Source organism: Klebsiella sp. X1-16S-Nf21, assembly GCF_002837615.1.
In the GTDB taxonomy this organism is placed as follows: Bacteria; Pseudomonadota; Gammaproteobacteria; order Enterobacterales; family Enterobacteriaceae; genus Klebsiella; species Klebsiella variicola.
This window is the reverse complement of sequence record NZ_PJDK01000032.1, coordinates 1-57479: the sequence shown is the minus strand read 5'-3', so window position 1 is coordinate 57479 and position 57479 is coordinate 1. Positions and strand designations below refer to the sequence as shown.

Genomic DNA, 57479 nt, shown 5'->3' with positions numbered 1-57479 from the left:
ATCTGCGCCAGCTCGAGGGCGGCTTTGGCGCTGGCCACGTCGGCTTCCAGCGAATCGCGATTGACGATGGTCGATTCACGGTCCTGGCGCGACATCTCCAGCGCCGCTTTCGCCTGTTCAATATCCGCAGCCCCTTGCGCCGCGCTGGCGCGCGCCGAATCACGCTCGCGGATCGACAGCGAACCATCGGCAGTCAGCTCCTGTACCCGTTTTAAATCGGCCTGGATTTTCAGATTCTGCGCGCGGGCGTTTTGCAGCGCGGCTTCATTTTTGGCGATCGTCGCCTCGGTGCTTTTGCGCTGCTGCAGATTGTTGCGCAGCGCGGCCTCCTTCATCGCCAGGGTAGCCTGGGCCTGATGCACCCGCTGCTTATAGATGCGATCGTCTATCTGGAACAGCACCTCGCCCGGCTGGACAATTGCGAAATCTTTGACGTTGACGGCGGTGATGTAGCCGTTGACCTGCGGGCTGATAAAGGTGGTCTGCCCGCGCACATAGGCGTTATCGGTAAACTGGCTATGCCGGGTGAACGGCGGCAGTTGCCAGGCGTAGAGGATCACTAATACGCCGACGAGGCCTATCGCTGCGGCGGTAAAAATGGAGACCACGCGAATGTTGTTCCGGGTGTTGGCCTGTTGTTTGGCCGCATCCTGCTGACTCATAACGACTCCAGAGATGAAATGATGATAATTATTTGCTGCCGGTGGCGCGTTTTAAGGCGATACGGGCGGTCAGTCGTAAGCGAATTAAGCGCCAGAAAACCCACACTAATGTGCCGGCGGAGATGGCCGCCGTCAGCAGGTAGGTGTCATTCCAGGCGAGAATATTGGCCTGCAGCGTCGCGGCGTTTTGCAGCAGGGTGGTGGCCTGAACGTTAAGCAGGGTGCTGTCGCCGATCTGGCTCTGATACATCTGGCTATACTGCTGCAGCCGCTCGACGATCAGCGGGTTCAGGGTGGTGATCTGGTCCGCCAGCTGGCTGGAGTGAAATTTTTCCCGCCAGGTCTGGAAGGTGCCGAGGATCGCCGACCCCAGCAGGCCGCCGATGTTCTGGCTCATGCCGAATAGCACCGAGAAGCTGACCAGGTTACGCGGATCGGCAAACACGCCGCCAATGCCGGCGAGCATCGCCGGGGCCAGAAAGAAGGCGCTGCCGAAGCCGAGTAAAAACTGGCTGAACATTAATTGTTCCGGACGGGTGAGGGCGTTGGACTGGCTGTCGAGCAGCGAGGCTACCATGATCAGCGCCAGGGCGGTGGCGGTCGGCCAGTAGAGCTTCTGCGGGTTGAGCGTCAGACAACTGGCGATGATCCCGCACAGAATGCCGGCGAAAATTGACCATGCGAGGTTAGTCATCTGTTCGTTTTGCAGACCAACGTACTGCAACCAGCCGATGACCCCGGTGTTTTGCTCCGCCAGCACGATGCGGATCAGCAGCATAATCAGGCCGAGGCGTACGATGCTGCCGCTGGAGAGCCACTTGGTATTGAGCAGGGGATTGCTGCGGTTATGCTCAAAGGCGATAGCGGCGACGATCAGCACCACCGCTGCCGCCAGCGACCAGCCGATCCACGGCGCTTCAAACCACCACTCGAGCCGCCCCAGCGACAGCACGGCGCACACCAGCGCCATGCCGGGCGCCAGCAGAAAGAAGGTGATAAAATCCTTCTTCTCGAACACCTTTTTACGATCGCTCGGCGGCAGTTTCAGCGCGATGACGCAGGCCAGCGACACCAGCGCCAGCCCCAGTTCAAAGAAGTAAAGGCCGCGCCATTCATCGATCTGCAGCAGTTCGGTGGAAAAGAGACGCGCCAGCGGAATGGCCAGCGACGAGCCGGTGATGCCGATGGTTAGCCCTTTCAGGCGGTGGCGTGCGGGCCAGGCCTGCACCTGGTAGTAGATCCCCAGCGAGCTGAGCGCTGCGGCCACCATGCCGTGGGCGGCGCGGACCATCATCGCCGAGCTGAGATCGTTGACGAACAGGTGGAAAAAGGTGACCAGCACATAGAGCACCAGAAAGCCTTCGGTAAAGGCGCGCAGCCCAAACTGCTGGCGAAATTTCACCAGCAGCAGGTTGATGGAGACGTTGGTCATGACGTACACCGCCGGCAGCCAGGCGATCTCGGTCGACCAGGCGGCGAAGGTGCCCTGCAGCAGCTGCAGGTTGGCGGTGACCACCGCGTTGCCCAGCGCGCCGGTGAGGCACACCAGCAGGCCGACCACGCCATAGGCGAGACGTTTCTGCGGACTGTGCAGCGGCGTCGAGGGCGAGCCAAGCAGGGCTGGTTTTTCATGCGGCGCCCAGTCATGCGGGGCATAGGGGTTATCCTGGCGACGGGGCATTATTTCTTCTCCACTTCGCGCAGCAGTTTTTCCAGCACCCGCTGAGTTTGCTCCCGCTCCTGCGGGGTAATCGCCGTCAGGATCTCTTCGCGCAGATCGTCCGCCACCGTTTTGACCTGCTCATACAGCGCCATTCCCTGCTCGGTGGCGACCAGCAGCCGCTTACGTTTATCGCTGGCGGTCGTGACACGCTCCACCAGGCCGAGGGCGACCAGCCTGTTGATCAGCGGCACAATGGTCGGACTCTCTACCCCCAGCTCCTGCGCCAGTTCGCTTTGCGACAGCGGCTGTGGCTGGCGGGCAATGGCCGCGACCGCCACCCAACTGGCCTGGCTCAGGCCAAGGTCCTTTAGCCGACGGTTGACCGCCAGCCGCCAGTGATGGGCGGTGAGGTATAAAAGATGGGAGAAGTTAAGCTGTCGATTGTCCATAGGTCGTCTGTCAATATCGTTAGAGCTCTAACGAGTTTATGTCGGGCGACCGCCATAATTCAAGGCGAAGGAAAAAAATTGGTTAACGGTATGTGCGTTTATTGTGGCTAATAGCGATGGGTTAACCCGCGAACCCTCTACTCACTGAGGATGCTCTTATTCTGCGCCATGACCCAGGTGATAAAGGCCCGCAGCGGCACCGGAATATGTTTCCGGCTCGGGTAGTAGACGCAGAAATGGTCGGCAGGATAGTGGTAGTCGGGTAACAAACGGACCAGGCTGCCCGCGCTCAACTGCTGCGTCACCAGCGACTGATAGACAAAGGCGATGCCTAATCCGCTCTCCGCCGCCTGGATCATCGCCGTATCGGAATCAACGACCAGATCGCCTCTGACCGAAACTTCACTGGGCTCACCGCTGGGGCTAATAAACTCCCAACGGTACTTTTCACCGCTGGGAAAACAGCGGTTGATGCAGCGGAAGTTGACCAGCGACTGCGGGGTGTCGGGCTCGCCGGCCTCGCGGATATAGGCCGGGCTGGCCACCGGGATCAGCGACAGCTTCTCGCCAAAGGGGATGGCAATCATATCTTTGGGCACATCCTGCGAATAGCGAATACCGGCGTCAAAACCGGACTCAATAATATTGACTTTCCGATCGGTGGTATACAGTTCGAGCGTTACATCGGGATAGGCGGTTTTAAAGGCAATAAAATAGTGTTGAAAAAACAGGTCAAGAACAATACGCGGTAAATTGACTTTCACCACGCCTTCCGGCGTCAGGCGATGATAATTCAGGCTGTCAACCACCCGGCGATAATCATTGACCACCGGCGTCATATTATTAAGAAATTCCTCACCCACGGTAGTTAATGACAAACTGCGCGTCGAGCGATTCAGCAGGCGTACGCCTAACTTTTCTTCCAGATGATTAATAGCGCTGGTGAGGGCCGGTGGTGAAAGATTTAATGCCCTGGCGGCCTGGCGAAAACTGCCATGTTTCACTATGAGTATTAATATTTCAATTTGTTGCAAATCCGGCAAGGTTTTCATTGTTAATTTCCAGCTAACACCGCGTTCGGAATAGATTAATTGTTATCAATGTAAAAGGGAAGTATATATTTAATAACATTCAGCACGTAAGGAAAATAAGGTGAAAACACGTTATCTCGGAAAAGAGAAGTTCCAGGTTTCCGCATTGGGTCTCGGATGTATGGGAATGAGTTTCGCCTACGGCGGCGCCGAGGAGTCGCAGGCGATTAATACGATTCATGCCGCGGTGGACATGGGCGTGACCTTCCTGGATTCTGCCGAAGTGTATGGTCCTTTCGATAATGAAGTTCTTGTCGGGAAAGCGATAAAAGGTATCCGCGATAAGGTGCAGATTGCCACCAAGTTTGGTTTTCGTATTTTGCCGACCGGCCAGGGACTGGAGCGGATGGCCGGCGTCGACAGTCGTCCGGAACATATTCGCGAGTCAGTGGAAGGGTCGCTGAAGCGGCTGAATATCGAGACCATCGATCTGCTCTATCAGCACCGCGTCGATCCGGCGGTGCCGGTGGAAGACGTGGTGGGCACCATGGCCGACCTGGTTAAAGAGGGGAAAATTCGCCATATCGGACTGTCGGAAGTCTCAGCCCAGACGCTGCGCCGGGCCTGCAAGGTGTATCCGATTACCGCCGTGCAGACGGAATACTCGCTGTGGACCCGCGAGCCGGAGGCCGGTATTCTCAACGCCTGCCGCGAGCTGGGGGTGGGCTTTGTCCCATACAGCCCGCTGGGCCGCGGCTTCCTGACGGGAAAAATCACCGATCCTGGCGTCTTCGCTGAGGATGATTTCCGCCGCAATCTGCCGCGCTTCCAGGCCGAGACCATGCGCAAAAACCAGCTGCTGCTTGAGCGCCTGCAGCAGGTGGCCACGCGCTATGACGCGACCCTTGCGCAGATTGCCCTTGCCTGGGTCATGAGCAAAGGCGAGGATATCGTGCCTATCCCGGGGGCGAGAAAAATTGCCCATCTGCGTGATAATGCCGGAGCCGCCAATATTACCCTCTCTCCTGAGGATATTCTCACCATCGAAGATATTTTCACTCCCGATAACGTCACTGGCTTACGCTATAACCAGGGCGACTTTAACTTAATCGAAAAATAACTCCCTGAATACTATTCTCCCGCCGTCCTGGCGGGAGATGAGGTTACTTATGACTATTGCTGTTTCCCGTTCGGCGGGATTGCCTGCGGCAGTTTATGCGCTTTCCGTGGGCTCATTTGGTATTGGTACCACCGAATTTGTGATTATGGGATTATTGCTTGATGTGGCCCATGATTTTCATATATCCATTACGCTTGCCGCCTGGTCTATTACCGCTTATGCCTGTGGGGTGGTGATTGGCGCGCCGCTCCTCACACCGCTATTAAGCCGCTACCCCAAAAAACCGGCGTTGTTATTTCTGATGATCTTATTTTCCATCGGTAATTTAGGTTGCGGTATTGCCGGTAATATGACCATGCTCATTATTTTCCGGGTAATAACCGCCTTAGCTCACGCCTCATTCTTCGGCATCAGTTCGGTCTATGCCGCGGAGCTGGCGCCGGTGGATAAACGGGCTTCGGCGGTCTCCGCCGTCTTTCTCGGCGCCACCCTGGCCAATATTCTGGGCGTGCCCCTCGGCGCCTGGGTAGGGCAATACCTTGGCTGGCGCTACACCTTCTTTATGGTCACGCTGATTGGCATTCTTTCCGCCCTGGCAGTCATTGCCCTGGTGCCCGGCCGTCAGGCCCAACCGGCGGTGCAGAGTCGGATCCGCGACGAGCTGAAGGTGCTGCGCCATCCGACGGTGCTGCGCAGCCTGCTGATCACCGCGCTCGGGTTTTCCGGCGTCTTCGCCGCCTTTACCTACATTGCGCCCATGCTGAAAACCGTCACCGGGATGAGCGAACATCTCATTCCACCGGTGCTGGTGCTGTTTGGCGTCGGGATGGTCGCCGGGAATCACCTCGGCGGCCGCCTGACCGACGGTGGGGTCCGCCGGGCGCTGCTGCTGACCCTGGCCTTGCTTATCGTCGTCCTGTGCCTCTTTCCGTTCGCCATTCAGACGCTACCCGGCGCCTGCGCGGCGGTGTTTCTGCTGGGGGCGGCGATGTTCTCCACCATTCCGCCGCTGCAGATGCAGGCGCTGGACAGCAGTGAGACCGGCAAAAGCATGGTCTCCTCGTGCAATATCGCCGCCTTTAACCTCGGCAATGCCGCTGGCGCCTGGTTTGGTGGGCTGTTGCTCACCGCCGGCGTCTCCCTCTCGCATATTCCCCTGGCCGGTGCATGCCTGACCGCCAGCGGATTTGTTATCGCTAGTGTGACGTTGTCACCTTTAAAAGGAAGTCAAGCATGAAGTATCGGTATTTAGGTTCCACCGGGCTGTCGGTGTCGGAGCTCTGTTTTGGCGCCATGACGTTTGGTGAAAAAGGGGCCTTCCTCGGCGCGCCGGGACGCAACTGGTCGGAATTCGGCGTGGTGCCTGAGCATACGGCATACGATCTGGTGTACAAAGCGCTGGACGCCGGGATTAACTTTTTTGATACCGCGGACTGTTATAAAAACGGCCAGGGCGAAGAGCTGCTCGGTAACGCGCTGAAGGGGAAACGCCAGCAGGTGATTATCGGCACCAAAGGACGCTGGCAGACCGACCCCAATCCGAACGCGCTGGGGGCGTCGCGCTACCATATTATTAATGCCGTCGACGCCAGCCTGCAGCGGCTGAAAACGGATTATATCGATATCTATCATCTCCACGGGTTCGATCCGCGCACCGCGCTGGAGGATACCCTGCGGACGCTGGATGCGTTGATTCGCGCCGGGAAAATTCGCTACATCGGGGTCTCCAACTACGCGGCCTGGCAGCTGGCGAAGGCGCTGGGGATCTCAGAGCGCCTCGGACTGGAAAAATTCTGCGTCTATCAGGGCTATTACAATATCGCCGCGCGAGAACTGGAGCATGAGATTATCCCGCTCAGCGTCGATCAGAACGTCGGCATCACCGTCTGGAGCCCGCTGGCCGGGGGCTTCCTCACCGGTAAATACCCTCGCAATCAGGCGTTTCCTGAGGGCAGTCGGCTGGCGAACGCCACCCCGTTTGAGTCGGCGCCGATCGCCAATCGCGAACAAGCCTGGCAGACTCTGGAAGTGATGCAGGAGATTGCCCGTCAGCGCAACGCCAGCGTGGCGCAGGTGGCGCTCAACTGGTTGCGTACCCGCCCGGGGATCACATCGCTGGTGATCGGCGCGACCAAACTCGCCCAGCTGGAGGATAACCTGGCGGCACTGAACTGGACGCTGAGCGACGAGGAGGCGGCGATCCTCAACAGCGTGAGCGAAAAAGAGAAGCCTTATCCCTACTGGCATATCTGCAATGTCGCCGGCGATCGCCGTCTGGCCGACGATATCTACCCCTAACTCACCCTGCACCCAGGCAACACGCGTATGCCCCCCTGGGGGCATACAGAGAGGCTCGATCGTGAAAAAAGTACTCATTGTTGGCGCCGGCCCGGTAGGGTTAATCATTGGCTGCTATCTGAATAAGTATGGAATTGATTTTGATATTATTGATAAAAATACACACAGCACCACCTGGTCCAAAGCGCTGAGCGTCAGTCCGGCGACGATTAAAGCCTTCCACGGCTTAGCCCTTGCCGGGGAGCTGACCGCCCAGGGCAAGCAGGTTCAGTCAATTTACGCCTGGTATAAAAACCGCAAGTTTCTGCATATTGATAACCGCCATCTCCCCACCTGCTATCCCTTCCATGTCAGTATCCCGCAGCCGCGGACGGAGAAGATCCTTGAAACGGCGCTGGCCGAGGCCGGTCAACTGGTGAAACGCGGACATCAGCTGGTCTCCTGGCGGCGGGAGGAAGGGCGCTATCACGTCTCTCTGCTCGACGATGCCCGCCGGGCCTGTTCCGCTACTTATGACTATATTATCGGCGCCGACGGCGCGGCCAGCACCGTCCGGGAGCTGGCCGGGATTGGCTTTAGCGGCCATGATTACCCGCTGCATTTTGTAATGGCGGACGTGCAGTTCGCCAGCGCGGCGACGCTCCCGGGAACCTCTTACTATATTGACGAGCTGGGCTTTCTGATCTTTCTGCCCATGCCGGACAATCAGGTCAGGATCGTGATTAAAAGAGCCGGTCGATTACCGTCGCCGCGTCCGGTGCCGGATCTGCAGGAGATCAACGTGGCGCTGGCGCGCTTCTGCCCCGAGGTTCCTCCGGCGCAGGCGCTGACCTGGTCCTCCAGCGCCAACTTCTATAACCGGATCGCCGATGACAATCTGCAGCACAATATCATGCTGGCAGGCGATGCTTTCCATCTGTTCAGTCCGATTGGCGGGCAGGGGATGAATACCGGTATTCAGGATGCGATTAACCTGGCCTGGAAGCTGGCCTTTTACCTGCATGGCGTCGCCAGCGACCGGCTGCTGGCATCCTATCGCACCGAGCGCTTCGCCGCGGTGAGCGGCGTGCTGCATGCCACCGATCACGATACCGGCCTGATTGCCGGTCTGGTGCCGAAAAATCATATCGACGCGGTCTACTTTCCGGAGTTTTGCAATCGTCACTATTATCGCCACCAGCTGCCGCTGCAGTACGCCGGCTTTGCCGCGCCGCAGAGCGCTCACCCGAACGGCCTGATGGGCCACCATGTCCCGTGGTACGTCTTTACCTCGCCGCAGGCGAGGTTTCGCAACAGTTATGACGCCTTCGCCAGCGGTAAGGTCGTGGTCTTTTCCGCGCGCGTCGACTGTCCTCCCTTATCCCGCCTGAAACCTGGCGGCTGGTTTATATTCTGCGCCCTTGACCCGGCGGACGAGGCGTTTCTCGAGGCGCTACAGATTGGCCGCGATGACTATGCGGTGATCAATCCCGATGGCTATGTGGGCTTTACCGGCAGCGAAGCCGGGACATCGCAGTATCTTTCCTCGCTCTACGTAATGGAATAATCATGAATAAAGTGTATATCGTCGCGGCCTGCCGTACGCCGGTGGGGCGTTTTCTTGGCGCCCTGAAAACGGTCTCTGCGGTGGAACTGGCCGCGCTCACCGTCCGCCACAACCTGCAGCAGGCCGGGATTGACCCGGCGTGGATTGACGAAGTGATCTGCGGCTGCGTCCTCGCCGCCGGGCAGGGGATGGGGCCGGCGCGTCAGGTCGCGCTGCGGGCGGGGATCCCGGTGCAAAAGCCGGCTTACACCCTGAATATGATCTGCGGTAGCGGTATGAAAAGTATTACCGAAGGGGCGATCCATATCCAGAGCGGTTATGCCGACATGGTCGTCGCTGGCGGGATGGAAAACATGAGCCAGGCGCCGTTTTTGCTGCGGGGAGAGATAAGGGGCGGCATGAAATTTGGCGCGTTCAGCAGCGAGGATCTGATCCAGAGCGATGGCTTAACCGATCCGCTGTTGCATATTCCGATGGGGGAAACGGCGGAGGCCATCGCCGCGCATGAGCAGATCTCGCGCGCAGAACAGGACCAGTACGCGCTGGACAGCCATCAAAAAGCCTCCGCCGCCAGCCGCGCCGGCCATTTTGCCGAGGAGATAGTGCCGGTGACGGTCAGCGGGAAGCGGGGCGTCAGCGTGGTCCGCGAGGATGAGCAGATCCGCCATGACCTTAGCGCCGACCAGCTGGCGGCGCTGAAACCGGCTTTTCGTCGCGACGGGAGCGTCACGGCGGGCAACGCCTCGGGGCTGAACGACGGCGCGGCGTCAGTGATCCTCGCCTCGGCGCGCGCCGTTGCGCAGTACGGCCTGCGGCCGCTGGCTGAGATAGTCTCCTTCGGCGAGGGCGGCGTCGACCCGGCGATGATGGGGCTTGGGCCGCTGCCGGCCATGACGTGCGCCCTGCGCCGCGGGCGGTTTCAGCTCAGCGATATGGCGCGACTGGAAATTAACGAAGCCTTTGCCGCGCAGGTGCTGGGGGTGGTCAAGGGGCTGGCCCGCGAGCATCAGATGACGGCGGAGGAGATAGCCGCCCGCCTGAACGTCAACGGCGGCGCGATTGCCCTCGGGCACCCGCTCGGCAGTTCCGGAACCCGGATTGTCGTGAGCCTTCTGCACGCGCTGCGCCGGGAGAATAAACCGACCGGCCTGGCCTCGCTGTGTATCGGCGGCGGGATGGGTATTGCGTTAATTGTGAAAGCGATCTGAGGAGACAAGCGCCATGGAAAAATTAATTGTGGTGGGTGAGAAATTTACCGATTTTGCCCGGCGGCATCAGAACGTGCTGACCGTCAACGAGTTTGAGCGTTTTGTCTGGAGCGGCGAGCTCGCCGGCGTCGATAAAATCGTCATTGGTCAGGGCGTGCAGCTCGACGACATCTCCCGCACGGTCTGCATTATTCGTCAGCACTATCCGGATAAAATCCGCCAGATCGTCAATCTGCAGGATCTCTATTATCAAAACAACCGCGATCATCAGCGGCTGGTGCATAAACGTAAAAAAGAGAACATCCTCATCACCTCGCCGGAAAAACGCGATGAAGATAGCTATTGCGCGCGTCTGATCCTGCAGGACGCCTCGGAGCTGCTTTGCGACCACCAGACCGGGCAACACATCCAGGGGATGGTGCTGATCGAGGCGGCGCGGCAAACCATCATCGCCACCTCGGAGAAATTTCTGCTGGCGGAGGCGGGCGTGGCGATGGACGAGAAGTACTTCACGCTGAGCTCGCTGCAGGTAGCTTTTTCCAGCTTTGTTTTCCCGCTGCCGGTGACCATTGTGCTGAATGTGGTGTCGTGCAAAAGCTCAGCCCACGGCCGCTTTACCTGCGAGTGTTCGGTCGGTTTTGACCAGACCAGCACCCGCAAAGCGGAAGTCGGCTTTAGCTTCAGCGTCTATGACCTGAACTACATTACTCGTAAGGAGTGTGAGCAGGCGGCGCTCTGCCATCAACATTATCTGGTCAGTATTGAGCAGGGGGACGGGGATGAGCATCGCCTTTTTTGACGTGGATGAAACGCTGATTACCGGCAAAAGTATGTTCCTGTTTCTGCACCGCTATGCCGAGGAATATCCGCTGCAGTGCGGTTTGATGGCCGCGGCGATTGTCCGCCAGCTCCAGGCGCTTAGCAAAGCGGGTCAACCGCGGGAGGCGATCAATCGCTACTACTATTCGCTGTTTCGCCATGAGCCGCGCGCCCAGGTACGGGCGGTTGCTGAGGCACTGTATCGCGAAGGTGGGTACGGTTTTCACCGTGAGGTGGTGGCGATCCTCCGGCAACATCAGGCGCGCGGGGATGACGTGGTGTTTGTCTCCGGATCGATGACCGACATTCTCTGGCCGGCGATGGCGGCGCTGGGGGTGGAGCATGCCCTGTGTTCAGAGCCGGTGGTGGTTGACGAACACTATACCGGGGAACTCTGGCGGACCGCCATTGGCGAACATAAGGCGTTGCATGCTCAACGCTACGCGCAGGAACGGGGCCAGCCGCTGGCGGCGTGCTATGCCTTTGGGGACCATATCTCGGATCTGCCGCTGCTCGCGCTGGTTGGCAACCCCTGCGCGGTCAATCCGTGCGCGGCGCTGCTGGCGGAGTCGCAGCGTCGGGGATGGCCGGTGCTGTGGTCTAACGGCGGTTGACGGCACGATAGCGAAAAAAAGGGGGCGGCGCTACGCCACCCCCTGATTCACACCCTGACGGGGATCAGCCCGGGTAGATGCCGCGGTCTTTACGCGCCATCAGGATGCGCTCGCAGGCCACGATATAGGCGGCGGTACGCAGCGTACACGCTTTCTCGGCGGCTTTATCGCAGACGTGAATAATGGCGTCGGTCATGATGCGGTCCATCTTGGCGTTGATCTCTTCTTCGCTCCAGAAGAAGCTGGCCATATCCTGCACCCACTCAAAATAGCTGACGGTCACCCCGCCGGCGTTACAGATAACGTCCGGAACCACGATCACACCGCGTTCAGCCAGCACGTCGTCCGCTTCCGGATAGGTTGGGCCGTTGGCCCCTTCCAGCACCAGTTTGCAGGTCAGCTTCTCCGCGCGCTCGCGGGTGATTTGCCCTTCCAGTGCCGCCGGGATCAGAATGTCCATCGGGGTGGTCCAGAAGGCGTCTTTGTCGATCTCCTGGGCGCCAGGGAAACCGGCAATCTGCTTTTTCTCCGCCTGCCAGGCGGTGAGGGCGGCCATATCAATCCCGCCTTCGTTATACAGGGTCGCGGTATGATCCTGAATGACCACCACGCGGGCGCCGACGCCGGCGAACAGGCGGGCTGCTTCGCTACCGACGTTACCAAAGCCCTGCAGCGCGACTTTGGCGCCTTCAATTTCGATACCGGCGCGACGAGCCACTTCCCGGCCGGTGACAAATACGCCACGCCCGGTGGCCTTTTCACGGCCGAGGGAGCCGCCGAGGTGGATCGGTTTGCCGGTGACCACGCCGGTAATGGTGGTGCCATGGTTCATGGAGTAGGTGTCCATCATCCATGCCATCACTTTACCGTTGGTGCCGACGTCCGGCGCCGGAATATCTTTCTGCGGCCCGATAATAATGCCGATTTCGCTGGTGTAGCGGCGGGTCAGACGCTCCAGTTCACCTTCTGACAGTGAGAAGGGGTCGACGCGAATGCCGCCTTTGGCCCCGCCGTAAGGAATATTGACCGCGGCGCACTTAATGGTCATCCAGGCAGAAAGTGCCATGACTTCGTTAAGATCGACATCCGGATGGTAGCGAACACCACCTTTACCCGGTCCACGCGACAGATTGTGCTGAACGCGATAGCCCTCGAAGTGGCGGATGGTGCCGTCGTCCATTTGCACAGGAATGTCGACGATCAGCGCACGCTTCGGATGGCGCAGGGTTTCCACCCAGTAGGCAAGATCGCCGAGATAAGGCGCGACACGGTCGATCTGGCGCAGGTAGGTGGTCCATGGAGATGTACTACTTTCAGATGCGTAAGATAACTTTTCCATAAGAGTCCTGTTTCTCAGTGTTATTTATGTCGTGTAAAACCGTGGAATAGCTACAGCAGTAAACTCTGTGCAATGAATGGTATCACCAATTTTATAAAGCGGTATTTGACGGCAATTCCGATTTTTAAATTTTTGTTAGATTTTTTATTTTTTAAGTGAATAACTACGCACGCCAACCACCTGCAAGCTGTGCATTTTAATTCACTTTTTATTCACTTAAGTGCATAGAAAAATATTTTTTCTATGTTTTTCATTATCTTGATGATCTTCAAAAAGTGAATAAATTGCTTCCACCCGTATTGACAATCTTATTGTTCACAGGCCAGCATTAGCCCACACAACAACATGACGTTAACCATGAATTAACAAATACCCGCAAAATAAATAGGGCTTATTTTTCCTGTGGTGAATATTTTTGCCATCACAGCGGGCGCGCTCGTGTCCAAAATAAGCCGAGGGTCAGGGTTAATGTCGATTGTCCAACGCGGCGGGAGCGTTTTCCGTCGTCTTACGTTCCGGAGATGAATGATGTCAGGCACTATGACTCGCGAAGATTTTGACGCTTACCTGGTTCCCTGTTTTGCCCCCGCGCCGTTTATTCCGGTCAGGGCGGCGGGTTCCCGCGTCTGGGACCAGCAGGGGAAAGAGTATATCGATATGGCGGGCGGCATTGCGGTGAATGCCTTAGGCCATGCCCATCCGGCGCTGGCTCAGGCCCTGCAGGATCAACTGGCGAAACTGTGGCATATCGGCAATGGCTATACCAACGAGCCGGTGCTGCAGCTGGCGAAAACCCTCGTGCAGTCGACCTTTGCCGATAAGGTGTTTTTCTGCAACTCCGGCGCCGAAGCCAACGAGGCCGCTCTCAAACTGGCGCGGAAATACGCTCACGATAAGTTTGGTGGTGAAAAAAGCGAAATCATCGCCTTCAACCATGCCTTCCATGGCCGGACGCTGTTCACCGTCTCCGTCGGCGGCCAGCCGAAATATTCCAGCGATTATGCTCCGCTGCCGCAGGGCATTACCCATCTGCCCTATAACGACATCGAGGCGGTCACCGCGGTCATCTCTTCGCGCACCTGTGCGGTGATCGTCGAGCCGATCATCGGCGAAGGCGGCGTGATACCCGCTGACCCGGCGTTCCTCCAGGCGCTGCGCACCCTCTGCGATCGCCATCAGGCGACCCTGATATTCGATGAGGTGCAGACCGGGGCGGGCCGTACCGGCCATCTCTACGCCTACCAGCACTACAACGTCGTCCCGGACATCCTCACCAGCGCCAAAGGGCTGGGGGGCGGCTTCCCAATCGGCGCGATGCTGGCGAAAGAGGCCTGGGCGCAGGTTTTCCAGCCGGGCACCCATGGCACCACCTTCGGCGGCAACCCGCTGGCGGCGACCGTCGCTAACGCCGTGCTGGCCCATCTCGATACGCCGCTGCTGGCGGGCGTTGGCGAGCGCCATGCGCTGATTGTTGACCAGTTGAATGCGATCTCTGCCCGTTACGATGCGTTCAGCGCCGTGCGGGGCACCGGTCTGCTGATCGGCGCTGAGCTGGCGGGGCCGCTGCGCGGCAAGGCCAAAACGTTGACCAACCTGGCGGCGGAAGAGGGGCTGATCGCCCTGATTGCCGGCCCGGACGTGCTGCGCTTCGCGCCGGCGCTCAATATCCCGCTGGCGGATATTGCGGAAGCCTTCGTGCGCCTTGATCGCGCCGTTGCTCGCTTAACCCGCTAACCGGGAGGACGGCCTGTGATGCTATTTCGTCCCGTACGGGAAAACGATCTCGACGACATCGTCCGCCTTGCCGCGCGGGCGGGGGTCGGCATGACCTCCTTACCGCATGACGTCGAGCGCCTGGCGGCCCGGATCCGGCGCAGTATCGAGACCTTCGCCGGCGAACTGCCGCGCGGCCAGCAGGGTTTCCTGTTTGTACTGGAAGACACCGCGCTGGCGCGGGTGGTGGGGGTGAGCGCCATTGAGGTCGCGGTAGGCCTGGACGAGCCGTTTTACAATTTTCGCATTCAGAAAACGGTTCGCGCCTCGAAAGCGCTGGGAGTCTATAAGCCTCAGGAGCTGCTTAATCTCAGCTATGACCACACCGGGCACAGCGAACTGTGTACGCTGTTTCTCGACCCGGCCTATCAGCGCAACCGCAATGGTCTGCTGCTCTCCAAGGCGCGCTTTTTATTTATCGCCGCCTTCCGCGAGTGGTTTTCCCCGTACCTGTTTGCCGAACTGCGCGGCTGCAGCGATGAGCAGGGGCAGTCGCCGTTCTGGGATGCGCTGGGCCATCACTTCTTCGACATCCCGTTTGCCGATGCTGACCGGCTGACCGGCACCGGCATGAAAACCTTTATTGCCGAACTGATGCCGGCTTACCCGATCTATATCTCACTGCTGCCGAAAGCGGCCCGCGAGGTCATCGGTCAGGTGCATCCCAATACCGCCCCGGCGCGGGCGATCCTCGAGAAAGAGGGATTCAGCTGGCGCGGCTCGGTGGATATTTTCGATGCCGGACCGGTGCTGGAGGCGAACACCGATCAGATCCGCGCCGTGCGCGACAGCCAGTGCCTGCCGGCCCAGCAGCTGATGGGCGCCCTGCCGGCGCCGACGCTCGTCGCCAACGGTCAGTTCGACAATTTCCGGGCGCTGCTGGTGGCCCACGAAGAGCAGGTCTCACTAGATGCCGCCGCGCTGGACGCGCTGCAGGTCAGTGAAACCGACCGCGTTTATACGGTAACCCTGAATCCAGAGGAAAACAGATCATGGCGGTAAAAGCACAGTTTATAGCCGGGCAGTGGCAGGCGGGCAGCGGCGCAACGATGAGCAAACTGGCCCCGGAGGATCAGTCGCTGCTGTGGCAGGCGGCCAGCGCGGGTGCCGACGACGTCCAGGCGGCCTGCGCCGCGGCGCGCGCGGCGTTTTACCCCTGGTCGCACCGGCCGCTGGCCGAGCGTATTGCCGTGGTGGAGCGTTTTGCCGCGCTGCTGGAGACACATAAAGAGGCGCTGGCGACCCTGATTTCCCGCGAGACCAGCAAGCCGCTGTGGGAGACCCGCACCGAAGTGCAGGCGATGATCGGCAAGGCCGCGATCTCCATCGAGGCCTATCACCAGCGGACGGGCTTTCACGAGTCGACGCTGCCGGACGGAAAAGCACAGCTGCGCCACAAACCGCATGGCGTGATGGCGGTCTTTGGTCCCTACAACTTCCCGGGCCACCTGCCCAACGGGCACATCATTCCGGCACTGATTGCCGGGAATACCATCGTGTTTAAACCCAGCGAGCTGACGCCGGCCACCGCCGAAATGACCGTCCAGCTGTGGCAGCAGGCGGGCGTCCCTGACGGGGTGATCAATCTGCTGCAGGGCGGAAAAGCCACCGGCCAGGCGCTGCTGGAAAATCGTGATATCGACGGCGTGCTGTTCACTGGCAGCGCGGCGGCCGGTTTCCATTTCCATCGCTACTTCGGCGGCCAGCCGGAGAAGATGCTGGCGCTGGAGATGGGCGGCAACAACGCGCTGATCGTCGCCGACGTGGCCGATGTCGATGCGGCGCTGCATGTGATTATCCAGTCGGCGTTTATCTCCGCCGGGCAGCGCTGCACCTGCGCGCGCCGGCTGATCGTGCCGCGCGGCGAGCAGGGGGATGCGCTGCTGCAGCGGCTGGTCGCGGCCAGCGCGCAGATCCGCGCCGGCAAGTGGGATGACCAGCCCGCGCCGTTTATGGGCGGAGTGATTTCTCTCGACGCCGCGCAGAACATGCTGGCGGCGCAGCAAAAACTGGAGGGGCTCGGCGGCAAGGTGCTGCTGCGCATGCGCCAGCCCGACCCGCACTCCACGGTGCTGACGCCGGGGATCGTCGACGTCACCGGTATCGAGGTGCCGGATGAAGAATACTTTGGCCCGCTGCTGACGGTTATCCGTTATGACGATTTCCCGGAGGCCATTCGCCTCGCCAACCAGACCCGCTATGGCCTGGCCGTCGGGCTGATCTCCAGCGACGCGGCGCAGTTTGACCAGCTGGCGGACGAGGCGCGGGCCGGGATCGTCAACTGGAACAAGCCGCTGACCGGCGCCTCGAGTAAAGCGCCGTTTGGCGGGGTGGGCGCCTCCGGCAACCATCGCGCGGCAGCGTGGTACGCCGCTGATTACTGTGCCTGGCCGATGGCCTCTCTGGTCAGCGATACGCTGACGCTTCCGGCGACGGTATCGCCGGGCCTGCCATTCTGATAACGGATCCTGTGAGGACATATGTCTGGTTTTGAAGCAAACTTTGATGGCCTGGTCGGCCCGACGCACCACTACGCCGGACTCTCCGTCGGCAATGAAGCCTCGCAAAATAACCGCGATGGTCTCTCTAACCCTAAAAAGGCGGCGCTGCAGGGGCTGTATAAAATGAAAGCCCTTGCCGATCGCGGCTTCGTGCAGGGCATTCTGCCGCCGCAGCCGCGTCCGAATCTACGTCTGCTGCGCGAAGTCGGTTTCCAGGGCAGCGATGAGCAGGTCATCCGGCAGGCGGCCCACGCGGCGCCGCAGCTGCTCTCCGCCTTCAGCTCCGCCTCGTCGATGTGGACCGCCAATGCGGCGACCGTCTCACCGTCGGCGGACAGCGCCGATGGCAAACTCCATTTCACCGTCGCCAACCTGAACAATAAGCTGCACCGTATGCAGGAGGCGCCCACCACCTCGGCGATCCTGGGCGCCACGTTCGCCGATCCGCGCTACTTCGCCCACCATGCGGCGCTGCCGCAGCATGGCGACCTCGGCGATGAAGGGGCAGCCAACCATAACCGCTTCTGCCGGGAGTATGACCGACAGGGGGTGCAGTTTTTTGTCTACGGTCGACGCGCCAGCGGCGGGATCGCCCCGGTGAAGTATCCGGCGCGGCAGACCCTCGAGGCCAGCGAGGCGGTGGCCCGCCTGCATCAGCTGGATCCGCGCTACACGGTGTTTGCCCAGCAGGCGCCGCAGGCTATCGATCGCGGCGTGTTTCACAACGACGTCATCGCGGTCAGCAATCGCCATGTGCTGTTCCACCATCAGCAGGCGTTTGTCGATCAGGCGACGGTGCTAGCGACGCTACGGGCTAAAAGCGACAGTCTGGATATCCCGTTCACCAGCGTGGAAGTGCCGGACGAGCGGGTGTCGCTCGATGACGCGGTGGCCTCTTACCTGTTCAACAGCCAGCTGCTGAGTAAACCTGACGGCAAGATGCTGATCGTGGTGCCGGAGGAGTGCCGCCAGCGGGAAAACGTCTGGCGCTATCTGAGCGACCTCGCCGCCGACAGCGCATCGCCGATCGATGAAGTGGCGGTCTTTGACCTGCGGGAAAGCATGCGCAACGGCGGCGGCCCGGCCTGTCTGCGGCTGCGGGTGGTGCTCAACGAGGCTGAACGCCAGGCGGTCAACGCCCACAGTCTGATGAACGACGAGCGTTATCAGCAGCTGACGGCATGGGTGGAAAAACACTATCGCGACCGGCTGCACGCCCGCGATCTGGCGGACCCGCAGCTGCTGCGCGAGGTTTATCAGGCGCTGGATGAGCTGACGCAGATCCTGCGCCTGGGCGCGGTCTATGATTTTCAGCGTTAAGGAGCGGCAGATGGAGCACCTGGTTAACGATTTACTGCACTGCCGCCTGCAGGAGTGGAGCTTCCCGGCGGGCATCGAGGCCCGCTGGCTGGGCGAGGGGATCCTGCAGTTGCTGCCGACGGCGCCGTGGCGCCAGGCGACGATCCTCTCCGCGGGCGTGCATGGCAATGAGACCGCGCCGACGGAGCTGCTGCTGCAGTTGACCCACGATCTGAGCCAGGGGCGGCAGCCGCTCACTCAGGCGCTGCTGATCGTCTTTGGTAACCTGCCGGCGATCCGCGCCGCACGCCGCTATCTGCACAACGACCTGAATCGCCTGTTCGGCGGCCGCCATCTGGCGGTCACCCCGGGGAATGAGTCGCGGCGGGCTTTTGCGCTGGAGCAAGCGGTGCAGGCCTTCTATCGCGCCGCCGATGCGGCGGGTCCGGTCAACCGTAGCCATCTCGATATGCATACCGCCATTCGCGGGTCGCTGTATCGCCAGTTTGCGCTGCTCCCGGCCCACGCCGGGGATTTTTCGCCTGGCTTCTACCAGCTGTTGCAGGCCAGCGGGATGGATGCCATCGTGCGGCATACCGAAGCGGGCGGCACCTTCACCCATTTCACCTGCGAAAAGTTCGCCGCGCAAAGCGCCACCCTGGAGCTGGGGAAAGTGATGCCGTTCGGCGCCAACGATCTCAGCCTGTTCGCCGCTACCGACGCGGCGATCCGGGCCTGGATTTCTGACGCGCCGCTGCCGCCGCGCGACAAAGCGCCGGTGGATTACTTCCTGGTCGAGGAGAGCATCATCAAGCGCGAGGGGGAATTTACGCTTAATCTCGCGGCCAACGTTGAGAACTTCACCGCGCTCCCGGCGGGGTACGAAATCGCTCGCCAGGCGGAGACACGGTGGGTGGTGCAGGCCCGGGCCCCCTATATCCTCTTTCCCAACGCCGGGGTCGCCACCGGTCAGCGCGCCGGGCTGCTGCTGCGCGCTGCGGCTCTTCGCCTCCCACAACCAGCCTGAGGAAACACCATGACTGAACATCAACATCAGGCGTCACCTGCCGCCGGAGGTGAGGACGCGTCACAGCTTAAACGCGGGCTCGGCGCCCGCCACATTCAAATGATTGCCCTCGGGGGCGCCATCGGCACCGGGCTGTTTATGGGGGCGGGGCGCAACATCGCCGTCGCCGGCACCTCGATTCTGGTGATCTATGTGCTGGTCGGGTTCTTTACCTATATGGTGATGCGGGCGATGGGGGAGCTGCTGCTCACCCGCCATGACTACCGCTCGTTTGCCGACTTTGTCGGCGAGTATCTCGGGCCGCAGGCCAGCTTTTACCTCGGCTGGACCTACTGGCTAAGCTGGGTAGTGACCTGCATTGCCGACGTGGTGGTCTGCGGGAGCTATATGCAGTACTGGTTCCCGGAACTGTCGGCATGGATGCCGGCCCTCAGCATGCTGGCGATCCTGTTCCTGCTTAACCTGCTGTCGGTGAAAATGTTTGGCGAGGCGGAGTTCTGGTTCGCCCTGATCAAGGTGATCACCATTATCGCCCTGATCGGCACCGGCGGCTGGATGATTGCCACTGGCTGGACTTCTCCGGACGGCGTGACGGCTTCTCTCAGCCATCTTACCGACCCGACGGCTTTTATGCCTCACGGTATCACCGGTTTTTTCGCCGGCTTCCAGATAGCGATCTTCTCCTTTACCGGCATTGAGCTGCTGGGCACCATGACGGCGGAGACCCGCGATCCGCAGCGCATTTTACCCAAGGCGATCAATGCTCTGCCGCTGCGGATTATCATCTTCTATCTGCTGTCGATGGTGGTGATTATCGCCGTCGCCTCCTGGCCGGGGGTATCGGCGGAGACCAGTCCGTTCGTGACGCTGTTTGCCAAGGCCGGGCTGCCTGCCGCCGCGGCGGTGATTAACTTCGTGGCGCTGACCTCGGCGATGTCCTCGGCCAACAGCGGCGTCTTCTCCAGCACCCGCATGCTGTACGGCCTGTCGGTGGAGAAGCATGCGCACTGGCAGTTTCGCATCCTGTCGCGCAATACCCGCATCCCGGTGCGTAGCCTGCTGTTCTCCTGCTTCTGCATGCTGATCGGTACGCTGCTGCTATTCCTGGTACCGAATGTGATGACCCTGTTCACCATCGTCTCGACCCTGGCGGCGATTATGGTGGTGTTCAGCTGGGGGATGATCCTCGTGGCCTATCTGGTCTATCGCCGTCAGCGTCCGGACCTGCACGCCGGGTCGATCTTTAAGATGCCTGCCGGGGTGGTGATGAGCTGGGTGAGCCTGCTGTTCTTCGCCTTCGCCATCTTCATCATGATCTTTGACCCGGACACGCTGCTGGCGCTGTTGGCTTCTCCGCTGTGGTTTATCGCGCTGTGGGGCTTCTGGAAGCTGAAGCAGCGGCGCGAGGGGCAGCTGACGCTGGATAACCAGAGCGCCTGACACTCGCCGGCCAACCTGGCCGGTTAAGCAGGAGGTGAAGACTGGACGTCTGTTTGTGCCCGGTGACGGCTGGCGCCTTACCGGGCCTACATGCTTACCGGACCTGGGATGAGCGGTTTCTCCCGCGGCGTGATCCCCCCCAGGCCCGCGCAAGCGCAGCGCCGCCGGGCAGGATACTCGGCTCCGTAGCGGCTTTTCTGCCCGGTGGCGGCTGGCGCCTTACCGGGCCTACATGCTTACCGGACCTGGGATGAGCAGTTTCCCCTACGGCATGATCCCCCCAGGCCCGCGAAAGCGCAGCACCGCCGGGCAGGATAATCGGCTCCGCAGCAGCTTTACTGCCCGGTGGCGGCTGCTGCCTTACCGGGCCTACATGCTTACGGACCTGGGATGAGCGGTATCCCCCGCGGCGTGATCTCCCTCTGTAGGCCCGCGCAAGCGCAGCGCCGCCGGGCGGGATAGTCGGCTCCGTAGCGGCTTTACTGCCCGGTGGCGGCTGGCGCTTTACCGGGCCTACATGCTTACCGGACCTGGGATGAGCGGTATCCCCCGCGGCGTGATCTCCCTCTGTAGGCCCGCGCAAGCGCAGCGCTGCCGGGCAGGATACTCGGCTCTGCAGCGGCTTTACTGCCCGGTGGCGGCAGGCGCCTTACCGGGCCTACTGTCTTACCGGACCTGGGATGAGCGGTTTCCCCCGCGGCTTGATCCCCCCGTAGGCCCGCGCAAGCGCAGCGCCGCCGGGCAGGATAGTCGGCGCCGTAGTAGCCCGGGCGGGCGGCGGTTAGGCGCTTTCCGCCCGGGAAGGGGCCGCACCCGGCGCGGACTTCATCCGGCTGGCGCAGAAAATTGCCAGCAGCGAAATCACCACCGTAACGCCCAGATAAACGGCCACCGGCCGCCAGTTCCCGTCATATTTTGCCAGCAGACCGGTGGCGATAAGCGGCGCGGTGCCCCCGGCCAGCGCGGCACCCAGCTGGTAGCCGAGGGTGATCCCGGTATAGCGCACATTGGCGCTGAAAATCTCAGAGCACAAGGTGCCGAGCACCGCAGTTACCGGCGCCCACAGGATGCCGAAGGCAACGACCGTCGCCAGCATGATGCCCCAGTTGGTGCCGGTGTCGAGCAGCAGGAACCACGGAACGATAAACAGCCCCAGCAGCACCACGCTCAGGGTATACATCTTTTGCCGCCCCACCTTGTCTGACAGCAGCCCCATCAGCGGGATCATCACGGTGGCCACCAGCGCGCCCAGGGTCACGGATTCCAGCGCCTGCGACTTCTGGTAGCTCAGGGTGGTGGTGGCATAGCTGACCACAAAGGTGGAGAAGATATAGAATGGGGCGGTCTCCACCACTTTCAGACCGGCGGCAATCAGCACTTCCCGCCAGTGGTGCTTGAGCGTTTCGCGCAGCGGGGCCTTCGCCACCTGGCCGGATTTTTTCACCTGCTTAAAGGCGGGCGTTTCGTCGATATCTTTGCGGATCCACAGGCCGAGAAAAACGAGGACGGAGCTGAGCAGGAACGGTATACGCCAGCCCCAGGCGAGAAACTGTGTCTCGTCAAACAGGGTCATCAGCGAGACGATAAACGTCGCCATCAGCATGCCGATGGTCACGCCGGCCTGGGGAATGCTGCCGAAAAAGCCTTTCCGCTTCTCCGGCGCGTATTCGTAGGCCAGCAGCAGCGCACCGCCCCATTCACCGCCGATACCCATGCCCTGAATAATGCGCAGGGTTATCAGCAGGGCGGGCGCCCAGAGGCCCACCATCTCATAGGTGGGAAGCAGGCCGATCGCCACCGTGGCGCTGCCCATCAGCGACAGGGTCAGCACCAGCGTCTTCTTGCGGCCGATGCGATCGCCGATATGAGCGAAAATGACGCCGCCGATGGGGCGGATAAAAAACGTCAGCGAGAAGGAGAGCCAGGAGAGGATCAGGCCGATGACCGGGTCGACCATCGGAAAGAAGATTTTGTTGAACACCAGCGCGGCGGCGGTGCCATAGAGAAAATAATCGAACCATTCGATGGCGCTGCCTGTCAGGCTGGCGATCAGGACCTTCTTGTTTTTCTGCAGAATGGATGCAGTGTTGTCTTGTGGATTGCTCATTACGAAACGTTCTCCCGCCACGGTAAATAGGTCAGGTGTCACTCTGTGTAAACAGGGTGCAACCTGGTGTGAAAAGGTTGTGTAATTGTTAAGCAACTTAGGGTTGAAGGTTACAATTGGCAAGTTCATCGCTGGCAAACTGGGCGTTATGACGCGGTTTGGACTGGTGTAACCGCGACGCTATTTTTTATTTTCCACCTGATTTTGCTGTTTTTTGTTATTTTCATAGTGAGTTGTTCAGGTGCAACCCGCCTGTTTTTAGATGTTTCTTGTTATTTCAAAATGGTTACAAATTAACGCCGCTTTGCCTCCCGCGAGGCGGCGTTTATGATGGCGAAAGCATCCTCTCCGATCGGCTGAGAGGGAATTAAGGAGACAGAATGGCAGAACAATTTCCCCGGCTGTCGGCGGCGACGCTGGCGGCGGCTAACCAGGTCGGCGCCTGGCTGGCGCAGGACGATCTGGCGACGCTGCCCGCGCTGCCGCAGGTGGACGTGGTGGTGCTGGCCGGCAACGCCGTGATCCCGACCATCGACGCCGCCTGCCGGCTGGCGGCGGCGCAGGACGTCACGCTGCTGATCAGCGGCGGCGTGGGACATTCTACGAACTATCTCTACGAGGCGGTGCGCCAGGATACCCGTTACCGTATGTTGCCGGTGGCGGGGCGTCCGGAAGCGCATATTCTGGCCGATATTGCTCATGACTACTGGCACATTCCGCGCTCGCGGCTGGTGGTGGAGGACCAGTCGACCAACTGCGGCGAGAACGCCCGTTTTACCCGGACCACGCTGGAGAACGGGGGGATCCCTCATCGTCGCGGGATCGTCATTCAGGACCCCACCATGCAGCGGCGAACCATGGCCACCTTCGCCCGCGTCTGGCAGGGGGTGGCGACACCGCCACAGTGGCTGAGCTTTCCCGGCTGCTCGCCGGTGCTGGAGCAGACCGATGGTCAACTGGGGTTCGCGGGCGGCGGGGCGGGGCTGTGGCCGGTCGCCCGCTACCTGGCGCTGCTGCTGGGCGAGCTGCCGCGCCTGCAGGATACGCCTGAAGGATACGGTCCGCGGGGGAAAGACTTCATCAGCCACGTCACCTTCCCGCCGGAGATCCTCGATGCCTGGCGACAGCTGCGGGAGGACGCCCAGCTTGCCGGGGCGCTGCAGGCCCGCACCCTCAGCTGAAAACTGCCCGTTTGCGGCAGATTTATCGCAAACGGGCAATTTGTGTTATTGGAATGTAACCTCAACCGGGCATTTTTGGCCCGGATTTATGAATCAGCTCACAGAACGGCGCCAACGTGCTGCGAAGCCACGGCTTATCCGCCCGATATTTAACAAAAAAATCACTTGTTAAATACAAACGCACTACAGGAGCAGCCATGACAGCACCCGTTCAACACCAAATGTATATTGATGGCCAGTTCGTTTCCGGTCGCGGCGACGGCTGGATCGACGTGCTTAACCCGGCGACCGAAGCGCTGCTGTCGCGGATCCCGGACGGGACAGCTGAAGAGGCGCGGCTGGCGATTGACGCGGCTGAGCGCGCCCAGCCCGCCTGGGAAGCGCTGCCGGCCATTGAGCGTGCGGGTTGGTTACGCAAAATTGCCGCTGGTATCCGCCAGCGTGCTGAAGAGATTGCCGGGCTGATCGTGGCTGAAGGCGGCAAGATCCAGCAGCTGGCTGCGGTGGAAGTCGCATTTACCGCGGACTATCTCGACTATATGGCCGAATGGGCGCGCCGTTACGAAGGCGAGATCGTGCAGAGCGATCGCCCTGGGGAGAATATCCTCGTCTTTAAACGCGCGCTGGGGGTGACCACCGGGATCCTGCCGTGGAACTTCCCGTTCTTTCTTATCGCCCGCAAGCTGGCGCCGGCCCTGATCACCGGGAATACCATCGTCATTAAGCCCAGCGAATTTACGCCCAATAATGCCATCGCCTTTGCCGAGATCGTCCATCAGGTTGGGTTGCCGAAAGGGGTCTTTAACCTGGTGCTCGGCCGCGGAGAAACCGTTGGTCAGGAGCTGGCTGGCAATCCAAAGGTGGCGATGGTCAGCATGACCGGTAGCGTGGCGGCAGGAGAGAAAATCATGGCCGCTGCGGCGAAAAATATCACCAAAGTGTGCCTCGAACTCGGCGGCAAAGCGCCAGCCATTGTGATGGATGATGCGGATCTGGAGCTGGCGGTGAAAGCGGTGGTGGACTCGCGGGTGATTAACACCGGGCAGGTGTGTAACTGCGTCGAGCGGGTCTATGTTCAGCAGGGCATTTACGACCGCTTCGTCAACCGCCTCGGCGAGGCGATGAAGGCCGTGCAGTTTGGCGACCCGGCGACGCGGGATGACATCGCGATGGGGCCGCTGATCAACGCGGCGGCGCGGGACCAGGTGGCGGGTAAAGTGGCGAAGGCGGTGGCGCAGGGGGCGCGGGTGGCGCTGGGCGGCCAGCCGCTGGAGGGCAAAGGCTATTTTTATCCGCCGACCCTGCTGCTGGATGTGCGTCAGGAGATGGACATTATCCACGAGGAAACCTTCGGGCCGGTGCTGCCGGTGGTGGCGTTTTCGACCCTTGATGAGGCGCTGGCGATGGCCAATGACAGCGACTATGGCCTGACCTCCTCGATCTATACCCGCGATCTGAACGTGGCGATGAAGGCGATTAAGGGACTGAAGTTCGGCGAAACCTATATCAACCGGGAAAACTTTGAGGCGATGCAGGGTTTCCACGCCGGCTGGCGCAAATCGGGGATCGGCGGCGCTGATGGTCGCCACGGGCTGAATGAGTACCTGCAGACCCAGGTGGTCTATCTGCAGGCCTGAGGTACTTAACTCCGAGCCGGCGGGCAGCTCAGGCGGCCCGCCGTTCGCTTAGCGGGCGAATTTCTCCAGCACGCGGATCAACTGGGTGACGAAGCCGTATTCGTTATCATACCAGGCGACGGTTTTCACCAGCTGTACGCCGCCGGCCTCCACAATCTCCAGCTGGGTGGCATCGTAGATCGAGCCGAAATGGCTGCCGATAATGTCGGAAGAGACAATCTCTTCTTCGGTGTAGCCGAAGGATTCATTGCCCTCAGCCGCCTGCTTCATCGCCTGATTGACCTCATCCGCAGTCACTTTTTTCTCCAGCACCGACACCAGCTCTGTCACCGAACCCGTTTTTGTCGGCACACGCTGGGCATGGCCCTTCAGTTTACCGCTCAGGGCGGGGATCACCAGGCCGATGGCCTTTGCCGCACCTGTGGTGTGCGGGATGACGTTTTCTGCCGCCGCTCTGGAGGCGCGCAGATCTTTGCCGCGCGGCCCGTCCACCAGCGACTGGGTGCCGGTATAAGCATGGATGGTGGTCATGGTGCCCACGGTGATGCCGAAGGCATCCTGGAGGACTTTGGCCATCGGCGCCAGGCAGTTGGTGGTGCAGGAGGCCACGGAGATGATGGTGTCATCCGGGGTCAGGGTGTCATCGTTGACGTTGTAGACGATGGTTTTCATCTCGCCAGCGGGGGCGGAAATCAGCACTTTGCGCGCGCCGGCCTGGAGATGGGCCTGCGATTTCTCGGCCGAGGTGTAGAATCCGGTACACTCCACAATCACCTCGGCGCCTGCCGCCTGCCATGGAATATGCTGCGCCTCTTTTTCGGCATACACCGTAATGGTTTTGCCGTTGACGATCAGCGCATCTTCCGTAAAGTCGACGCTCCACGGAAAGGGGCCGTAGTTTGAATCATGCTTTAACAGGTAGGCCAGCACCTTTGGCGAGGTGAGGTCGTTGATAGCCACCACTTCCAGGCTGCTGTCGACTTCTAATAAACGGCGTAACACCAAACGTCCGATACGACCAAATCCATTAATCCCAAGTTTACTCATGGACATTCTCCGGTTGGTAAAACGACTCGATGTGATAAAACTCCTCCAGGCTTAGTCCTGTCCCCCTGATTGGTCAACTGACAATCTGTGCGGTATGCCAGCGCTTCCGGCCCGAAGAGGGAAAAAGTGAATGTTTTCCCGGCCTTTTTTAGCGCTGACGGCTGGGAATAATTTTTGTTACCGGAGATGAGGGGGCCGCCTGCTGGCGAAGCGGTGAAAAGCGTCTATGCTTAACTATTGAATAGCTTAGTAAAATATTGACGTTAGACGAAGGGAGAGGTTATGGGATTCTGGAGAATCGTTTTCACTATTATTCTGCCGCCGCTGGGCGTACTGCTGGGGAAAGGCTTCGGCTGGGCGTTTATTCTCAACATTATTCTGACCCTGCTGGGCTATATTCCTGGCCTGATCCACGCCTTCTGGGTGCAGACACGCGACTGAGGGGCGAGCAGATAACCACGCCTCCCCCTGGGACCCGCTCAGGGGGGCATCAGGCTCTCTTTATACAGCAGCGTATTATCCTTCGACCAGTAGTGCCGGGTCTCCTCTTCCAGATCAACGATCCACTTAAACACGCCGGCGCTGGCGAGATCCTTGCAGTACTGTTCAAAGTTGATGGCGCCGGCAAAATGGCGGATGACCGCGGCCGATGTCAGTCGATGGCTGGGGGCGCTGCGCACGCGTAGCAGGCCGCGGGCGCTTTTTATCGAGATCACCTCGTCGTTTGCCATCACGAAATTCATATTGCCGGTGGAGACAAAATAGATGTAGTAAGAGACCTGATGCCGGCGGAGTTCACTGGCGAAGGTGGTAAAATCGGCATCCGCGCGAACCTGTTCGAAAAAGTGACCCAGCCTTGCCAGCAGTTCCATTTCAATCCTTGTTGTGTTGTTGCTGCGCATGGTTTCGGCGTCTGTCGGCATAAACCATTCACACGTTTACTTATTCGTATTTTAATAATATAGGCGCGTTATATTAATGGTTATTATGTAACTGGAACACCGTTTCAAGTGTTACAAGCTATTGCAAAGGTTTGCAGGGGATCCTCGAGGCAGGCAGAAGGTGTGGTAAGACGGGAAGGGGCGAAATTAGCGCCGGCGATGATCGTCGCCGGCGGGGCCATGAGCCGCGGCTATTTCTGGATCAGATAGCGAATGGTTGGGCCATCCTGCTGAATATCCAGCACCGTATAGCCATGGTTCCTGGCATCGAGTGGAATGTTATTGATCGACTGCGGACAGTCGCTGACTACTTCCAGGATCTCGCCTTTTTGCAGGGAGGGCATCGCCTCCAGAGTGGCCACGGCCGGATAGGGACAGGGTTCGCCGACCATATCCAGGCGATAATCAGGGATGATGTTTTTCATGCGCTCTCCTTCACGGTCCGGACCGCCGTCGACTGGCGGCGGAAAAAATGTCTTTCCCAGGCGATCACCAGCAGCAGGGCGATCAGCAGCAGCAGATAGGTCGCCAGCAGCCCGCCGAAGGGGCCGAAGGCGTTCAGCAGGTTGATTTTCTGCCAGTGGGTGGCGAGCGGAGCGGCGATATCGTCCCAGCACCAGGCGAGCAGCGTTGAGCCAATGACATTGCCCAGCCCAACCCACCAGTAGTGAACCTGGCCCTCCACCGCCCGGTACATCCAGCCGGTTTCACAGCCGCCGGCCAGCACGATGCCAAAGCCAAACAGCAGCCCGCCAATCGCCGCATTGGGACCGGCCCACATAATTTTCGGCGCCATCCCCAATTGCACATAGCTAAAGATACCGATGGCGCTCGCCGCCATGCCGAAGATAATCGCCTTCGCCATCACCGTCCGGCCGGTGATCCACATATCGCGAAAGGCGGAGGTAAAGCAGATCTGCGCGCGCTCAATAAGCAGACCGAAGCCGATGCCGAACAGCATCGCCAGGCCGAGCGCCGGGTGGTCTGCGGCGGTGAGCAGGCCCCAGCCGATCATGGCGAAAAAGATCACCATGCCCAGCCGGAAACGGCGGCGCGCCTGCTGCGGTTTTTGGGTTAACGGCGAGGCGGCGGACACCTTTTGCATTTTTACCGGGATGCGAAAAAGGGGCAGCAGCGTGAAGCGGGCGCCAAACCAGGAGCCGATGGCGGTGGCGATGGCAAACAGCCAGGCGTGCAGGGAGAACTGCGGAATACCGGTGAAAAAAGCCGCCAGATTGCAGCCCATCGCCAGACGTGCGCCGAACCCGGCGATGATGCCGCCTGCCACGGCCTGCACAATGCGGATCCGGCTGCGTGGAAAGCGCAGTTTGACGTTATTGGCCCACAGCGCGGCGGCCAGGCAGCCGCCGAACATGCCGATGATCATCCTGCCATCGATGCGGGTCAGCGGAGTCCCTTCGAGATGAATCAGCTGGTAATAGCCCCACTGTTCGCTGTGGACGCCCAGCAGTTGCAGCAGCTGACCGCCCCAGCGGGTGAATTCGCCGGTCACCGCCCAGAAGGTGCCGGTGATGCCAAAATAGTAGGTAGAGAGGATGCCCGCCGCGATGACCGCCGGGACAGGGGACCAGAACCGGATAAGCCAGGCCTGTTTGAAGGATTGCCATGTCATAAAAATGCCTCTGAACTCAGAAGGTATTAAAGGTCGATGACCGACCGAAGGGGGCAAATAGTACCCGCCTTAACGCCTGCTTTCTCTGTTTTGGATCAAGGCCCTACGCTTGCGCCACCACGGCAAGCAGCGCCAGCAGTGCGGGCAGCGACTGAATATAGAGAATTTTGCGGCTGGCGGTCAGCGCGCCGAAAATTCCGGCGGCCAGCACGCAGGCCAGGAAAAAGATAACCACCTGCACCCCCGACGCCCCCAGCCACAGCCCCCACGCCAGGCCGGCGGCCAGAAAACCGTTATACAACCCCTGGTTGGCCGCCAGCACCCGGGTCTCCCGGGCGAAATCGGCGCTGAGGTTAAAGGCCCGGCGCCCGGCGGGGGCTTCCCAGAGAAACATCTCCAGCACCAGGATGGCGAGATGAATAATAGCGACCAGCGCAACGAGGAGAGTGGCTAACACAGCAGTCCTTAATCAATAAGATGAATGTGTCTGCAGTATAGCTGCAAGCGCTAACGAAGCGGGAGCGCCGCTGCTATAGTGCAGATAGGGTCATGTTTTCTGCCGCGACCAGCGTCGGTTATCTGATTGCCCTTCGGTTTAGTTTAGCGGTGCTAGTATGCCGGGTTCTTTTTTACGGGTGTGGTGTAGGTTACTGAATGTTAAATAAATTATGGATTTTGTTATCAGGGCTACTGGTGGTTGCCATGCCGTCGGCGCAGGCCGGGGAATTAAACCTCTATTCGATGAATACCGGCTCCTATGTTTATCATATGACCGGTAACCACGGACAATATAACGAGCATTTCAATAACAATTTTTTCTCGGTGGAGCGCAAGTTTTCTCAAGATTCAAAATACAGCGTGCTGGTCGGAACGATGAAAAACAGCTTTGACGATCGCTGTTTGACCCTCGGCGTGCGCCGCGACTGGCTGAAAAACGATACCGGCTGGGTGCTGAAAGGGGTGTATGCCTATACCGGGGAATTTTTCTTTGACGCCTTCAGCCACTGTGGGGATTCCGGCACCTACCGCACCGCCAAAAAAATCACCGGCGTCGGTTTTTCGCCCTACCTCTATCATGGTCTGCAATATAACTTCACCGATTATTTCGGTGTGGAAGGCGGCATTATTGTGCCGGCGATCTTTGTGATGAGTATTCAGTGGAGCTTTCGCTAGCCGCTTTATTATCCGGGAAAAGAGCAGGCCGCCTCAGGTGGCCTGCTACTGATGACCTGGCGGCAGGAATTAATGGAAGCCGAGACGGATCAGATCTAACGGGCAAAAGCGGCCCTCGCAGCCGTCGATTTCAACGCAGTCCGCCCGGCGAAGCTGCTCGGCGGTTTTCCCTTCACCATGGATAGCTTTAATCACGCCTGTTGTGCCGTTACCGGCGATCATTACCATGCTGCCGGTAGCAATAGCGTTACGATTACGGTCATAGGTTTTCATGGTCTCCTCCTCAATAAACCAGGGTAAGCAATGATTAAGCGGCTAAAGTAATACGCTTTTTTTCCTAAAAAAGTTTTGAGGATAATCAAATTTATTTTAATAACTCCGGAGCGAAAAGGGCCACAAGTCCCCTCTATTCGCGCCGATCGCATCGCCTGCGTGGCGCGCGACACTGACGGCAATATGTCATTCAGGTTACTGTTTTATGACCAGATTATTAACCTTGCCAGCCCGAGGAAAATAGCGAAAGATGGCGCTATTCGGGCATCAACAGTGCCAGTGCGTGTCCTGAGGGAGCCATGAGTCAAGACGTCACCGCGAAGATGTTAAAGCCCGATTTTGATAGTGAAGTTTCCGGTCTGGTGCATGGTTATCTGTTTCATGAACAGCGCCCCCCGCAGCCCATCGCCTCTGGCGAGGTGTGCGCCCGTTATCAGGCGCTCGCCGATGACAAGGCGTTTATCTGGTTACACCTGAATCTCAATCATGCCACCGCCGAAAAATGGTTAACCAGCCACTTTCCGGTGGCGGACTTTTTCTTCGAGGAGATCCGCAGCGGCTCGCACACCACACGCATTGAGCGACAGGGGGAGAATCTGTTCGCTGTGCTCAACGATGTGCTGTTTCGTCCGCAGGATACCAGCGCGGAAACCGCCACGCTGTGGCTCTACTGTAGCCCTAAGCTGGTGGTGACGGCGCGCTTCAAACCGTTGCGGTTTATCGAATGGATGCTGCCGCGTCTGCAGACGCTCAGGGTGAATACCTCTACCGAGCTGCTGGCTTTTCTGCTGGAGGAGCAGGAGGAGGTGCTGGAGCAGGTCGTCCGCCAGGCCAGCCGCCATGTCGACCTTATTGAAGAGCGTCTCCTGAGCAATCACGTGCAGCGCAACCGGGCCGATCTGGCACGGCTGCGGCGGATGCTTTTGCGTTTTCAGCGACTGCTGGCGCCGGAGCCGGCGGCGATGTTCCGGCTGCTTAACCGGCCGCCGGCGTGGATGGATCGTGCAGTGGTGCAGGCGTTTCGTCAGTTCACCGAAGAGTTTAGCGTGGTGCTCAACGACCTGTCCGGCCTGATCGAGCGTATCAGTCTGCTGCAGGAGGAGATTGGCGCCCGCCAGCTGGAGCAGAGCAACCGCACCCTCTACACCCTGACGGTGATCACCGTTCTCGCGCTGCCGATTAACATCGTCGCCGGTTTCTTCGGCATGAACGTCGGCGGGATCCCGCTGGCGAGCAACCACCACGGGTTTATTCTGCTGGTGGTGATAGTCGCCATCTTTACCCTCGGCGCCGGCTACCTGGCATTCCGCCGGCGCGATGACCTGTAGATTGCGCGTCGAATCAGCTGAGGCTGCGCAGGGCGGCAATCAGTCCTTCGACACCGCGTTCCAGCTTCTCGCGCGGGCAGCCGACGTTGAGGCGCAGAAAGCCGTTGCCCTCAGGACCATAGGTATAACCCGGCATAATCGCCACCTTCTGTTCGGCGATCAGCGCCTGCTGTAGCGCGTGGTCGTCGATGTTCAGGGGGCGCAGGTCGATCCACGCCAGGTAGGTGGCCTCCGGCGGCTGCCAGCAGAGTGCGGGGAAGGCATTGTTAAGCGTGTCGGCGACATAGCGCATATTCGCTTGCAGATAGTCACGCAAGGCGTCGAGCCAGGGAGCCCCGTCGCGATAGGCGGCGATATGGGCGACCAGCGCCGGCACGGAGGGAGAAGAGAGCCCGTCGCGGGCCTTCAGCGCCTGCAGGTAGCTGTCGCGCGCGTTCGCCTCAGGGATAAAGCCATAGGCCCCGGTAAAGGCCGGAATATTAAAGCTCTTCGAACCGGAGGTGAACAGCGCCCATGGCCCCTGAGCAACCTCGCTCCACGGGATATGGCGGTGTTTGTCCCAGGCCATGTCCATATGAATTTCGTCGCTAATCACCCTGACGCCATGTTTTTGACACAGGGCCGCCATGGTTTGGAGCTCCTCCCGACGCCAGACTTTCCCCGTTGGGTTGTGCGGGCTGCACAGCAGCAGCAGGGTATTCTTCGGTTCCGCCAGCACGGCTTCCAGGCGGGCCATATCGCAGTGCCATTGATTATTCGTCAGGGTCAATGGCACCGGGGCAATCTCCCGGCGGTTAGCGGTGATGGTCTTATAGAATGCATCGTAGGCAGGGGTATGGACGACGACCCCGTCGCCTTCGCTCGACCACTGGCGGATGGTTTCCGCCACCATGTAGATAACCGACGGCCCGTAGACCACCGTTTGCGGATCGATGACGCTGTTAAACCGGCTGGCGTACCAGTGGGCAATCGCCCCGAGAAACGCCTCGTTCCGCCAGCGACTGTAGCCGAACACCCCGTGGGCCAGTCGCTGGCTGACGGCGTCGAGAATGCAGGGCGCGGTGGCGAAATCCATATCGGAGATGGTGAACGGCAGCAGGTCGGCGGCGCCAAACCGGTCGGCGACATAGTCCCACTGTGTGCACCAGGTACCGTGGCGGTCGATGGGGGTGGCAAAATCAAACATCGGAACTTCCTTAGCGAATGTCCCCCTCCGCGCGGAAGGGGGACCAGTGGGGTCAGGCCTGAACAGTATTCATCAATACGGCCATTTCATCTTTTACTGACTGCACCTGCGGGCCAATAACCACCTGCAGGTTATGCTGATTGAGCTGAACCACCCCGATGGCGCGATGGGCTTTCAGCGCGGCGGCGTCCACTTTGCTCATATCGTGTACCGACAGACGCAGACGAGTAATGCAGTTATCCAGCGAAACAATGTTCTCGGCGCCGCCGAGCGCTGCCAGAATCGCCGGCACGTTATAGCCGGATTTGCCGATGGTACCGGCGACGGCTTTCTCCACGCTGGCGGCGGTGTCGATGTCGCGACCCGGCGTTTTCAGGTTGAAGCGGGTAATGGCGAAGCGGAAGATGGCATAGTAGACCGCGAACCAGATAGCCGCCACCACCGGCACCAGATACCACTTGGTCGCCAGGCCATGCAGGATGCCAAACACCACGAAGTCAATGATATTGCCGTCGGTGTTGCCGATGGTCACCCCGAGCACCGCCATGATGGTAAAGCCGAGACCGGTCAGCAGCGCGTGGATGACATACAGCACCGGCGCGACGAACAGGAACAGGAACTCCAGCGGCTCGGTGGTTCCGCCGACCACGCAGGCGATGACCCCTGAGATCAGCAGGCCTTTAATTTTATGCCGGTTTTCCGGTCGGGCGCAGTGGTACATCGCCAGCGCGGCTCCCGGCAGGCCGCCGAGGAAGGCCGGCATTTTACCCTGCGACAGGAAGCGGGTGGCGCTTTCGGAGAAGCCGTGGGTGGTTGGGCAGTTTAGCTGCGCCTGGAAGATGGTCAGCGCGCCGCTGACGCTGTGGCCGCAGACGTCGAGGGTACCGCCGGCTTCAGTGAAGCGGATCAGCGCCACCAGGATGTGGTGCAGGCCAAACGGCAGCAGCAGTCGCTCGCCGGTGCCGAAGATCATCGGGCCAAAATCCCCGGCGCTGTTGATCATCTTCCCGAGGGCGTTGATCCCCATGGCGAAGACTGGCCACACCAGCGGGATAGCCAGCCCGACCAGACCCAGCACCACGGTGGTGATGATCGGCACGAAGCGGGTGCCGCCGAAGAAGGCCAGGGCGTCCGGCAGGCGAATGTTATGGAAGCGTTCATGCAGCAGCCAGACGATAATCCCGGCGATAACCGCGCCGAGGATCCCGGTATCGATCGACGGAATACCGATGATGTTCTGGATATTGTTGGCCTTCAGGATCGCGGCGTCGGTGGTGGGCAGAATGCCTTTCGCCGTCAGCCAGAAGTTGACCGCCAGGTTCATGACCGCGTAGCCGACAAAGCCGGCGAAGGCGGCGACGCCTTTGTTCTCCCGCGCCAGCCCCAGCGGGATGGCGATACAGAACATGACCGGCAGGAAGCTGAAGGCAAAGGAGCCGACTTTGCTCATCCAGATAAAGATGGCCTGCAGCAGCGGCATATCCAGCCACGGCAGCAGCGTCAAAACATCGTGACTGCTTAACGAACTGCCGATCCCCAGCATGATCCCACAAAACGAGAGCAACGCTACGGGCAGCATAAAGGTTTTTCCGAGCTGCTGGAAAAACTCCCATAAAGTGATTTTTGGTGCTGTTTTCGCCGTCATAACACGGTTCCTGATTCTCAAGTGGTCGGGAAGAACTAACGCCACGGCAAGATAAAACGTTTTACCAGTTTTTAGTGCGATAAAAATCACATAATCAAGCGATAATAAGGTTTATAAAGATTGCACAATGATAAAACGTTTTATCGACAGGCAAGGGAGTCAGCCAGCACGTTATGGCTATCGCAAAAAAGATCACCATCAATGATGTGGCGCAGGCCGCCGGGGTCTCCGTGAGCACCGTCTCGCTGGTGCTGAGCGGTAAAGGGCGCATCTCCAGCGCCACCGGCGAGCGGGTTAATCAGGCCATCGAACAGCTGGGATTTGTGCGCAACCGCCAGGCCGCCTCGCTGCGTGGCGGGCAGAGCGGGGTGATTGGCCTTATCGTTAGCGATCTGTCAAAGCCGTTTTACGCCGAATTAACCGCCGGCCTCACCGACGCCCTGGAAAGGCAGGGGAAAATGGTGTTCCTCACCCAGGGCGGGCGCAGCGGCGAGAAGATAGACCAGCGGTTTGATACCCTCGCGGCGCAGGGGGTCGACGGGGTGATCATCGCCGGGTCGATCGATCGCGGGAGCGAACTGCGCGAGCGGGCCGCGCAGGCCGGCGTGCCGCTGGTGTTTGCTTCCCGCGCCAGCTACCTTGACGATGTCGACCTGATCCGCCCGGACAACATGCAGGCGGCGCAGCTGGTGACCGAGCATCTTATCCGCCGCGGCCATCAGCGGATCGCCTGGCTTGGCGGGCAGAGCTCGTCGCTGACGCGCGCCGAGCGGGTCGGCGGCTATTGCGCCACCTTGCTGAAATACGGTCTGCCGTTTCACAGCGAATGGGTGCTGGAGTGCGAGTCGAGCCAGAAGCAGGCGGCGGAGGCGATGGCGGGGCTATTGCGCCAGAACCCGACCATCACCGCGGTGCTGTGCTACAACAACGTGGTGGCCACCGGCGCGTGGTTTGGTTTACTGCGGGCTGGAAGGCAGAGCGGAGAGGATGGCGTCGAGAGCTATTTCGAACAGCGGGTGGCGCTGGCGGCCTTCGCCGACGTGCCGGAGGCGGCGCTGGATGACCTGCCGCTCACCTGGGTAACGACCCCGGCGCGCGAGATGGGGAAAACCCTGGCAGAGTCGATGCTGCGACGGCTGGAGGAAGGCACCGGCGAGGCGCGAAACCAGATTATGCCGCCGCGGCTGGTGACACGGAAATGAGGGAGACGGCGCGCGATGGCCGTCTCCTGAGACGATAAGTTACGGCTGCGGGGCGGCGTCGTCCTGCTGAGGAGCGGCGTCATCCTGTTGCGGCTGGCCTTCCTGCGGCGCCGCGTCCGGTTGAGCAGGCGCTTCCAGACCAAACATCGCGGCAAAATCCTCCAGCGGCATTTTCTGTCCGTTCAGCGTCACCTGGCCGTTAGCGTACTGCAGGCTGCTGCTGATGGCGTTATCTTCCATGGTGGTGATGCGGAACATCTGGCCCATCGCCGCCAGGCCTTTGACCTGCTGATCGGCGAGTTTGGCCGCATCGGCTGGCTGGTAACCTTCCAGACCGGCGATTTTGGTCATCAACTCCGTCGCCATATCCACCGGGATCACCACCTTGCCGTCAAGGGACTGCACCACGCGATCCAGACTGTCCGCCAGGGTCTGCGGTGGGGTGGTCACCTGGGCCGGATCCTTCAGCAGAACCGACAGATTCAGGGTACTTTCCCCTTTGGCATTGCGCCAGCTCAGCGGAGAGATAGTCACCGATGGGTTGCCTTTAAGCAGGATCGGCAGCGCATTGAACAGGGTTTCGGTTAACGCCTGCTGGTACAGTTCCGGGTTTTGCGCCAGTTCCGGTTTTGCCAGCAGCGCCTGAGACTGTGCACTGTACTGCTGACTAAACTGGTGCCACGCCTGACCGTCGACATTATCCACTTTCAGCGTCAGTTTGCCGCTGCCCATATCCTGTCCCTGCAGCTTGAGGCTGTTGACGGTGTAGTTCACCTGGCTGTTCACGCCTTTGCCGTCCTGGGTCAGCGTCGAGCCGCCGTCCAGCGCCATCCCGTCAACCAGCGCCAGCTCTTTGCCTTCGACGCTGATGGCCAGTTTATCGAGGGTCATTTTTTGCTGGCCGATACGTTCGTTGAAGCTGGCCAGTTCGGTGGCGCCGTCGGTGGTCAGGTTGACGAAGCGCAGCTGTACCTTCTGATTATATTCGTTGAGCGCATCGATCTGCCCGCTGCCGGCCTGGCCCTTCAGGCTGATGTTTTTGCCGTCGCGGTCGGCGTCGAGCTGGAACTGACCGCCGCTGAAGGTGACTTTCTCATCACCTTTGGCATAGTCGAGGGCATTGAGCACGATCGCCGACTGGCTGTCGCCGCTGTAGGCGATGCGTGTATCGACGGTAAAGGGAGTGTTGCCTTTGGCGATCTCGAACAGCGCCTGGCTGGCATCATTTTTCACCAGCGTGGTGTGGACCGAGGCCATCGCCGGCGCCAGATTAAAGGTTTTTAATGAGGCCAGCGGGAAGGGTCCATGATCGACCACCTCGTCAAGTACCACGCTCTGTCCGGTGGCAAGCCAGCTGTTGGCCTGACCGGCGATCGGCTTAACCACCAGCTGCAGATGGCTGCTGAACAGCCCGCGCTGGTAATTCTGATAGCTCAGCTCCAGACCTGATTCCGGCGCGCTGCTGCGTAGCTGCGCGTTAGCCTGCTGCACCATATCGGCGATCCGGCCTTCCAGCTGTTTGCCGGTGTACCAGGCGCCGCCTGTCCATACCACGCCCAGCGCCACGATGATGCCTGCTGCGACCAGCGATTTTTTCATAGCATTTGTCCATAAATGAAGCCAGGCGGAGAGACCGCCTGGCTGAGTTGTCATCATTCAGTAAGCGCGACCTGAAAGGTCAGTCACTTACTGGAGCTTATTGAACACGCGCGCCACGCGGCCGCGTCCGCTGACCTGCACCGGTGATTCGTTGGCGGCCACGAAAGCCGACTCGCCCGGCTTGAGCGTCAGGCTCTGGTCACCTATGTGCAGTACGGCTTCGCCGTCGACGCAGAAAATAATCGCCGCGCTCGCCTGAGCCAGATCGCTGGCCTCGGCGGAGAGGTCGTGCAGCGAGAAGGCAAAATCTTCCACCGGGATCGGGAAGTCCAGCTCTGCGCCGTGCTGCTGCGGCTGGGTCAACAGCTCACCCGCCGGTTTGGCTTCGAACTTGACGTTAGCGACCAGCTCAGGAATATCAATGTATTTCGGCGTCAGACCGGCACGCAGTACGTTATCCGAGTTGGCCATCACCTCCAGCGCCACCCCCTGCAGATAGGCATGCGGCGTTTCGGCGAACAGGAACATGGCTTCGCCAGGGTTCAGCTTCACCACGTTCAGCAGCAGCGGCGAGAAGAGGCCGCTGTCGTCCGGATAGAATTCAGCGATCAGACGGATAGTCTGCCACGGTTCGCCCTGTTCACGGGCCAGTACGTCGCGCAGCACCTGCAGCGCCTTGGCTTTTTCCTCACCCTGCATATTGAGCAGGCTGGCAAACAGCTGGCTCAGGTGAGTCGCGTCCGGCTGCTGCAGGAAGGCGCCAATCGCCGGATGCGCGCTAGCCACCGGCTGCAGCAGGGTGACAATCTCGCTGAACTCGCGAAACGCATTCATCGCCAGGAACGGCGTCAGGGCAAAAACCAGCTCCGGCTTGTGGTTTGGATCTTTATAGTTACGCTCGGCGGCGGAGAGCGGGATGCCGGCGGCGTTCTCGCGGGCGAAACCTTCTTCCGAGGCCTGCTTGTTGGGATGGACCTGAATAGAGAGCGGCTGAGCGGCGCACAGCACTTTAAACAGGAACGGCAGCTCACCAAAGCGGGCGGCAACCTTGTCGCCGAGCAGGGCGGTTTTATCCGCGTCAATCACCTCGCGCAGCGAACGCGGCTGGCCGTCGGCCGCCAGGATCTGCGAGCTGCTCTTCGGATGCGCCCCCATCCACAGCTCCGCCATCGGCAGGTTGTCCGGGTTGGCAATGCCATACAGTTCAGTTAAAGCGGTGTGGCTTCCCCATGCGTAGTTCTGTACGGCGTTGATCAGCTTTTGCATTCTCATTCCCTGTATCAATCAAAGTAAAAATTATTGCTCTATTAAACCAGTAAACCGTGGAGAAGCAACTGCTGAAAGAAAAAGTCGTCCCTGTCTCAGTTTTTGTTAAAAAATTGTGTAAGATTGATCGACTCGCTTTTCTACAGGCACATGGAGTCCCTGCCTGAAACATAATCAGCCAAAGCAGTAAGTGAGAGTACAATGTCGAATAAACCGTTTGTTTACCAGGATCCTTTTCCCCTCAAAAAGGATGACACCGAGTATTATCTCCTCAGCAGTGATTACGTCTCCGTCGCCGAATTTGCCGGCCAGGAAGTGCTAAAAGTCGACCCTCAGGCGCTAACCCTTCTGGCGCAGCATGCTTTCCACGACGCCTCCTTTATGCTTCGCCCGGCGCATCAGCAGCAGGTGGCGGATATCCTTAACGACCCGGAAGCCAGCGAAAACGACAAATACGTCGCCCTGCAGTTCCTGCGCAACTCGGATATCGCCGCCAAAGGCATTCTGCCCACCTGCCAGGACACCGGCACCGCGATCATCATGGGTAAAAAAGGCCAGCGCGTGTGGACCGGCGGCGGTGATGAAGCCGCTCTGGCGCAGGGTGTGTACAACACCTATATCCAGGACAACCTGCGCTACTCGCAGAACGCGCCGCTGGATATGTATAAAGAGGTTAACACCGGTACCAACCTGCCGGCGCAGATCGATCTTTATGCTACCGATGGCGATGAGTACAAATTCCTCTGCATCGCCAAGGGCGGCGGTTCGGCGAACAAAACCTATCTGTACCAGGAAACCAAAGCGCTGATCACCCCGGCGAAGCTGAAAAACTATCTGGTTGAGAAGATGCGCACCCTCGGGACCGCCGCTTGTCCGCCGTACCATATCGCCTTTGTGATCGGCGGGACTTCGGCGGAAGCGACGCTGAAAACCGTCAAGCTGGCCTCCACCAAATACTACGATGGCCTGCCGACCGAAGGTAACGAGCATGGCCAGGCGTTCCGCGATGTGCAACTGGAGCAAGAACTGCTGCTGGAAGCGCAGAACCTTGGCCTCGGCGCGCAGTTCGGCGGGAAATACTTCGCCCACGATATCCGCGTGATCCGTCTGCCGCGTCACGGCGCTTCCTGCCCGGTAGGGATGGGCGTCTCCTGTTCCGCCGACCGCAACATCAAAGCCAAAATCAACCGCGACGGCATCTGGATCGAGAAGCTGGAGAGCAATCCGGGGAAATATATCCCTGAGCATCTGCGCCAGGCCGGGGAAGGCGAAGCGGTGAAGGTGAATCTTAACCAGCCGATGAGCGAAATCCTGGCGCTGCTGTCGCAGTACCCGGTGTCCACCCGTTTGTCGCTGAGCGGCACTATTATCGTGGCCCGCGATATCGCTCACGCCAAGCTGAAGGAGCTTATCGACAGCGGTGAAGCACTGCCGCAGTACGTCAAAGATCACCCGATCTACTATGCCGGTCCGGCCAAGACACCGGACGGTTACGCCTCCGGCTCTCTGGGACCGACCACCGCAGGGCGCATGGATTCTTATGTTGATCTGCTGCAGTCGCACGGCGCGAGCAAGATCATGCTGGCGAAAGGCAACCGCAGCCAGCAGGTCACCGACGCGTGCCACAAACACGGCGGCTTCTACCTCGGCAGTATCGGCGGCCCGGCGGCGGTACTGGCCCAGCAGAGCATCCGTAGCCTCGAGTGCGTGGCGTATCCGGAGCTGGGTATGGAGGCTATCTGGAAAATTGAAGTGGAAGATTTCCCGGCGTTTATCCTCGTCGATGATAAAGGCAATGACTTCTTCCAGCAGATCCAGACGTCGCAGTGCGCCCGCTGCGTGAAGTAACCCAGACCGCCCTTCGGGGCGGCTCTGGCCGATGACAAACCGGTTTTCGTTATTGTGATCGCCTTTCTGCCGGGTGGCGGCTTTCGCCTTACCTGGCCTGCGAAAAACAGCAATATTAAACAGTTAGGCAATTCTCTGTAGGCCCGCGCAAGCGCAGCGCCGCCGGGCAATCCCGACGATTGCATTTTGTCAGCGGTCTGGGCCGCCCTTCGGGCGGTTTTTTTATGTCGCTTCGCGGCACGAACCACCAAAACAACTTATAAATCTGGCCAATACTTAGTCTTTTAAGCAGGTGAGCTTTGTCGCTATGACGCACTTTGAATCCAAGGAGAAAGTAATGACAACGCATCGCAGTGAAAAAGACTCGATGGGCGCCATCGACGTCCCGGCCGATAAACTCTGGGGCGCCCAGACCCAACGCTCGCTGGAGCATTTCCGCATATCAAGCGAAAAAATGCCCGGGGAGCTGATTTACGCCCTGGCGCTGACCAAGCGGGCGGCGGCGAAGGTTAATCAGGATCTCGGGTTGCTGACGGCGGAGAAAGCCGGGGCGATCGTCGCTGCCGCTGACGAAGTCCTCGCCGGAAAGCACGCGCAGGAGTTCCCGCTGGCTATCTGGCAGACCGGCTCCGGCACCCAAAGCAATATGAATATGAACGAGGTGCTGGCCAACCGCGCCAGTGAACTGCTGGGCGGTGAACGGGGGATGGCGCGAAAAATTCATCCCAATGACGATGTGAATAAGAGCCAGAGCTCAAATGACGTGTTCCCCACCGCCATGCACGTCGCGGCGCTGATTGCCCTGCGGGAAAAAGTGATCCCGTCGCTGCAGGCGCTGCGGGCGACGCTCAATGAAAAAGCGGTAGCCTTCAGGGATATCGTCAAGATCGGCCGCACCCATCTGCAGGACGCCACGCCGCTCACGTTAGGCCAGGAGATCTCCGGCTGGGTGGCGATGCTGGACCATAGCCTGAAGCACATCGAAGCCAGTCAGCCGCATCTTGCCGAGCTGGCGCTGGGCGGGACGGCGGTAGGAACCGGGCTGAATACCCATCCGGAGTATGCCGTGCGGGTGGCGGCAGAGCTGGCGTCGCTCAGCGGACAACCATTTGTCACCGCACCAAACAAATTCGAAGCGTTGGCCACTGTGGATGCCCTGGTCCATGCCCACGGCGCGCTGAAAGGCCTGGCGGCGTCCCTGATGAAAATCGCTAACGATGTCCGCTGGCTGGCCTCCGGCCCCCGCTGCGGCATTGGCGAAATCGCCATCCCGGAAAACGAGCCAGGGTCATCGATTATGCCCGGCAAGGTTAACCCAACCCAGTGCGAAGCCCTGACCATGGTCTGCTGCCAGGTGATGGGCAACGACGTGGCGGTGAATATCGGTGGCGCCTCCGGCAACTTTGAGCTTAACGTCTATCGCCCGATGGTCATCCACAACTTCCTGCAGTCGGTGCGTCTGCTGGCGGACGGCATGGCAAGTTTTAACGAGCACTGTGCGGTGGGTATTGAACCGAATCGCGAGCGGATCAGCCAGCTGCTCAATGAGTCGCTGATGCTGGTCACTGCGCTGAATACCCATATCGGCTACGACAAGGCGGCGGAAATCGCTAAAAAAGCGCACCATGAGGGGCTGACCCTCAAAGCCTCGGCGCTGGCGCTGGGCTACCTGACGGAAGCCGAATTCGACAGCTGGGTGCGCCCTGAGGAGATGGTCGGCAGCCTGGCTACTCGCTAGCCAGCCAGAGGTGCAGGCGCGGGATAAGTAATCTCAGCGACTGCGCCTCCGGTTTGTAGCGGTACTGGACATTGTCGGCGTCATAGTTCAGCAATTCGCCGATATCCGGGACGCTGACCCCCTGGCTGCCGGATATCAGCGCGATCAGCGGGCTGGGGCAGGCGTACTGCACCTGTTTCTGCTCGCTGGCGTACCAGACGCGGGCAATCGGCTGCACTTTCACCGGCCGTTTGATTTTCAGCCGCGCTCGCTGCGGCAGGGCGGCGATGTCCTGATACTCCCTCTCAAGCTTGCTCTGCCACTGCTCACGGGTCCACGGCGGCACCGCCCGCGGTGATTGCAGGCTTTTCTCCAGCATCATCAATACCTGGTCGCGGGTCAGGTTCTTGATCACGTGTTTATTGGCCCAGCCGAAGCGGATGGTGCTGGGGTCGATAAGGGGCGTCAGCGTGCGGTAGGCGCTGAGGGTGATCAAGCCCGGCAGGTGGCGATGCACCCATTCAAAACGGGCAGTGGGGGGCAGGCCAGAATCGACGGTGACGATTTTCTCGAAGGTAGCCTTCAGGGCGTTAATATGCTGAATGCGCGCCTGCAGATCCTGCTGCTCCGCAGCGGTGACCTGCAGGCAGATAGCCCCTGGCAGGCGGACGGCGGCCTTGCTGCTGCGGTTTTCCGACTGCTGCTGCATAAACAGATGGCTGTAGTGGCGCAGGGCGAGGGCCAGCGCCGTCTTGCCGCTGTGCTGCACCACCGGTATGTTCGCCAGCGGATCGTGCTCGGCATCCTTACTGACCGCCGGCAGTTCAAATACCCTGGCCGCCAGCAGCCGACAGCTGCTTAATGCCTGCTGGAGCGTCTGCAGCTCCAGCTCGATCTGGCGAAAGGTATCATTCAGACGTTCAACAAGATCGTAGCTGGCCATCATTTCACCTTAGTTACAACATACTATTTGATTTTTACAGCATACGCAGCGCGCGGCCGCTGCGCAAGTTTTATTCAGGCAGAGGTAAAATCGGGCAACTGATGATAAACCGGCCAGCTAAAGCAGAAGCGGGCGCCGCCGAGAGGGCTGGCCTCACAGCGCACGTCACCGCCCATCGCCTGGGCGATACTGTGCACAATCGCCAGGCCGAGGCCACAACCTCCTGTCGCCCGATCGCGGCTGGGGTCAAGACGGACAAAGGGCTCAAACACCCGCTCGCGCTCTTCGGGAGCGATTCCCGGGCCGTCATCCTCGACCTGCAGCGACGCGCGCGGACCCTGCAGGGTCAGGCTGACCGCCACCCGCTGGGTGCTGTAGCGCAGGGCGTTATTCACCAGATTATCCAGTACCCGCTCCATCAGCCGCATATCCAGCGCGCCGTAGTTGCCGTGGGTCAGCGTCGCCAGAGCGACCTCGCGCTGCGGGTTGACCATCTGGATATCCTCGACGTGATCGCTGATCCAGGCGGGAAAGTCAGGCGTCGTCAGGCTGAGTTCCGTCTGCGGGCGGTCGAGGCGGGCGTAGGTCAGGAGCTCTTCAATCAGCGCCTCCAGCTGGCCGATATCGCGGTTCAGCGCTTGCGATTCCGCCTCGGTGAGGTTTTCGCTCATCTCCAGACGGTAGCGCAGGCGGACCAGCGGCGTCCTGAGCTCATGGGCGATACCGTCAATCAACTGCTTCTTACTGGCAATGAGGGCGTTAATGTTATCGGCCATTTGGTTAAAGGCCACGCCGAGCCGTTCAAAGCTGGACATGCTGTCAAAATGAATGCGCTCGCTGAAGTGGCCCTCGCCAAAGCGCTGGGCAGCGGTTTCAATGCGCAACATGTCCTGCCAGTGCGGACGCATCCAGATAAACACCGGAAAGGCCAGCGAGATAGCAATAAACGCCATCAGCGCCACGTCCAGCAGGCGCATTTCATGCAGAAAATAGAGATAAGGCACCGGGCCCACCGACAGCACATAATGGCTGCGGGGAATACGCTGAATAAAGGTGTACTGGTCATCCAGCGCGACAATATCGCCGGCGCGCAGGTGCTGCATCGAGCTTTCCGACAGCTTAAATTTGCTCATTGGTTCGATGTGCAGATCGAACGACAGGTTCAGATCCAGCTCTTTGAGCGTCTTGCTCCAGTCGCGCGGCGGAATTTCCCGCAGCTCGCTGCGCATCAGATACAGCGAACTTTTCATCAAATCGTCCAGCGACTGTCGTCCGGCGCGCTCAGCGGTAAATTTATAGACCAGACCGACCAGCATGGTCATTACCAGAAAGCAAACGAAGAGCAAAAGATAGAACTGCACAAACAGCTTTTTCATTAAATCTCACTTAAATCAGAATGTTAATTACCTATCTTTTGCCTTCATGGCGCGGTGTGGTATGTGTCTTTCCGCTAAAGCGGTGATGCAGGAACGAAACCAGACCGCAGTCCAGGGCGTTTGTCACGGCAGAATATACCGCAAAATCACTTCTACGTTTCACGCCCGGTTTAATGCGCTATCAAAGCAGGGTTCACCCTCACTGACAACATCCCTTACGCATAAATAATGACGGAGCCCTTATAAGCGCAGCAGTCCGCCATCCACCACATACTGGGAACGGACGTTGTTGGCCATGATGGTATCGAACTGCGTTTCGGTGGTATTTTCCACCGTAGAAAAGGCGAGCTGCCCGGCGTTCAGCCACAGGCCATCCAGCATGCCAAATGATTCTACAGACTCGGCGAGGGCATGCGCCGCCTCAGGTTTCGCGCCATCGTTCTGAAGAAACCAGGCGCGCTCGGGCAGCAATGTGCGTAACGACGCCAGTTTTTGCTGATGGCGTCCGGTCAGCATCACTTCGCCCCCTTCATCAATAATGCGCATTGCCCCCGCCAGACCAATACCGCTGCTCGCCCCTGTAATCACAATTTTCTTACCTGAGAACCGTCCCATTGTCTCTCCCGTACCGCGTGAGTGTTGAGTTAACTCACACTAGAACAATGAAAATTTATTGTAAAACGACCATCTTTGGGGGCCCGGCGTGTTGCGCTTTGCCATCTTTGTGGCGCCGGTATACCCGGTATAGGTCGCGTCATCCGGGATGATATCGGCCGGGAATATCTGAATTAGTGACGTTGTCACAAATTAATTATAACCACCAGACCTGCATTACCCTGGAGCGTTGAGCGGGGTATCGCTACTCGCGAAAGTAGGGAATATCCACCGGATAGAGGGTCGTCAGACTCAGCAGACGACAGCGCACCAGCTTTTCCGTTTTGGCATACCAGTAAGCAAATTCGCCGGTGGTCTGGTGGTAAATCATCTGATCGAGGTTGGCAAACGGGATCACCAGCAGCGGTCCCTGGCGAACGTGGCCGCCTCCCGTTTCAAAGTGATGCTGTCCCCAGGATTGCTGGGTATGTTCATAGCGGTGGAGGATCACCTCGATTTGCCCGCGCTGTGGACAGAGGAGTCGAATATCGGCGTTGTCGAGGGAAAAAGCCCAACCAGAGAGTGAAGTGAAGAGTGAGAGTGCCAAAAGTACAACGTATTTCATCATGCAAAAGTCCTGTGTTTTCAGGCTTTATGCCACTCTGATAACAGTAAGTCCTTGAGCACAATCATATTGAAGGCTTATGTGATGGGGAACTGTACGGCTAAATCTATTGATTTACGCAATATGACTAATTCGCAGCGGGCAGCGGGCGCGCAGAGGGAAACCCGCGCAGTTGCCCTAAGCAGTAAAAGTTGAGGTGGTTACTGTCGGGGAGTGCGCCATAAAACGGGCCCCTCGCAGGGCCGCGGGAGAAGCTTAGTTGTCCCAGGCGTGTGGGGCGAACAGGTAGCCTTTGTTGCGAACGGTCTTAATACGATAGGGCTCCGTGGCGTTGTCGAGCAGTTTTTTGCGCAGGCGGGAGATAGCCACGTCAACGCTGCGATCCATCCCGTCGTAGGTGACGCCGCGTAAATTTTTCAGCAGCGCGTCGCGGTCCATAATTTGCCCCGCGTGGGTGGCCAGTTCCCACAGCAGATCGAAATCGGCCGTCGACAATGCGACGTTTTCTCCGCCAAGCAGCACCTGGCGGTTGACCGGGTCAATGGTCAGCGAACCAAAGGAGATGGTTTTGTGCGGCGTGAGCGTTGCCGGGGTACCGGCGCCGGCGCCCGCCGGAGCGATATGCTGGCGTAAATGCAGACGCAGTCGCGCGAGAAGCACCGCTGGCGGCGTGGTTTTCAGGATATAATCGCTGGCGCCCATCTCCAGGGAGAGGATATGGTTCATGTCGCTGTCGAGTGAGGTCAGCAGGACAATGGGCCCTTGCCATTGCCCGCGCAGATCGCGGCAGAGCGTCATCCCGTCTTTGCCGGGCAGCATAATGTCCAGCAGCACGAGGTCCGGTTTCTCCCGCGCGATCACGTCCTCTGCGCGGTCGCCGCGAGGCTCGACCACCACCTCCATATCATGCTTGCCGAGATAGGCGGCGATCAGCGCCCCAACCTCAGGGTCATCCTCAACAAAAACGATTTTATTCATGTCTATTGCACATCAGTAAAAGAAGTAACATACACTGCGTCTATTTTACCCGCCATTACTCTTTTATAAACAGCGCTATTTCCGCTATGCTGCGCTAACTTGTTGATTCATTGTTAAGGCATAAGGACATGGGGCTGTTAATCAAAGGGCTGCTGGGTGCGCTGGTGGTGGTGCTGATTGGCGTGCTGGCAAAAACGAAAAATTACGCTCTCGCCGGGCTGATCCCGCTGTTTCCTACCTTTGCGCTCATCGCCCACTATATCGTCGCCAGCGAGCGCGGTATTGAAGCCCTGCGCGCCACCATCGTGTTCGGCATGTGGTCGATTATTCCCTATTTTGTCTATTTGGTATCGCTGTGGTATTTCACCGGGATCATGCGCCTGCCGTTGGCGCTGGCAGGCGCGGTGGGATGCTGGGGGCTATGCGCCTGGCTGTTAATCCTGGGCTGGAACCACTTTCACTAGCGCAGCGGGCGGCCGCCGTCGACGGCGAAGGACCGGCCGGTGACGTAGCGGCTGGTAAACAGATAGTCGATAAGGTCGCTAATCTCTTTTTCGCCTGGGGCGATTTTCATCAGCGATTTATCCAGCGCCTGCTGACGATAGGCTTCGTCGTCACTCTCATTAAACATAATCAGCGACGGGGCGATGGCGTTGACCTTGATCTCCGGCGCCAGCTTGCGGGCGAAGGAGCGGGTCATATTGTCCAGCGCGGCTTTGCTGGCGGCGTAGGCGATATGTTTATCGCTGCCGCGCTCCACGACGTAATCGGTAATATGGATAATATCACTGGCGGCATGGCCGTGGCCGCGCAGCAGATCCTCCAGCGCGTGGTTGAGCAGATAGGGGGCATGGACGTGGATCTGCATCATGCGGTTGATCACTGTGCTCAGCGCTACCCCCGGCTTCTCCGCCATCCAGTCGCTGGCGTTGTGGATGATGGCGCGCAGGCCGCTGGTGTGCGATTTGACCGCTTCGGCGAAGGTCAGTATGCCGTCATCGCTGCTGAAATCGGCCTGCAGACAGAGGGCGCCCGCGTCGCGCAGGCCATCGATCGCCGGATAGGGCGTGCGATAGCTGACGATGACCGGCTGGTGTTGCAGCAGAAAATGGTGTGCCAGCGCGAGACCGATGCGGCGGCCTCCTCCTGTGATCAGAACCGGGCGGGGCTGTTGTTCAGCCATGGGTATCTCCTATGCGTTCTGCGGCAGGGCGAGCGCTTACCCCACCAGCATCCACGTTGCCGGCACAGCGGCAACCAGCAATAAACCAATTAGCGCCAATTCGCGGCGTTTGAGCGAACGATCGTGCTGGTGCGTACGTCGAGCGTACAAAAAGACCAGAAGACCCGGAGCGTAAAGTACCACCGACAACAGCAAATGCACAGGTCCCGACGCGTATAATAACCATAAGCCATAAATGCAGGCGCCGATACCCACCGCTTTGTGCAGCGGGCGAGTGGCGATTTTCAGCAGAAAGGCGCCGACCAGCAGATAGGGGACGAGGATCATCTCTGAGGCGATGGTCAGCAGGGTGCCGTAGTCCGACCCGGTCAACCAGATCAGCACCAGCGATACCTGAACGCTGATATTGGTCAGCCACAGCGAGGCGGACGGGGCATTGTTGCTGTTCTGGCGGGCAAACAGGCGCGGGAAGGCTTTATGCGTGGCGGCCAGGAAAGGCACTTCCGCAGCCATAATCGTCCAGCTCAGGTAGGCGCCACACACCGACACGATCAGGCCCGCCGCAATCACGATTTCTCCCCACGAACCCATCATGTTGACCATCAGTCCCGCCATCGACGGGTTACGCATGCCGGCCAGTTCGCTGCGCGGCACCACGCCCAGCGACAGCAGGGTGACCAGCAGATAGACCGTGAGGGCGGAGAGCACCGCCAGCAGCGTTGCGCGACCGACATCGCGCTTGTGTCGGGCGCGGGCAGAAACCACGACGGCACCTTCCACGCCAATAAACACCCACAGGGTGATCAGCATGGTGTTTTTAACCTGCTCCCACACGGGGATTCCCAGCGCCAGTCCGCGGAAATCGAGGCGGAACGTATCCAGCTGGAAGGCCAGGGCGGCGAGCGCGATAAACGCGCCCAGCGGCAGGAGTTTGGCGAGGGTGGCCACCAGGTTAATCCCCGCCGCCGTCTGCACGCCGCGCAGGACCAGAAAATGGACAACCCACAGCAAAACCGAAGCGCCAGCGATAGACTGCCAGGTGTTGCCATCGCCAAACAGGCGCAGCTCAGGGGTATCGGTGAAGAAACTGAGCGCCGAAAAGACGATGACCAGATAGGAGACGTTGGCGATCACCGCGCAGAGCCAGTATCCCCAGGCGGAACAGAAGCCAATCAGCTCACCGAACCCTTCGCGGGCGTAGGTGAAGATCCCGCCGTCGAGGTCGGGGCGAATGCGGGTTAACAGCAGCATGGCGAAGGCGAGGAACAGGATCCCGACGCCGGTGATGGCCCAGCCGATAAGCAAAGCGGAGGGGCTGGCTACGGCAGCCATATTTTGCGGCAAACTGAATACGCCAGCGCCGAGCATTGAGCTAAGGACCAGGGCGGTCAGGGCGCTCAGGCCCAGTTTCTTTTCCATTGCATTCCCGAGGTGAAAATGGCTGTTCCAGAATATTTATTTTGCGAAATCGCATAAAAATGGAGGATTGCGCTAAGGCGCGGGATTTTACGGAGTGTCCGGGAGCCATGCAATGGCGGGGGATGAAAAAAAATGAAAAGGCGGCATTGCGCCGCCTTTTTAGCCAGTCAGCAGTGATTATTTGTACAAATCAGCGCTGATGGTGATGTTGCCGCCGCGTTCCTGCCACTGACGGGTGATGTGGTAGTACTTCGCCCCTTTCTTCGCCGCGCGTTTCGCCGTCTGATAGGAGATTTCCGTCATGTTGCCGTAGTTGCCGGTGAACTGGATATTATCGAACGGCACCATTTGCGCCGCGGTCACTTTGTTCACTTCTTCCACTTTGGTGCCGTCCGGCAGCGTGACAGTGTAACGCCCGCCTTTGGAAGACTGGGTCTCGAAGAAACGACCGACGCCAGTGCCTGAGCCCACAGCCGCGGTGGTGGCGACGCCCGGGATTTCCACGTTTTTCGCGGCTTCACCGCCTTTGGCCAGCGCCGCGCGACCGGCGTCAGAGTCTGCCGGGATGGCGTCCGGGCTCTGCAGCACGCGTTTTTCAGCATCTTTTTTATAGATATAAGCGGTAATGCGCTGGTTGCCGCCCTGGTTGGCATCCACCTGGCGCACGATAAAGAACGCATAGGCGCCTTTCGCTTTTGCCGCTTTGGTGATGGCATCATTGACTTCCGGCTGGCTGCGATAGAAGCCCTGAACGGTGACAGTGTCGTAAGGCATCAGCGTCACGGCCTGATCTTTCGGCAGTTCTACCACGCCATTGATGATGCGATTTTTCGGCGCATCCGCTTGCGGCGCGTTGTCTTTATAGAGGTCAGCCGTGACGCGCCAGTTGCCGCCATTGCCGTAGTCCGACGTGTCGACAACATAGAATGAGGCCGCGCCGTCTTTGTCGGCTTTACGCGATACCGCCTGTACCGCGTCGCCAATGGCATTAAACCGGCCGGTGACGACAACGCGATCGTAGGGCTTCAGCGCAGCCGCCTGCTCCGGGGTCAACTCGGTCGCTGCATGGGCAGACAACGTGGCGGTTGTCAGGAGAGCAGACGCCAGGAGGGTGTTTTTAAGCTTCATAAAAATAATCCTTTGCCTTGCGCAAACCATATACTGGTGTTGTTGTTGACTGAAAACGTTTGATTATTGCATTTAATCGTTGTGACTGTCTGCGTCATTTTTTGCTTGCCGCCCGAATCGTATACTACGGAAAGATAACATTTTTCGATATGTTGAAAAAACAGCCGCTTGACCAGCAAAAACGATAATCGATACCACTTTTATTAGTTAACGTAATGTTAATACAATGATCTCAATGGCGATAAATGGCGTTTTATCACGCTGGATAAGCGGATTATCAGGCCTGAGTGAGAAATTCAGGTAAATATTGCTGCCCGAAACCATCTGTGCTGACAATAAGCAATAAAATCAAAATTTCTGTTTTATCGCTGTAGATCACAATCGCTATTTTCAGTAGGTTATAAAAAGTTTGTTACTGTTTCATTTTGCAGACAGCGGAAGATGGCGAGGAAGATTTCGCCGTCTTGTCGTTGTTGGTCAGAAAAGTAAACCATCATCAAAAACCGATGGAAGGGAAAACTATGCGTATTGGTGTACCACAAGAGAGGCTAGCCCAGGAGACCCGGGCCGCCGCCACGCCGAAGACCGTTGAGCAATTGCTTAAACTCGGCTTTAGCGTCGCGGTAGAAAGCGGGGCCGGGAAACTGGCCAGCTTTGACGATGCCGCCTTTACCCAGGCAGGGGCTGAGATCGTCGCGGGCAACGAGGTCTGGCAGTCTGACATCATCCTCAAGGTCAATGCTCCAAATGACGATGAAATTGCACTGCTGAATCCGGGAACCACGCTGATAAGTTTTATCTGGCCTGCGCAAAACCCGCAGCTGATGGAAAAACTGGCGGCCCGTAATATCAACGTGATGGCGATGGATTCGGTGCCGCGTATTTCTCGCGCCCAGTCGCTGGATGCGCTCAGTTCAATGGCAAACATTGCCGGCTACCGTGCAATCGTGGAAGCGGCCCATGAATTCGGCCGTTTCTTTACCGGACAGATTACGGCGGCAGGCAAAGTTCCGCCCGCGAAGGTGATGGTCATCGGCGCCGGGGTGGCCGGTCTGGCTGCGATTGGCGCCGCCAACAGCCTGGGCGCTATCGTCCGCGCCTTCGATACCCGTCCGGAAGTGAAGGAGCAGGTGCAGAGTATGGGCGCCGAGTTCCTCGAGCTGGACTTTAAAGAGGAAGCCGGCAGCGGCGACGGCTACGCCAAGGTGATGTCTGAGGCCTTTATTAAGGCCGAAATGGCGCTGTTTGCCGCCCAGGCGAAAGATGTCGATATCATCGTCACCACGGCGTTAATTCCGGGTAAACCGGCACCGAAACTGATCACCCGCGAGATGGTCGACTCCATGAAGTCGGGCAGCGTGGTGGTCGACCTCGCCTCGCAAAATGGCGGCAACTGTGAGTACACCGTACCTGGCGAAGTGGTCACCACCGCCAACGGCGTGAAAATTATTGGTTACACCGATCTGCCGGGCCGTCTGCCGACCCAGTCTTCCCAGCTCTACGGTACCAACCTGGTTAACCTGCTGAAGCTGCTGTGCAAAGAGAAAGATGGCAACATTGTTATCGATTTCGATGACGTGGTGGTGCGCGGCGTGACCGTAGTGCGCGAAGGCGAAATCACCTGGCCGGCGCCGCCGATTCAGGTCTCCGCTCAGCCGCAGGCTGCAGCGAAAAAAGTGGAAGCGCCGAAAGAAGCGGCAAAACCGGTGTCCCCATGGCGTAAATATGCCCTGATAGCGCTGGCGATTATCCTCTTCGGCTGGCTGGCGAACGTCGCGCCAAAAGAGTTTCTTGGCCATTTCACCGTCTTCGCGCTGGCCTGCGTAGTAGGTTACTACGTGGTATGGAACGTCTCCCATGCGCTGCATACGCCGCTGATGTCGGTGACGAACGCGATTTCGGGCATTATCGTTGTTGGTGCGTTGTTGCAGATAGGCCACGGGGGCTGGGTCAGCTTCCTGAGCTTTATCGCGGTACTGATCGCCAGCATTAATATTTTCGGTGGTTTTACCGTGACTCAGCGCATGCTGAAAATGTTTCGCAAAGGATAAGGGGTAGCACATGTCTGGTGGATTAGTTACAGCTGCATACATTGTTGCCGCAATCCTGTTTATTTTCAGCCTGGCGGGTCTGTCGAAACACGAAACGTCGCAGCAGGGCAACTATTTCGGCATCGCCGGGATGGCTATCGCCCTGATCGCCACGATTCTGGGGCCGGACGCCGGCAACGTCGGTTGGATCATCCTCGCGATGGTGATCGGTGGGGCGATCGGTATTCGTCTGGCGAAAAAGGTCGAGATGACCGAGATGCCGGAGCTGGTGGCTATCCTGCACAGCTTCGTGGGCCTGGCGGCGGTGCTGGTGGGTTTTAACAGCTACCTGCAGCATGAAACCGGGATGGAGCAGATTCTGGTCAATATCCATTTGACCGAAGTGTTCCTCGGCATCTTCATCGGTGCAGTCACCTTCACCGGTTCGGTGGTGGCGTTTGGTAAACTGCGCGGCAAAATTTCCTCGAAGCCGCTGATGCTGCCGAATCGCCATAAGCTGAACCTGGCGGCGCTGGTGGTCTCCTTCGTGCTGATGGTGATTTTTGTTCGCGCCGACAGCACTGGTACCCAGGTCCTGTGCCTGCTGGTGATGACCGCGATCGCGCTGGCCTTCGGCTGGCACCTGGTGGCTTCTATCGGCGGCGCGGATATGCCGGTGGTGGTTTCCATGCTCAACTCCTACTCGGGCTGGGCGGCAGCGGCAGCGGGCTTTATGCTGAGCAATGACCTGCTGATCGTCACCGGCGCGCTGGTGGGTTCTTCCGGTGCCATCCTCTCTTACATTATGTGTAAGGCGATGAACCGCTCCTTTATCAGCGTGATTGCTGGCGGCTTCGGCACCGATGGGTCTTCCAGCGGCGGCGATGAAGAAGTGGGCGAACATCGCGAGATTAGCGCGGAAGAGACAGCGGAGATGCTGAAAAACTCGCAGTCGGTGATCATCACCCCTGGCTACGGTATGGCGGTGGCCCAGGCGCAGTATCCGGTGGCAGAAATTACCGAGAAGCTGCGGGCGCGGGGTATCAAAGTACGCTTTGGTATTCACCCGGTGGCCGGGCGTCTGCCGGGGCATATGAACGTGCTGCTGGCGGAAGCCAAAGTGCCTTACGACATCGTGCTGGAGATGGATGAGATCAACGACGATTTCAGCGATACCGACACCGTGCTGGTGATTGGCGCCAACGACACCGTCAACCCGGCGGCGCAGGACGACCCGAAGAGCCCTATCGCGGGTATGCCAGTGTTGGAAGTCTGGAAAGCGCAGAACGTGGTGGTCTTTAAGCGTTCGATGAACACTGGCTACGCCGGCGTACAGAACCCGCTGTTCTTCAAAGAGAACACCCATATGCTGTTTGGGGATGCGAAAGCCAGCGTCGATGCGATCCTGAAAGCGCTGTAATGTAGCACGCTTGTTTTACAACGTTTGTTTATAAGCCGTCTCCTGTGAGACGGCTTTTTTATATGCGGAGAGATGCCTGGAATTGTTCATAAAATAAGCGGTGAGAGATGATATAATGTCCCGGTTATTACATCAGACAGAGGATATTATGGATACCGAGTTAACCCCAACGCAGATGGCCATCGAATTCTTACGCCGCGACACTACCGTCATGACCCCAGCGCAGTATCTGAAAAAGCTGAAACTGCTGGAGCTGGAGTTTGCTGACCTGATGGCGCTCTCATCGCTGGAGCTGAAAGAAGAGATCGATCTGGCCTGGCGTCTGGGTATCCACTAAGCCATTCTCGCTGGACAGTGACAGGGGCCGCCAGCGGCCCTTTTTTTGTGCCTGACTGGCAGCAAGCAAAAAAAATCCCCCGCGAGGCGGGGGAAGATGAGCGGTACGAGAAGAGGGTTAATCGTCGTCGTCGTCGTCCAGTTCCACCGGCGTCTGGTAGGCCTCCGGTTTGAGTACCAGCAGGTCACAGCGCAGATGATCGACCACCTGTTCCGCGGTATTGCCGAGGAACGCCGCTGACAGGCCGGTACGTCCGACCGTTCCCAGCACCACGATCCCCGCCTGCAGATGCTCGGCGAGATCCGGGATCACCTCCTCAGGCAGGCCTTTTTCCACGTGGGTGAATTTCTCATCGATGCCAAACTTCTGCCGCAGCGCTTTCATCGCCAGCAGGTGCTGACCGCGAATGGCGTCGTTGTAGACGCTGGGATCAAAATCCGGAAGCTCAATCGCGATATTGATGGGGGTCACCGGGTAGGCGCCGATGAGATGTACTTCGGTATGGTTGACTTCTTGCGCCAGCGACAGCGTTTCCCGAACCAGCTTTTCGTTCAGGGTGTTGTGATAATTCTCTTCGCTGGCGAGATTGACCGCGACCAGCGCTTTGCCACCTTCCGGCCACGGTTGGTCTTTTACCATCCACACCGGGCAGGGGCACTTACGCAACAGATGCCAGTCGGTGGGTGTGAAGATCACTGCCTCCAGTTTGTCGTGCTGGTGGGCCATCTTCAACAGCAGGTCGTGTTTCTCGCTAATAACTTCCTGAATAATGGCTTCGAAGGGGCGGTTGTGCCACACCACTTTTACGTCGATCGGCACACCCGATTCAATATAGAATTTCGCCTGCTCGCGTATCCAGGCTGTACGTTGGGCAATAACGCCCTGACGCATCGCCGTGCGTTCGTCCGGCGACAGCAGGGTGGTCATTTCATAAGAAAAATCATAGATCGGCAAAAAGGCTTTGATGCGTCCACCAATCCGTTGGTGCAAGTACACCGCGCGCCTAAGTGCCGGCTGGTCGTCCTGGTTAGGATCGATTACTACCAGCATGCTCTGATACTTCGCCATACAGGGTCTCCTTACAACTGCAGCTACCGTCAGTTACTAAAAAGATAACCTATATGGATGAATTGAAACAGGGGAGGAGCCTGGTCAGATCAACAAATCTTAAAAAATTGCCGATCGTGACCAGGTGGTGCGCAGAGATTAAGCGACGTTACGAGCCTGACCGGCCAGCTGGGCCAGCAGATCGCTGTTTTCAATGGTGATGTATTTGCCTTTCACCGCCAGCATGCCGCTTTTCTGGAAACGCCCCAGCAGACGGCTGATGGTTTCGACAGTGAGGCCGAGATAGTTGCCAATGTCGCCGCGGGTCATGGTCAGGCGGAACTCACGCGGTGAGAAACCGCGCTGGGCGAAACGACGAGAGAGGTTGTAGATAAACGCCGCCAGACGCTCTTCGGCATTCTTTTTGGAAAGCAGCAGGATCATATCCTGGTCGCCTTTAATCTCACCGCTCATCAGGCGCATCATCTGCTGACGCAGATTCGGCATTTTTCCGGAAAGATCGTCAAGGGTTTCGAAGGGGATTTCGCAGACCATCGAGGTTTCCAGCGCCTGCGCAAAGCTCGGGTGCAGACCGGTGCCGATGGCGTCGAAGCCCACCAGATCGCCCGCCAGATGGAAGCCGGTGATCTGCTCATCACCTTGCTCAGTGATGGTGTAGCTTTTGATGGTCCCGGAGCGAATAGCGTACAACGACTTCAGCTCATCACCGGCTTTGAACAAGGTTTGACCTTTCTGGATTGGCTTTTTCCGCTCGATAATATTATCCAGCTGATCAAGCTCATGCTCGTTCAGAGTAAAGGGGATGCAGAGCTGGCTGATACTGCAATCCTGACAATGGATAGCACAACCGCCAGACTGAATGCGTCGAATAATTCGCTTCTCAGGGATCATATGTCTGCTCAGGCCTTAATTGATATTGGTCAATTTTAACATCTTTTTGATCAGCAGGTAAGTCTTCAGACCCGGAAACACGTAATATCAGCAGGGTAAATCAAAATGGCTGTATATCTGATTGATAAGCAATAGATTATTTCGCTATGTTTGATTGTAAAATTACCTGAAGATTCCAGAAAAGGCATTTTCAGTCAAAGTAAAAGATACCCTTCATGGCGCAATAACCACTCTTTTCGCTGCACGCCCCCGGCATAGCCGGTCAGGGTGCCGTTACGCCCGATGACCCGATGGCAGGGCACCACGATACTCACCGGATTGGCGCCATTGGCGGCGCCCACCGCGCGCGCGGCGCCGGGGCGTCCGAGCGCCTCGGCCAGTTGGCCATAGTGCATCACCTGGCCGCAGGGGATATCGCGTAACGCCTGCCAGACCTGGCGCTGGAACGGTGTGCCGGCGGTGGCGGTAGCCAGGGTATCGATAATCGCCAGATCGCCGGCGAAATAGTCGTTCAGCTTACTGCTGAGGCCGCCTGGGTTGCGGCAGTCGACGCGCTGATAGCCTTCCCGGCGATAGTGAACGTCGAGCAGGGTTTCCATCCGATCGCGGTGCTCGTCCCACTCGACGGCGCGCAAATTAAACTGTTCGTCGCAAAGTACCCACAGCGGCCCCAGCGGGGTATCCATTTTATCCTGCAGCAAGGTCAACATCGTTTCTGTCATCCACCATCGTACATGAGGGGCACACGATACCACGCGCTGACGACAGTCAACTATACTCCCAAAAGATAAAGCCGCATCACGGGCTGGCGCTCTGCGTAAGCCACAATGATTTATTTTTGGATCGATCCTGGCGGGTTATCGGGCATGGTTTTTGCTACTTTTTAACTGACGATGCCGGTGCTTCACGCGCCCG

Annotated in this window: 52 protein-coding genes and 2 pseudogenes (1 of these 54 running past the window's edge); 25 read left to right on the top strand and 29 right to left on the bottom strand. The window is 58.9% G+C overall.

The window, feature by feature from the left end; all coding sequences use genetic code 11:
- From CW267_RS15960 to CW267_RS15945, 4 genes and pseudogenes are all read right to left on the bottom strand, one after another.
- Positions 1–662 carry the 5' portion of an HlyD family secretion protein gene (locus tag CW267_RS15960; protein WP_100781174.1) on the bottom strand. Its footprint begins 424 nt before the window's first position, so the window shows 662 of its 1086 coding nt (coding positions 1–662); it begins with the start codon at positions 660–662; the stop codon falls past the left edge of the window.
- A gap of 28 nt (positions 663–690) precedes the next feature.
- Positions 691–2343, bottom strand: a pseudogene (locus CW267_RS15955) (MFS transporter).
- On the bottom strand, positions 2343–2774 hold the full coding sequence (locus tag CW267_RS15950) for a MarR family winged helix-turn-helix transcriptional regulator (RefSeq protein WP_008805105.1): 432 nt from the start codon (positions 2772–2774) through the stop codon (positions 2343–2345). The pseudogene CW267_RS15955 and the gene CW267_RS15950 overlap by 1 nt, the downstream one beginning before the upstream one ends.
- Positions 2775–2911: 137 nt before the next feature.
- Positions 2912–3826 (bottom strand): LysR family transcriptional regulator, encoded by a 915-nt coding sequence (locus tag CW267_RS15945; protein WP_023322523.1) that lies wholly within the window; start codon positions 3824–3826, stop codon positions 2912–2914.
- Between the two features lie 100 nt (positions 3827–3926).
- Here CW267_RS15945 and CW267_RS15940 point away from each other — a divergent pair, with 100 nt between their 5' ends.
- From CW267_RS15940 to CW267_RS15910, 7 genes are all read left to right on the top strand, one after another.
- A complete protein-coding gene (locus CW267_RS15940; protein WP_032732908.1) occupies positions 3927–4925 on the top strand; it encodes an aldo/keto reductase in 999 nt (332 codons plus the stop codon).
- A 49-nt stretch (positions 4926–4974) separates the two neighbouring features.
- On the top strand, positions 4975–6162 hold the full coding sequence (locus CW267_RS15935; RefSeq protein ID WP_008805102.1) for an MFS transporter: 1188 nt from the start codon (positions 4975–4977) through the stop codon (positions 6160–6162).
- Positions 6159–7223: an aldo/keto reductase gene (locus CW267_RS15930; protein ID WP_008805101.1), complete on the top strand. Its 1065-nt coding sequence runs from the start codon at positions 6159–6161 to the stop codon at positions 7221–7223. The genes CW267_RS15935 and CW267_RS15930 overlap by 4 nt, the downstream gene beginning before the upstream one ends.
- Before the next feature lie 61 nt (positions 7224–7284).
- Positions 7285–8769 carry an FAD-dependent oxidoreductase gene (locus tag CW267_RS15925; protein WP_046622571.1) on the top strand — a complete coding sequence of 495 codons (1485 nt, stop codon included), beginning with the start codon at positions 7285–7287 and terminating at the stop codon, positions 8767–8769.
- Between the two features lie 2 nt (positions 8770–8771).
- On the top strand, positions 8772–9977 hold the full coding sequence (locus tag CW267_RS15920) for an acetyl-CoA C-acyltransferase (protein ID WP_044649994.1): 1206 nt from the start codon (positions 8772–8774) through the stop codon (positions 9975–9977).
- 13 nt (positions 9978–9990) lie between these two features.
- The gene (locus tag CW267_RS15915; RefSeq protein WP_100781173.1) at positions 9991–10776 is read left to right on the top strand and encodes an AfsA-related hotdog domain-containing protein; all 786 of its coding nucleotides are present in this window, start codon (positions 9991–9993) and stop codon (positions 10774–10776) included.
- A complete protein-coding gene (locus CW267_RS15910) occupies positions 10757–11410 on the top strand; it encodes an HAD family hydrolase (RefSeq protein ID WP_100781172.1) in 654 nt (217 codons plus the stop codon). Before CW267_RS15915 ends, CW267_RS15910 begins: the two co-directional genes overlap by 20 nt.
- A 64-nt stretch (positions 11411–11474) precedes the next feature.
- Here CW267_RS15910 and CW267_RS15905 read toward each other — a convergent pair whose 3' ends face one another.
- Both CW267_RS15905 and CW267_RS30640 read right to left on the bottom strand, forming a co-directional pair.
- Positions 11475–12749 carry a Glu/Leu/Phe/Val family dehydrogenase gene (locus CW267_RS15905; RefSeq protein WP_008805096.1) on the bottom strand — a complete coding sequence of 425 codons (1275 nt, stop codon included), beginning with the start codon at positions 12747–12749 and terminating at the stop codon, positions 11475–11477.
- A gap of 212 nt (positions 12750–12961) precedes the next feature.
- Positions 12962–13108 (bottom strand): annotated as a pseudogene (locus CW267_RS30640) (hypothetical protein).
- Positions 13109–13277: 169 nt separating this feature from the next.
- Between CW267_RS30640 and CW267_RS15900 the strand changes: the two are divergent.
- The 6 genes from CW267_RS15900 to CW267_RS15875 are packed head-to-tail and all read left to right on the top strand — an operon-like array spanning position 13278 to position 20789.
- The gene (locus CW267_RS15900) at positions 13278–14483 is read left to right on the top strand and encodes an aspartate aminotransferase family protein (RefSeq protein ID WP_100781171.1); all 1206 of its coding nucleotides are present in this window, start codon (positions 13278–13280) and stop codon (positions 14481–14483) included.
- A gap of 18 nt (positions 14484–14501) precedes the next feature.
- On the top strand, positions 14502–15524 hold the full coding sequence (gene astA / locus CW267_RS15895) for an arginine N-succinyltransferase (protein ID WP_165787447.1): 1023 nt from the start codon (positions 14502–14504) through the stop codon (positions 15522–15524).
- Complete coding sequence (astD, locus tag CW267_RS15890) at positions 15515–16981, top strand: succinylglutamate-semialdehyde dehydrogenase (protein ID WP_100781169.1); 1467 nt, start codon at positions 15515–15517, stop codon at positions 16979–16981. Before astA ends, astD begins: the two co-directional genes overlap by 10 nt.
- A 21-nt stretch (positions 16982–17002) precedes the next feature.
- Positions 17003–18343, top strand: a complete 1341-nt coding sequence (astB, locus tag CW267_RS15885; RefSeq protein ID WP_039103276.1) for an N-succinylarginine dihydrolase — start codon at positions 17003–17005, stop codon at positions 18341–18343.
- A 10-nt stretch (positions 18344–18353) separates the two neighbouring features.
- Positions 18354–19349: a succinylglutamate desuccinylase gene (astE, locus tag CW267_RS15880; protein WP_060875846.1), complete on the top strand. Its 996-nt coding sequence runs from the start codon at positions 18354–18356 to the stop codon at positions 19347–19349.
- 9 nt (positions 19350–19358) lie between these two features.
- The gene (locus tag CW267_RS15875; protein WP_046882177.1) at positions 19359–20789 is read left to right on the top strand and encodes an amino acid permease; all 1431 of its coding nucleotides are present in this window, start codon (positions 19359–19361) and stop codon (positions 20787–20789) included.
- Between the two features lie 781 nt (positions 20790–21570).
- On the opposite strand, the gene CW267_RS15870 is transcribed toward CW267_RS15875, so the two are convergent.
- Positions 21571–22896, bottom strand: a complete 1326-nt coding sequence (locus tag CW267_RS15870) for an MFS transporter (protein WP_100781168.1) — start codon at positions 22894–22896, stop codon at positions 21571–21573.
- Between the two features lie 380 nt (positions 22897–23276).
- Here CW267_RS15870 and CW267_RS15865 point away from each other — a divergent pair, with 380 nt between their 5' ends.
- Positions 23277–24077 (top strand): YdcF family protein, encoded by an 801-nt coding sequence (locus tag CW267_RS15865; protein ID WP_023340066.1) that lies wholly within the window; start codon positions 23277–23279, stop codon positions 24075–24077.
- A 61-nt stretch (positions 24078–24138) separates the two neighbouring features.
- Here the strand turns inward: CW267_RS15865 and CW267_RS30635 are convergent, their stop codons facing one another.
- Positions 24139–24276, bottom strand: coding sequence for a hypothetical protein (locus CW267_RS30635; RefSeq protein WP_165787446.1), 138 nt, complete (start codon positions 24274–24276; stop codon positions 24139–24141).
- Between CW267_RS30635 and aldA the strand changes: the two genes are divergently transcribed.
- Entirely contained in the window at positions 24275–25714 is a 1440-nt protein-coding gene (aldA, locus tag CW267_RS15860; protein ID WP_022066005.1) for an aldehyde dehydrogenase, read from the top strand. The two genes, CW267_RS30635 and aldA, sit on opposite strands and share 2 nt — an antisense overlap.
- 48 nt (positions 25715–25762) lie before the next feature.
- On the opposite strand, the gene gap is transcribed toward aldA, so the two are convergent.
- Entirely contained in the window at positions 25763–26761 is a 999-nt protein-coding gene (gene gap, locus CW267_RS15855; RefSeq protein WP_016160929.1) for a type I glyceraldehyde-3-phosphate dehydrogenase, read from the bottom strand.
- Between the two features lie 282 nt (positions 26762–27043).
- Here gap and CW267_RS15850 point away from each other — a divergent pair, with 282 nt between their 5' ends.
- Entirely contained in the window at positions 27044–27202 is a 159-nt protein-coding gene (locus CW267_RS15850) for a YqaE/Pmp3 family membrane protein (RefSeq protein WP_002903230.1), read from the top strand.
- Positions 27203–27240: 38 nt separating this feature from the next.
- Here the strand turns inward: CW267_RS15850 and CW267_RS15845 are convergent, their stop codons facing one another.
- The 4 genes from CW267_RS15845 to CW267_RS15830 all read right to left on the bottom strand — a co-directional run bounded on the left by CW267_RS15845 (position 27241) and on the right by CW267_RS15830 (position 29792).
- Complete coding sequence (locus tag CW267_RS15845) at positions 27241–27633, bottom strand: DUF1398 domain-containing protein (protein WP_008805086.1); 393 nt, start codon at positions 27631–27633, stop codon at positions 27241–27243.
- A gap of 260 nt (positions 27634–27893) precedes the next feature.
- Positions 27894–28127, bottom strand: coding sequence for a sulfurtransferase-like selenium metabolism protein YedF (gene yedF, locus CW267_RS15840; RefSeq protein ID WP_002903233.1), 234 nt, complete (start codon positions 28125–28127; stop codon positions 27894–27896).
- On the bottom strand, positions 28124–29335 hold the full coding sequence (gene yedE, locus CW267_RS15835) for a selenium metabolism membrane protein YedE/FdhT (RefSeq protein WP_012541906.1): 1212 nt from the start codon (positions 29333–29335) through the stop codon (positions 28124–28126). Before yedE ends, yedF begins: the two co-directional genes overlap by 4 nt.
- A gap of 103 nt (positions 29336–29438) precedes the next feature.
- Entirely contained in the window at positions 29439–29792 is a 354-nt protein-coding gene (locus tag CW267_RS15830; RefSeq protein WP_032739810.1) for a DUF1304 domain-containing protein, read from the bottom strand.
- A gap of 236 nt (positions 29793–30028) precedes the next feature.
- Between CW267_RS15830 and CW267_RS15825 the strand changes: the two genes are divergently transcribed.
- Positions 30029–30508: a hypothetical protein gene (locus CW267_RS15825; protein WP_162493319.1), complete on the top strand. Its 480-nt coding sequence runs from the start codon at positions 30029–30031 to the stop codon at positions 30506–30508.
- 69 nt (positions 30509–30577) lie between these two features.
- Here CW267_RS15825 and ydfZ read toward each other — a convergent pair whose 3' ends face one another.
- Positions 30578–30781 (bottom strand): putative selenium delivery protein YdfZ, encoded by a 204-nt coding sequence (gene ydfZ / locus CW267_RS15820; protein WP_004151566.1) that lies wholly within the window; start codon positions 30779–30781, stop codon positions 30578–30580.
- Positions 30782–31080: 299 nt separating this feature from the next.
- Here ydfZ and CW267_RS15815 point away from each other — a divergent pair, with 299 nt between their 5' ends.
- Entirely contained in the window at positions 31081–32109 is a 1029-nt protein-coding gene (locus tag CW267_RS15815) for a CorA family divalent cation transporter (protein WP_008805082.1), read from the top strand.
- Positions 32110–32122: 13 nt separating this feature from the next.
- Here the strand turns inward: CW267_RS15815 and CW267_RS15810 are convergent, their stop codons facing one another.
- Together CW267_RS15810 and malX are read right to left on the bottom strand one after the other, a co-directional pair.
- Positions 32123–33295 (bottom strand): MalY/PatB family protein, encoded by a 1173-nt coding sequence (locus CW267_RS15810; protein ID WP_049139788.1) that lies wholly within the window; start codon positions 33293–33295, stop codon positions 32123–32125.
- Between the two features lie 52 nt (positions 33296–33347).
- Positions 33348–34940 (bottom strand): maltose/glucose-specific PTS transporter subunit IIBC, encoded by a 1593-nt coding sequence (gene malX, locus CW267_RS15805; protein WP_100781167.1) that lies wholly within the window; start codon positions 34938–34940, stop codon positions 33348–33350.
- A 173-nt stretch (positions 34941–35113) separates the two neighbouring features.
- Between malX and CW267_RS15800 the strand changes: the two genes are divergently transcribed.
- Entirely contained in the window at positions 35114–36142 is a 1029-nt protein-coding gene (locus CW267_RS15800; protein ID WP_008805079.1) for a Mal regulon transcriptional regulator MalI, read from the top strand.
- A gap of 39 nt (positions 36143–36181) precedes the next feature.
- Here the strand turns inward: CW267_RS15800 and CW267_RS15795 are convergent, their stop codons facing one another.
- Together CW267_RS15795 and manA are read right to left on the bottom strand one after the other, a co-directional pair.
- The gene (locus CW267_RS15795) at positions 36182–37741 is read right to left on the bottom strand and encodes a YdgA family protein (protein ID WP_012541899.1); all 1560 of its coding nucleotides are present in this window, start codon (positions 37739–37741) and stop codon (positions 36182–36184) included.
- An 87-nt stretch (positions 37742–37828) separates the two neighbouring features.
- The gene (gene manA, locus CW267_RS15790) at positions 37829–39007 is read right to left on the bottom strand and encodes a mannose-6-phosphate isomerase (protein ID WP_100781166.1); all 1179 of its coding nucleotides are present in this window, start codon (positions 39005–39007) and stop codon (positions 37829–37831) included.
- A 201-nt stretch (positions 39008–39208) separates the two neighbouring features.
- On the opposite strand from manA, the gene fumA reads away from it, so the two are divergent.
- Positions 39209–40855: a class I fumarate hydratase FumA gene (gene fumA / locus CW267_RS15785; RefSeq protein ID WP_023340069.1), complete on the top strand. Its 1647-nt coding sequence runs from the start codon at positions 39209–39211 to the stop codon at positions 40853–40855.
- Positions 40856–41192: 337 nt separating this feature from the next.
- A complete protein-coding gene (fumC, locus tag CW267_RS15780) occupies positions 41193–42593 on the top strand; it encodes a class II fumarate hydratase (protein ID WP_012541897.1) in 1401 nt (466 codons plus the stop codon).
- Here fumC and tus read toward each other — a convergent pair.
- From tus to rstA, 5 genes are all read right to left on the bottom strand, one after another.
- Positions 42583–43515, bottom strand: coding sequence for a DNA replication terminus site-binding protein (gene tus / locus CW267_RS15775; RefSeq protein WP_100781165.1), 933 nt, complete (start codon positions 43513–43515; stop codon positions 42583–42585). The genes fumC and tus overlap by 11 nt on opposite strands.
- Positions 43516–43589: 74 nt before the next feature.
- Positions 43590–44891 (bottom strand): two-component system sensor histidine kinase RstB, encoded by a 1302-nt coding sequence (gene rstB / locus CW267_RS15770; RefSeq protein WP_008805073.1) that lies wholly within the window; start codon positions 44889–44891, stop codon positions 43590–43592.
- Positions 44892–45131: 240 nt separating this feature from the next.
- Entirely contained in the window at positions 45132–45506 is a 375-nt protein-coding gene (locus tag CW267_RS15765; RefSeq protein ID WP_012968337.1) for an SDR family NAD(P)-dependent oxidoreductase, read from the bottom strand.
- A 244-nt stretch (positions 45507–45750) separates the two neighbouring features.
- A complete protein-coding gene (locus CW267_RS15760) occupies positions 45751–46113 on the bottom strand; it encodes a hypothetical protein (RefSeq protein ID WP_008805071.1) in 363 nt (120 codons plus the stop codon).
- Positions 46114–46365: 252 nt separating this feature from the next.
- Positions 46366–47088: a two-component system response regulator RstA gene (gene rstA / locus CW267_RS15755; protein ID WP_008805070.1), complete on the bottom strand. Its 723-nt coding sequence runs from the start codon at positions 47086–47088 to the stop codon at positions 46366–46368.
- 128 nt (positions 47089–47216) lie between these two features.
- Between rstA and CW267_RS15750 the strand changes: the two genes are divergently transcribed.
- Positions 47217–47552, top strand: a complete 336-nt coding sequence (locus tag CW267_RS15750; protein WP_008805069.1) for a GlpM family protein — start codon at positions 47217–47219, stop codon at positions 47550–47552.
- On the opposite strand, the gene folM is transcribed toward CW267_RS15750, so the two are convergent.
- From folM to ydgH, 3 genes are all read right to left on the bottom strand, one after another.
- Entirely contained in the window at positions 47549–48271 is a 723-nt protein-coding gene (gene folM, locus CW267_RS15745) for a dihydromonapterin reductase (protein WP_100781164.1), read from the bottom strand. The genes CW267_RS15750 and folM overlap by 4 nt on opposite strands.
- 36 nt (positions 48272–48307) lie before the next feature.
- Positions 48308–49690, bottom strand: coding sequence for an amino acid permease (locus CW267_RS15740; protein WP_012541893.1), 1383 nt, complete (start codon positions 49688–49690; stop codon positions 48308–48310).
- 177 nt (positions 49691–49867) lie between these two features.
- Positions 49868–50818 (bottom strand): DUF1471 family protein YdgH, encoded by a 951-nt coding sequence (gene ydgH / locus CW267_RS15730; protein WP_008805066.1) that lies wholly within the window; start codon positions 50816–50818, stop codon positions 49868–49870.
- 521 nt (positions 50819–51339) lie between these two features.
- On the opposite strand from ydgH, the gene pntA reads away from it, so the two are divergent.
- The 3 genes from pntA to CW267_RS15710 all read left to right on the top strand — a co-directional run bounded on the left by pntA (position 51340) and on the right by CW267_RS15710 (position 54605).
- Positions 51340–52869 carry a Re/Si-specific NAD(P)(+) transhydrogenase subunit alpha gene (gene pntA, locus CW267_RS15720; protein WP_022065678.1) on the top strand — a complete coding sequence of 510 codons (1530 nt, stop codon included), beginning with the start codon at positions 51340–51342 and terminating at the stop codon, positions 52867–52869.
- Positions 52870–52879: 10 nt separating this feature from the next.
- Positions 52880–54268, top strand: a complete 1389-nt coding sequence (gene pntB / locus CW267_RS15715; protein WP_012541888.1) for a Re/Si-specific NAD(P)(+) transhydrogenase subunit beta — start codon at positions 52880–52882, stop codon at positions 54266–54268.
- A gap of 148 nt (positions 54269–54416) precedes the next feature.
- Complete coding sequence (locus CW267_RS15710; protein WP_004887037.1) at positions 54417–54605, top strand: YdiH family protein; 189 nt, start codon at positions 54417–54419, stop codon at positions 54603–54605.
- A 117-nt stretch (positions 54606–54722) separates the two neighbouring features.
- Here CW267_RS15710 and uspE read toward each other — a convergent pair whose 3' ends face one another.
- The 3 genes from uspE to ogt all read right to left on the bottom strand — a co-directional run bounded on the left by uspE (position 54723) and on the right by ogt (position 57274).
- Positions 54723–55673: a universal stress protein UspE gene (gene uspE, locus CW267_RS15705; protein WP_008805063.1), complete on the bottom strand. Its 951-nt coding sequence runs from the start codon at positions 55671–55673 to the stop codon at positions 54723–54725.
- A gap of 138 nt (positions 55674–55811) precedes the next feature.
- On the bottom strand, positions 55812–56564 hold the full coding sequence (fnr, locus tag CW267_RS15700) for a fumarate/nitrate reduction transcriptional regulator Fnr (protein ID WP_002903394.1): 753 nt from the start codon (positions 56562–56564) through the stop codon (positions 55812–55814).
- 194 nt (positions 56565–56758) lie between these two features.
- On the bottom strand, positions 56759–57274 hold the full coding sequence (gene ogt / locus CW267_RS15695; RefSeq protein ID WP_012541887.1) for a methylated-DNA--[protein]-cysteine S-methyltransferase: 516 nt from the start codon (positions 57272–57274) through the stop codon (positions 56759–56761).
- Positions 57275–57479: the final 205 nt, after the last annotated feature.

Coding starts and splice junctions, on each gene's coding strand:
- CW267_RS15865 (WP_023340066.1), top strand. CDS start 23,277: ATGGCAGAACAATTTCCCCGGCTGTCGGCGGCGACGCTGGCGGCGGCT.
- yedE (WP_012541906.1), bottom strand. CDS start 29,335: ATGACATGGCAATCCTTCAAACAGGCCTGGCTTATCCGGTTCTGGTCC.
- CW267_RS15935 (WP_008805102.1), top strand. CDS start 4,975: ATGACTATTGCTGTTTCCCGTTCGGCGGGATTGCCTGCGGCAGTTTAT.
- CW267_RS15850 (WP_002903230.1), top strand. CDS start 27,044: ATGGGATTCTGGAGAATCGTTTTCACTATTATTCTGCCGCCGCTGGGC.
- astD (WP_100781169.1), top strand. CDS start 15,515: ATGGCGGTAAAAGCACAGTTTATAGCCGGGCAGTGGCAGGCGGGCAGC.
- manA (WP_100781166.1), bottom strand. CDS start 39,007: ATGCAAAAGCTGATCAACGCCGTACAGAACTACGCATGGGGAAGCCAC.
- yedF (WP_002903233.1), bottom strand. CDS start 28,127: ATGAAAAACATCATCCCTGATTATCGCCTGGATATGGTCGGCGAACCC.
- CW267_RS15765 (WP_012968337.1), bottom strand. CDS start 45,506: ATGGGACGGTTCTCAGGTAAGAAAATTGTGATTACAGGGGCGAGCAGC.
- CW267_RS15815 (WP_008805082.1), top strand. CDS start 31,081: ATGAGTCAAGACGTCACCGCGAAGATGTTAAAGCCCGATTTTGATAGT.
- CW267_RS15910 (WP_100781172.1), top strand. CDS start 10,757: ATGAGCATCGCCTTTTTTGACGTGGATGAAACGCTGATTACCGGCAAA.
- CW267_RS15795 (WP_012541899.1), bottom strand. CDS start 37,741: ATGAAAAAATCGCTGGTCGCAGCAGGCATCATCGTGGCGCTGGGCGTG.
- ydfZ (WP_004151566.1), bottom strand. CDS start 30,781: ATGAAAACCTATGACCGTAATCGTAACGCTATTGCTACCGGCAGCATG.
- CW267_RS15750 (WP_008805069.1), top strand. CDS start 47,217: ATGGGGCTGTTAATCAAAGGGCTGCTGGGTGCGCTGGTGGTGGTGCTG.
- astB (WP_039103276.1), top strand. CDS start 17,003: ATGTCTGGTTTTGAAGCAAACTTTGATGGCCTGGTCGGCCCGACGCAC.
- CW267_RS15710 (WP_004887037.1), top strand. CDS start 54,417: ATGGATACCGAGTTAACCCCAACGCAGATGGCCATCGAATTCTTACGC.
- ogt (WP_012541887.1), bottom strand. CDS start 57,274: ATGTTGACCTTGCTGCAGGATAAAATGGATACCCCGCTGGGGCCGCTG.
- ydgH (WP_008805066.1), bottom strand. CDS start 50,818: ATGAAGCTTAAAAACACCCTCCTGGCGTCTGCTCTCCTGACAACCGCC.
- aldA (WP_022066005.1), top strand. CDS start 24,275: ATGACAGCACCCGTTCAACACCAAATGTATATTGATGGCCAGTTCGTT.
- CW267_RS15845 (WP_008805086.1), bottom strand. CDS start 27,633: ATGGAACTGCTGGCAAGGCTGGGTCACTTTTTCGAACAGGTTCGCGCG.
- rstA (WP_008805070.1), bottom strand. CDS start 47,088: ATGAATAAAATCGTTTTTGTTGAGGATGACCCTGAGGTTGGGGCGCTG.
- CW267_RS15760 (WP_008805071.1), bottom strand. CDS start 46,113: ATGATGAAATACGTTGTACTTTTGGCACTCTCACTCTTCACTTCACTC.
- CW267_RS15870 (WP_100781168.1), bottom strand. CDS start 22,896: ATGAGCAATCCACAAGACAACACTGCATCCATTCTGCAGAAAAACAAG.
- pntA (WP_022065678.1), top strand. CDS start 51,340: ATGCGTATTGGTGTACCACAAGAGAGGCTAGCCCAGGAGACCCGGGCC.
- astE (WP_060875846.1), top strand. CDS start 18,354: ATGGAGCACCTGGTTAACGATTTACTGCACTGCCGCCTGCAGGAGTGG.
- CW267_RS15810 (WP_049139788.1), bottom strand. CDS start 33,295: ATGTTTGATTTTGCCACCCCCATCGACCGCCACGGTACCTGGTGCACA.
- CW267_RS15900 (WP_100781171.1), top strand. CDS start 13,278: ATGTCAGGCACTATGACTCGCGAAGATTTTGACGCTTACCTGGTTCCC.
- CW267_RS15875 (WP_046882177.1), top strand. CDS start 19,359: ATGACTGAACATCAACATCAGGCGTCACCTGCCGCCGGAGGTGAGGAC.
- tus (WP_100781165.1), bottom strand. CDS start 43,515: ATGGCCAGCTACGATCTTGTTGAACGTCTGAATGATACCTTTCGCCAG.
- CW267_RS15945 (WP_023322523.1), bottom strand. CDS start 3,826: ATGAAAACCTTGCCGGATTTGCAACAAATTGAAATATTAATACTCATA.
- CW267_RS15905 (WP_008805096.1), bottom strand. CDS start 12,749: ATGGAAAAGTTATCTTACGCATCTGAAAGTAGTACATCTCCATGGACC.
- rstB (WP_008805073.1), bottom strand. CDS start 44,891: ATGAAAAAGCTGTTTGTGCAGTTCTATCTTTTGCTCTTCGTTTGCTTT.
- fnr (WP_002903394.1), bottom strand. CDS start 56,564: ATGATCCCTGAGAAGCGAATTATTCGACGCATTCAGTCTGGCGGTTGT.
- CW267_RS30635 (WP_165787446.1), bottom strand. CDS start 24,276: ATGGCTGCTCCTGTAGTGCGTTTGTATTTAACAAGTGATTTTTTTGTT.
- CW267_RS15920 (WP_044649994.1), top strand. CDS start 8,772: ATGAATAAAGTGTATATCGTCGCGGCCTGCCGTACGCCGGTGGGGCGT.
- gap (WP_016160929.1), bottom strand. CDS start 26,761: ATGAGTAAACTTGGGATTAATGGATTTGGTCGTATCGGACGTTTGGTG.
- pntB (WP_012541888.1), top strand. CDS start 52,880: ATGTCTGGTGGATTAGTTACAGCTGCATACATTGTTGCCGCAATCCTG.
- CW267_RS15950 (WP_008805105.1), bottom strand. CDS start 2,774: ATGGACAATCGACAGCTTAACTTCTCCCATCTTTTATACCTCACCGCC.
- CW267_RS15915 (WP_100781173.1), top strand. CDS start 9,991: ATGGAAAAATTAATTGTGGTGGGTGAGAAATTTACCGATTTTGCCCGG.
- CW267_RS15930 (WP_008805101.1), top strand. CDS start 6,159: ATGAAGTATCGGTATTTAGGTTCCACCGGGCTGTCGGTGTCGGAGCTC.
- uspE (WP_008805063.1), bottom strand. CDS start 55,673: ATGGCGAAGTATCAGAGCATGCTGGTAGTAATCGATCCTAACCAGGAC.
- astA (WP_165787447.1), top strand. CDS start 14,502: ATGCTATTTCGTCCCGTACGGGAAAACGATCTCGACGACATCGTCCGC.
- fumC (WP_012541897.1), top strand. CDS start 41,193: ATGACAACGCATCGCAGTGAAAAAGACTCGATGGGCGCCATCGACGTC.
- CW267_RS15740 (WP_012541893.1), bottom strand. CDS start 49,690: ATGGAAAAGAAACTGGGCCTGAGCGCCCTGACCGCCCTGGTCCTTAGC.
- fumA (WP_023340069.1), top strand. CDS start 39,209: ATGTCGAATAAACCGTTTGTTTACCAGGATCCTTTTCCCCTCAAAAAG.
- malX (WP_100781167.1), bottom strand. CDS start 34,940: ATGACGGCGAAAACAGCACCAAAAATCACTTTATGGGAGTTTTTCCAG.
- CW267_RS15800 (WP_008805079.1), top strand. CDS start 35,114: ATGGCTATCGCAAAAAAGATCACCATCAATGATGTGGCGCAGGCCGCC.
- folM (WP_100781164.1), bottom strand. CDS start 48,271: ATGGCTGAACAACAGCCCCGCCCGGTTCTGATCACAGGAGGAGGCCGC.